Source organism: Cobetia amphilecti (assembly GCF_032923285.1).
GTDB classification, from domain to species: Bacteria; Pseudomonadota; Gammaproteobacteria; order Pseudomonadales; family Halomonadaceae; genus Cobetia; species Cobetia amphilecti.
On record NZ_CP136695.1, the window covers coordinates 1 to 57,671 of the forward strand.

Sequence of the window (57,671 nt, forward strand, 5' to 3'; positions counted from 1 at the left end):
ACCGCCCCTGCAGCAAGGCTGCAGGGGCGGTTCGGTATAAGTGCCTGACGATGACCTACTCTCACATGGAGAAACTCCACACTACCATCGGCGCTAAGCGGTTTCACTTCCGAGTTCGGCATGGGATCGGGTGGTTCACGCTCGCTATGGTCGTCAGGCGAAACGGTGGCATCTTGCGATGCCTGAGTCTCGAGGCTTGTGGCCTCGCGACTCGCAATATGAATCATGCTGACCGATATGTCTCGATCCTGTCGCAATCCCGGCGGTTTGCCTGCGCAAACCCCTTGGGTGTTATATGGTCAAGCCTCACGGGCAATTAGTACTGGTTAGCTCAACACATTGCTGTGCTTCCACACCCAGCCTATCAACCTTGTAGTCTTCAAGGGCCCTTCAGGAGGCGCAAGGCCTCAGGGAAGTCTCATCTTGAAGGGGGCTTCCCGCTTAGATGCTTTCAGCGGTTATCCCGTCCGAACGTAGCTACCGGGCAATGCCATTGGCATGACAACCCGAACACCAGAGGTTCGTCCACTCCGGTCCTCTCGTACTAGGAGCAGCTCTTCTCAAACTTCCGACGCCCACGGCAGATAGGGACCGAACTGTCTCACGACGTTCTAAACCCAGCTCGCGTACCACTTTAAATGGCGAACAGCCATACCCTTGGGACCGACTTCAGCCCCAGGATGTGATGAGCCGACATCGAGGTGCCAAACACCGCCGTCGATGTGAACTCTTGGGCGGTATCAGCCTGTTATCCCCGGAGTACCTTTTATCCGTTGAGCGATGGCCCTTCCATACAGAACCACCGGATCACTAGAACCTACTTTCGTACCTGCTCGACGTGTCTGTCTCGCAGTCAAGCACCCTTATGCTCTTGCACTCAATGCACGATTTCCAACCGTGCTGAGGGTACCTTCGTGCTCCTCCGTTACTCTTTAGGAGGAGACCGCCCCAGTCAAACTACCCACCATACACTGTCCTCGATCCGGATAACGGACCTGAGTTAGAACGCCAATGATGTCAGGCTGGTATTTCAAGGTTGGCTCCACCGCATCTGGCGACGTGGTTTCAAAGCCTCCCAGCTATCCTACACAGACAACATCAGCATCCAGTGTAAAGCTATAGTAAAGGTTCACGGGGTCTTTCCGTCTAGCCGCGGGTACACAGCATCTTCACTGCGATTTCAATTTCACTGAGTCTCGGGTGGAGACAGCGTGGCCATCATTACGCCATTCGTGCAGGTCGGAACTTACCCGACAAGGAATTTCGCTACCTTAGGACCGTTATAGTTACGGCCGCCGTTTACCGGGGCTTCGATCAAGAGCTTCGCGTGAGCTAACCCCATCAATTAACCTTCCGGCACCGGGCAGGCGTCACACCCTATACGTCCGCTTGCGCGTTTGCAGAGTGCTGTGTTTTTAATAAACAGTTGCAGCCACCTGGTATCTTCGACCGGTAAGAGCTTACGGAGCAAGTCCTTCACTCGAACCGGTGCACCTTCTCCCGAAGTTACGGTGCCATTTTGCCTAGTTCCTTCACCCGAGTTCTCTCAAGCGCCTTGGTATTCTCTACCTGACCACCTGTGTCGGTTTGGGGTACGGTCGCATGTGATCTGAAGCTTAGAGGCTTTTCCTGGAAGCGTGGCATCGATGACTTCCTGACCGTGGTCAGTTCGTCTCGCATCTCGACCTCAGAGGAACCGGATTTGCCTGATTCCTCGGCCTACATGCTTTCACCAGGACAACCAACGCCTGGCTCACCTAGCCTTCTTCGTCCCCCCATCGCAACCACATCCGGTACGGGAATATTAACCCGTTTCCCATCGACTACGCGTTTCCGCCTCGCCTTAGGGGCCGACTCACTCTGCTCCGATTAACGTAGAACAGAAAACCTTGGTCTTCCGGCGGGGGAGTTTTTCACTCCCCTTATCGTTACTCATGTCAGCATTCGCACTCGTGATACCTCCAGCAGACTTCTCAATCCACCTTCATTGGCTTACACGACGCTCCTCTACCGCTCATCCATAAGGATGAACCCGTAGCTTCGGTACCTGATTTAGCCCCGTTATATCTTCCGCGCAGGCCGACTCGACTAGTGAGCTATTACGCTTTCTTTAAAGGATGGCTGCTTCTAAGCCAACCTCCTAGCTGTCTGAGCCTTCCCACATCGTTTCCCACTTAATCAGGATTTTGGGACCTTAGCTGACGGTCTGGGTTGTTTCCCTTTTCACAACGGACGTTAGCACCCGCTGTGTGTCTCCCACGCTGCACTCACTGGTATTCGGAGTTTGCCTCGGGTTGGTAAGTCGGGATGACCCCCTAGCCGAAACAGTGCTCTACCCCCAGCGGTGATACGTGAGGCGCTACCTAAATAGCTTTCGAGGAGAACCAGCTATCTCCGGGCTTGATTAGCCTTTCACTCCGATCCACAGCTCATCCCAGCATTTTTCAACATACTTGGGTTCGGGCCTCCAATTGATGTTACTCAATCTTCACCCTGGCCATGGATAGATCGCCCGGTTTCGGGTCTATACCCTGCGACTGGTCGCCCAGTTAAGACTCGGTTTCCCTACGCCTCCCCTATACGGTTAAGCTCGCCACAGAATATAAGTCGCTGACCCATTATACAAAAGGTACGCGGTCACACCACGAAGGTGCTCCCACTGCTTGTACGCATACGGTTTCAGGATCTATTTCACTCCCCTCGCCGGGGTTCTTTTCGCCTTTCCCTCACGGTACTGGTTCACTATCGGTCAGCCAGGAGTATTTAGCCTTGGAGGATGGTCCCCCCATGTTCAGTCAAGGTTTCTCGTGCCCCGACCTACTCGATTTCACGTGACTCAGACTTCGACTACGGGACTATCACCCTGTATCGTCAAGCTTCCCAGCTTGTTCGTCTGTCAGTTGTCACGCTTAAGGGCTGGTCCCCGTTCGCTCGCCGCTACTTGGGGAATCTCGGTTGATTTCTTTTCCTCCGGGTACTTAGATGTTTCAGTTCCCCGGGTTTGCCTCTATAGGTTATGTATTGGCCTATAGATACTCACCTGATGGTGAGTGGGTTTCCCCATTCGGAAATCGTTGGGTCGCAGGGTATTTGCCACCTCGCCAACGCTTATCGCAGGCTATCACGTCCTTCATCGCCTCTGGCTGCCAAGGCATCCACCGTATGCGCTTAATCGCTTGACCATATAACCCCAAGGGGTCTGTCAAGGATTACGAATCTGTCGGACCTCTCCGACATATCGTTTTGATAGACATGCGCTTGGCGCACACATCTATCGTCAGCATGATTCACATTGTTAAAGAGCGGCTGTTCAGAGAACAGTGAGAAGTCACACAACCTTCACGAGGAAGGCGATATGCTTGTCACTGTGGACTGTGCAGCGTTATCAGGTAGTAGAAGCTGAACCGGACTTTCATGGTGGAGCCAAGCGGGATCGAACCGCTGACCTCCTGCGTGCAAGGCAGGCGCTCTCCCAGCTGAGCTATGGCCCCAAAGTCGGCAAAACCGTGTCGACAAAAGCACGAAGCTTTTGGTGGGTCTGGGCAGATTTGAACTGCCGACCTCACCCTTATCAGGGGTGCGCTCTAACCAACTGAGCTACAGACCCGACACTACTACTCGATAAACTAACTTGATCAGGTAATTCGTTGTGAGCACTTGCCGCGAGCAGTAGACAGTGTCGATAAGGAGGTGATCCAGCCCCAGGTTCCCCTAGGGCTACCTTGTTACGACTTCACCCCAGTCATGAACCACACCGTGGTGATCGCCCTCCCGAAGGTTAGGCTAACCACTTCTGGTGCAGTCCACTCCCATGGTGTGACGGGCGGTGTGTACAAGGCCCGGGAACGTATTCACCGTGGCATTCTGATCCACGATTACTAGCGATTCCGACTTCATGGAGTCGAGTTGCAGACTCCAATCCGGACTGAGGCAAGCTTTATGGGATTGGCTCCACTTCGCAGTATTGCAACCCTTTGTACTTGCCATTGTAGCACGTGTGTAGCCCTACCCGTAAGGGCCATGATGACTTGACGTCGTCCCCACCTTCCTCCGGTTTGTCACCGGCAGTCTCCTTAGAGTTCCCGACATTACTCGCTGGCAAATAAGGATAGGGGTTGCGCTCGTTACGGGACTTAACCCAACATTTCACAACACGAGCTGACGACAGCCATGCAGCACCTGTCTCAGAGTTCCCGAAGGCACCAATCCATCTCTGGAAAGTCCTCTGGATGTCAAGGGTAGGTAAGGTTCTTCGCGTTGCATCGAATTAAACCACATGCTCCACCGCTTGTGCGGGCCCCCGTCAATTCATTTGAGTTTTAACCTTGCGGCCGTACTCCCCAGGCGGTCAACTTATTGCGTTAGCTGCGCCACTAAGTCCTCAAGGGACCCAACGGCTAGTTGACATCGTTTACGGCGTGGACTACCAGGGTATCTAATCCTGTTTGCTACCCACGCTTTCGCACCTCAGTGTCAGTGTCAGTCCAGAAGGCCGCCTTCGCCACTGGTATTCCTCCCGATCTCTACGCATTTCACCGCTACACCGGGAATTCTACCTTCCTCTCCTGCACTCTAGCCAAGCAGTTCCAGATGCCGTTCCCAGGTTGAGCCCGGGGCTTTCACACCTGGCTGACTTAGCCACCTACGCGCGCTTTACGCCCAGTAATTCCGATTAACGCTTGCACCCTCCGTATTACCGCGGCTGCTGGCACGGAGTTAGCCGGTGCTTCTTCTGCGAGTGATGTCTTTCCTCGGGAGTATTAGTCCCAAGGCGTTCTTCCTCGCTGAAAGTGCTTTACAACCCGAAGGCCTTCTTCACACACGCGGCATGGCTGGATCAGGCTTTCGCCCATTGTCCAATATTCCCCACTGCTGCCTCCCGTAGGAGTCTGGGCCGTGTCTCAGTCCCAGTGTGGCTGATCATCCTCTCAGACCAGCTACGGATCGTCGCCTTGGTGAGCCATTACCTCACCAACAAGCTAATCCGACATGGGCTCATCCGATAGCGCAAGGTCCGAAGATCCCCTGCTTTCTCCCGTAGGACGTATGCGGTATTAGCCTGAGTTTCCCCAGGTTGTCCCCCACTATCGGGCAGATTCCCATGCATTACTCACCCGTCCGCCGCTCGACGCCTCCTAGCAAGCTAGGATCGTTTCCGCTCGACTTGCATGTGTTAAGCCTGCCGCCAGCGTTCAATCTGAGCCATGATCAAACTCTTCAGTTGAAAGCTTGATAGTCTGTTAAGCAGACCAAACTTGGTTCAGAGTCAAACTTCTCGTGAGAGGCTTGCTCCGATATTTGGTGACCTTGTCACCACTCATCGGCAAGCGCTCACACGAATTACCTGATCAAATTTTTAAAGAGCGTCGCCGTTAAGCGAGGAGGCATATTCTACCCGGAACGCTTGAGAAGTCAAGCACTTGATGATGAGTCAGTCGACTGCCTCTAAGCATCATCAAGCGGTGAGGAGCATTGCTCGATCACCTGTTCCGTAAGGAGTGCGGCGTATTCTAGCGAATCGCCCGGGATTGTCAATCGATGACTTCGAAGCGGACTTCAAAAACCTCAAGCAAAACAATCACCTGCAAACCTCTTTCACCGCTGGTAACGCCATGCGTCCCCGGCAGCGGATGCGTACTTTACGCAGGAATCGGCTTGATGGCAAGGGCTTTTTGGCCAGATATCGCTATCAATTCAAACAAGCTCATGCAGGCACTGCGTGCTCCAGCATCAACTGCAGTGACTCTCTCCCCCGCCAGCGATTGCGCGACAACTTGTAAGCACACTTCAGAGAGGCCCCCACGCCAAATGCCGGTGATTCCCCCGGTGACAGCGCACGGAACCAGATCGCCTTGAGGCGTGTACGCCCGAGCGAGAGCTCCAATGACAGGTGCGTGCCATCGGCGCCTACCGGCCTGAGGCTCTCGACCAGGAAGCTGCCCTCGAAGAGAGGCGCCTCGAACTCACGCCCGAAGGGCGCCAGACGCTCTAGCTCATCCAGCGTCTCCAGACTCAACTGCCCTTCCACCAGCTCACCATCACTGAGAATCAAGGGATTGAGCGCCCTCTCCCCCAACTGCTCCGCGGCTGCCTGTTGCAGGGCACGAGTGAAGGTATTCTTTTCCGTCAGCGGCAAGCCCACCCCGGCGGCGCCGCGATGCCCACCGAAGCGCGGCAGGCACTGCGGTGCGAGATCATGGGCGCGCTGCAGCGCATCCCGCAGGTGCAATCCTTCGATGGAGCGCCCGGAGCCCGTCAACATGCCGGGCACTGCAGCTGGTGTCAGCACGACGGTCGGTCGCCCGAACTGCTGCACCAGACGCGAAGCGACAATGCCCTGCACCCCGGGATGACCATCCTCCAGATGGACCACGATCACCTGATGCCCTTCCCGCAAGGAGGTAAGCGCCAGGGCACGCGCCGATTCGACCATCTCGGCTTCGATCGCCTTGCGTGACTGGTTGTCCTGATCGAGCACTTCCAGCGCACGCTGCGCCGCGTCATCTTCCCGCGCCAACATGAAATGCAGCGCGGCGTACGGGTCATCCAGACGCGAGCGGGCATTGATACGCGGCCCCATCTGGAAGGCCAGCGTCTCGGCATTGAAGGGCACGCTATCCGCCCCGAGCCGCTCTGCCATCGCGCGCCAGCAGGGTTCCTGCATGCGGTTGATCAGCGTGAGGCCCAGATTGACGACCGCACGATTGATCGCACTGCCCCCCAGTGACACACAGTCCGCCACCGTCCCCAGCGCCACATACGACAGCCACGGCGACAGCTTGGGGGCATCGCTCGGCAACCTGCCCTGCTCGATCAAGACGTTACGGGTCAGTGACATGGTCAGCCAGGCAACCATGCAACCGGCAATGGTCGCGTCGGGATAGGCGCAGTCATCTCGTGTCGGATTGACGGTCGCGTAGGCGGAAGCCGGCGGCCCTTCCTGAGGCAACGCATGGTGATCCGTCACCACCACCTCTATCCCCGCCTCCTTGAGCAATGCCAGACGCGCCTCATCACTGGAGCCGCAGTCCGCGGTCACGATCAGAGACGGACGCGGTGACAGCGTCATGATGCGCTCGACCAGCGGCAGACTGATGCCATAACCATCATGGATGCGATGGCCGATCAGACTGTGCACGCGATCGTTGGGCACATCGAACAGCTCGGTCAGCGTGCGCAGCATCACCACATGCGAGGTGATTCCATCCACGTCATAGTCGGTGAGGATGCCGATATGCTCCCCCTCGGCGACGGCGCGCGCGATGCGCTCTGCCGCGCTCCGGCCATCGGCCAGCCGTTCGGGATGCTCGATATGCCGGAGCGCCGGCGTGACCAGCGCCTCCAGGGGCGCCTTGCAGCTCTCCAGCGTCAGGCGCCCTGCCAGCACACGTGCCTGCAATTCGCTGAGCCCGGTCGCGATGCCCTGCTGATAGAGACGCTCGTCACGCACGCGCGGTTGAATGACCCGCGCAATGCTGGCCGCAAGCGTGCGCTCGTCCGGACGACTCATGGAGTCTTGCGAGAATGGGGGCGACACGGGGGAAGTGACAGACATGAGGAACTCCTGACAAACGACATGGCCGTCATCTCGGCAGCGGACTGCAGACATGACGGCCATGAAAAGATGACTGCCGATCACCCCGAACGGGCCAACCGGCAGTTGTTGCAATCACCCGCGGCGATTCTCGCGCACGAAGTCCTGCACTGCCGCCAACTCCGCCGGCAGTACGCTGTAACGCTCCTCGCGCTCCAGCAGGTCATGCAGATGCGGCGGCAGATCGACGCCAGCAAAGCCGGCACGCGCCACGGCTTCGGCAAACTTGGCCGGATGCGCCGTCGCCAGCGTGATCATCGGCGTCGCGCTATCGGTGCGGCAGACCTCAGCCGCACGATAGCCGGTTGCCGTATGCGGATCGAGAATCTCACCGGTGCGATGGTGCGCCTCTCGGATGACCTCGAGGATCGTCTCGTCATCGACACTGTGGCTGGAGAACAGCTCACGCAGCTTCGCCAGCGGGGCATCCGCCAGTGCTGCCGGTTCCCGCGAGAAGTGCTCGAGCAGCTCACGGATCGCCTGACCATCGCGGCCATAGGCTTCGAACAGCAGACGTTCGAAGTTGGAGGACACCACGATATCCATCGACGGTGCCAGCGTCGCCTTCAGCTCCTGACGTGAGAAGTCATTGGAGGAGATGGTGCGATGCAGGATGTCGTTGGCGTTGGTGGCGATCACCAGCTGGCGCACCGGCAGCCCCATGCGCGAGGCCAGATAGCCGGCAAAGATGTTGCCGAAGTTGGCCGACGGCACCGTGAAGCTGACCTGACGCGCCGGAGCGCCCAGCGCCACACCGGCGGCCACGTAGTAGACGGTCTGGGCCATGATGCGCGCCCAGTTGATCGAGTTGACCGCGACCAGACGCGTGCCGTTCAGGAAGTCCTGATCGGCGAAGCTGGCCTTCACCATCGCCTGGGCATCATCGAAGTTGCCTTCGATGGCGATGTTGAAGACGTTGGGCGCCAGCACGGAGGTCATCTGGCGACGCTGCACTTCGGAGACACGGTTGTGCGGATGCAGAATGAAGATATCCACATGATCGCAGGCTCGGCAGCCTTCGATGGCGGCAGAACCGGTATCACCGGAGGTCGCGCCCATGATCACCGCACGCTCGCCGCGCTTGGCAAGGAAGTGATCCAGCAGGCGCCCCAGCAGCTGCAGCGCGACATCCTTGAAGGCCAGCGTCGGGCCGTGGAACAGCTCCAGCAGGTAATGGTTGCTGTCGAGCTGATTGAGCGGCACGACGGCATCGTGACTGAAGGTCGCGTAGGTCTCGCGCACGATGTCACGGAAGGTCTCGTCATCGATGGCGCCATCGACGAAGGGCTTCATGACACGGAAGGCGATTTCCGCGTAGGACTCACCGGCCATCGCCGTCAGCTCTTCGGCGCTGAACTGCGGCAGGGTTTCCGGCACGTACAGGCCACCATCGCTGGCAAGCCCCGTGAGAACCACATCTTCAAAACCGAGCGCCGGCGCCTGGCCGCGCGTGGAAATATAACGCATGTCGTGTCTTCCCGTGGCTCTTGCCACCGTTATGATTCTTGCTCTTCCGGCCTGCGCCGGCTGCCCAGCGGGGCGGTGCCATCACCGTCGACAGCCCCGCCCCGTTTGCCCGCGATCAGGCGTTGTCGTCGAGATCCTCGACACGAATGCGCACCACGGAACCGGCGACATCCACCAGCGCTTCCAGCTGGCGAATCGCTTCGTTCATGTGCAGTTCGCGCGCACGGTGCGTGAGCAGAATGATCGGCACCAGCTCCCCTTCGGTGGCTTCCTTCTGGATGATCGCCTCGATGGAGATGCCCTGCTCGGAGAGGATCGACGCGACACGCGCCAACACGCCCGGGCGGTCCACTGCGTGCAGACGCAGATAGCAGGCCGTCTCGATCTCTTCCATCGGCAGGATCGGCAGGGTATCGCCGTGCTGATTGATCTCGGCGAAGGCCAGATACGGCACGCGGTAGCGGTGGTCGGTGGCGATATCGCGCGCCACGTCGAGCAGGTCCGCGACCACGGCAGAGGCCGTCGGCTCTGCACCGGCGCCGGCGCCGTAGTAAAGGGTCGGGCCGACAGCGTCGCCCATCACCTCGATGGCATTCTTGACGCCATGCACGTTGGCCAGCAGACGTTCCTTGGGAATCAGCGTCGGATGCACGCGCAGCTCGAGGCCCTTGGCCGTGGCGCGGGTGATGCCCAGATGCTTGATGATGTAGCCCAGGTTATCGGCCTGCTCGATGTCCTCGGCCGTGATGCGCGAGATGCCTTCGGTGTAGGCCTTGTCGAACTGCAGCGGCACGCCGAAGGCGATCGAGGCCAGGATGGTCAGCTTGTGCGCGGCATCGATGCCTTCGACATCGAAGGTCGGATCGGCTTCGGCATAGCCCAGCGCCTGCGCCTCGGCCAGCACGTCCTCGAAGCTGCGACCTTCATCACGCATCGCGCTGAGGATGAAGTTGCCGGTGCCGTTGATGATGCCGGCCAGCCACTGGATGCGGTTGGCACCCAGGCCTTCACGCAGCGACTTGATGACGGGAATGCCACCGGCTACTGCGGCTTCGAAGGCCACCATCACGCCTTTCTCAGCCGCGGCACGGAAGATCTCGTTGCCGTGGACGGCGATCAGCGCCTTGTTGGCGGTCACGACATGCTTGCCGTTGGCGATGGCTTCCATCACCAGCTGATAGGCGACATCGTAGCCGCCGATCAGCTCGACCAGCACGTCGACCTCGGGATTGCGCGCGACCTCGAAGATGTCATGCGTGCGGCTGACGCCGGTGATATCGCAGTCAGGATTGTCGCGTCGTGCGCCGACCTGTTCGACGATGATCGGGCGTCCAGCACGACGCGCAATCTCATCGGCATTGCGAATCAGCACGTTATAAGTGCCGCCGCCTACGGTCCCTAGACCACAGATTCCTACTTTCACCGGTTTCAACGTCGCTTTCCTCTCTTGTTACGGTATCCAGCCTTGAGGGCCGCGCCACTGTCAGCGACGGCCTTGCCGATCTCACGTCGGTCTATTATCCAGACATCCTGCACGTACGTCTGTCGTGACCACGGTAGCAAGGCAGGACGCCCTGTCAACGCGCAGTCTTGTCGCCTGTGGCTCAGTCATCAATGCCCAGCATGCTGGCAAGACGCTCCACCGGCAGGTAGCCCGGCACCATCTGGCCATCCGGCATCACGATGGCCGGGGTACCCTGCACCCCCATGCGCGTGCCCAGCTGATACTGGCTTTGCACCGGCGCATCGCAGCTGGCTGCCTGCTTGGGCACTTCGCCTTCATTCTTGATCTGGTTCATCGCCTCGGTGGGATTGTCCGCACACCACACCTGCGCCAGCTCACGCGCGCCCTGCGAGCGCATGCCACCGCGCGGGAAGGCCAGATAGCGGACTTCGATGCCACGTGCATTGAGTTCCGGCACTTCCTGGTGCAGCTTGCGGCAATACGGGCAGGTGGTATCGGTGAAGACACTGATCACCGCCTTGACCTCACCCGCCGGGCGGAAGATGACCATATCATCTTCACTGACCTCGGCCAGCAGCTCGAGGCGCTCGCCATTGGCCTTCTGCTCGCTGAGATTGACCAGCCCCTTGTCGCCATCATTGCGGTACATCTCACCCACGATCAGATGCTTGCCGTCGATATCGGTAAAGAAGCTCTCGCCACTGGTCAGGCGCACCTCATAGAGACCGTTGATGGGGCTTGAGGCCAGTGATTCGACCGGCAGCGGCTGGCCATTGACGACGAGCTTGTCGCGCAGATCATCCAGCGCATCAGCCTGGGCCAATGGCGCCACAAGCGTCAGCATGGCGCCGGCGCTCAGGAGGCTGATCGCACGGGACAGGGCCTGCGGACGACGGAAAGACTTGCTCATCAAACACTCCTTGGCGTCCGCGCGCAGAGAGAAGGACACTCAGCCACGCGGATGATGTTCGGCATGCAGACGCTCCAGACGCGCCTGGGCCACATGGGTATAGATCTGGGTCGTGGAAAGATCACGATGTCCCAGCAACAGCTGCACGACACGCAGGTTGGCACCGTGATTGAGCAGGTGCGTGGCGAAGGCATGGCGCAGCGTATGCGGTGACAGAGGCTTGCTGATGGCCGCAGTCACGGCGTGACGCCGGATGCGATGCCAGAAGGTCTGTCGCGTCATGGCCTTGTCGTGTCGGCCGGGAAACAGTGCCGGACGCGTCTGGTCGGCCATCATCGCAGGTCGGCCAACGGACAGCCAGCGTGACAACCAGTCACAGGCCTCCTCGCCCAGCGGCACCAGCCGCTCACGATCGCCCTTGCCGGTGACACGCACGACACCCTGGCGCAGATTGAGCGCATCGACACTCAGGTTGACCAGCTCGCTGATGCGCAGCCCCGCTCCGTAGAGCACTTCGAGCATGGTGCGGTCACGCAGCCCGATGGGCGTCTCGAGATCCGGCGCCTCCAGCAGGCGCTCGACCTCTTCCTCATCCAGCGTGCCCGGCAGGCTGGGAATCACGCGCGGCAGACGCACCTCATGCAGCGGGTCCGCCTCGATCATGCCTTCGGCCAGCGCCCAGCGATAGAAGCGCCGCAGCGCCGACAGCAGACGCGCCGTGGAGCGCAGCGCATGCGACTCACGCCGCGAGTCACAGAAGGCCTGCACCTGCTGCGGTGCCACGCTCAGCAACGGCACCGCGTCAGCACCCGCCTCCGCCTGATCGACCAACCTGCGCCGCCAGGCCGTGAGATCACTGCGATAGGCGCCGAGCGTATTGTCACTGGCACCCCGCTCTAGCCACAACGTATCGAGAAAGGCCTCGACCAACGCATCGTCGTCCATCATTCCCGCTTCCCCGTCCTCAATGACGCGTCATCCGCGCTCGCTGTGGCCGTCATGTACCGCGGCACCTGGCCTGCGTGAGCCTCGATTCTACCGTGATGCCCTGACGATGAAATGAACCCGCTGCAAGTCATAGCGGATTTCCCTGGTGCACAAACACGAAGACCCCGCCATGCGATGCATGGCGGGGTCTTCATATGGCGGAGGAGCAAGTGGCAATTCGCTCCCCCGCAGTACTGCCGAGTTCTGCAGTCAGGGAATGCGGAGCGCTTAGCCCAGCTTTTCCTTGATGCGTGCAGACTTGCCGCTACGCTCACGGAGGTAGTACAGCTTGGCCTGACGGACGTCACCACGACGCTTGACGTCGATAGCGGCAACCTGCGGGCTGTAAGTCTGGAAGGTACGCTCGACGCCCACACCGTGGGAGATCTTGCGGACGGTGAAGGCGGAGTTCAGACCGCGGTTACGCTTGCCGATCACCACGCCTTCGAAGGCCTGCAGACGCTCGCGAGTACCTTCGACGACCTTGACCTGGACGACGATGGTGTCGCCCGGTGCAAAGGCCGGGATTTCCTTGGCCATCTGCTCGTTTTCGATCGCCTGGATCAGTTTATTCTTGCTGCTCATCGCTAGCTCCAAATTCGTTAGCATCAATCCTGGGATTGATGTTCGTCATGACCCCGGCACCGCAAACGGCCTTGAACACGGGGATCGACCTTGTGTGTGACGCGCCACGGAACTCCCGCAAGATGACTCCGGGCCGTGCCGCACCTCCGCCACGGTGGCGGCCTTCTCCTGACAGCGAACCTTCGGTTCGCAGCGGTCAGGCCTTGCCTTTCCGGGCGTGCTGCGCGATGAACTCGTCGAGCAGCTTGCGCTCCTCACGAGTCAACGTGCGACTCTCCAGCAAATCCGGACGCCTGAGCCAGGTACGTCCCAGAGACTGCTGCAACCGCCAGCGCTTGATCAGGGCATGATTGCCACTGAGCAGAACATCCGGCACCCGCTTGCCGTCGATGACTTCAGGGCGGGTATAGTGCGGACAATCGAGCAGGCCATCGGTGAAGGAATCCTCCTCCGCGCTGGCTTCATGCCCGAGTACGCCCGGCACCAGGCGTGCCACCGTATCGATCAGGACCATGGCCGGCAGTTCCCCGCCAGACAGGACGTAATCGCCGATCGACCACTCCTCGTCGATCTCCTCTTCCACCACGCGCTCATCAATGCCTTCATAGCGTCCGGCCACCACGATCAGACGCTCTTGCGTCGCCAGTTCGCGGGCACCGGCCTGATCCAGCTTGCGGCCTTGCGGGGAGAGATAGATCACACGAGCGTTGTCACCGCCAGCGGCGCGGGCGTCACGAATGGCGCCACGCAGGGTCTCGACCTTCATCAACATGCCGGGACCACCGCCGTAGGGACGATCATCGACCGTACGGTGCCTGTCGGTGGCGTAGTCGCGAGGATTCCAGAAATCGACCTCGAGCAGGCCCTTGTCGACCGCTCGGCCGGTCACGCCACTGGCGGTAATCGCCGTGAACATTTCCGGAAACAGGCTCACTACACCAATCCACACAGGCGTCAGCTCTCTGTGCTTAACATCAGAATTCGGGATCCCAGTCGACGCTCATGCGCCCAGTGGTGAGATCCACATCGCGAACCACCTGATCGGGAAGGTACGGCACGAGCCGTTCCTTCTCATCGATGCTGTCGTCGTTCGGCTTTATCACCAGAACGTCGTTGGCACCGGTTTCCATCAGGGTGCTCACTTTCCCGAGGCGCTGGCCATCCAGCGTTACCACCTCGAGACCTTCCAGTTGATGCCAGTAGTACTCACCGACTTCCAGCTGCGGCAGGTGCTGCTTGGGCAGGAGAATCTCCGCCCCGGCCAGCTCCTGTGCTGCTTCGCGACTGTCGATACCTTCGAGCTGTGCCACCAGGCCCTTGCCATGGCGACGTGCCTGAGCGAGGCGGGCGGGAATCTGCTTCCCGTCCAGCTTCAGCATCCAGCCAGCGTAATCGAAGATGCCGTCAATCGGGCTGGTGTAGGAATACACCTTGAGCCAGCCTTTGACGCCATAGGGGCTGGTAAGCTTCCCCATTACCACGACATCATCGTCATGCGATGACGCTGCGGTCGGCTGCGGGTTGTTCGGTTGAGTAGGCATCCTGGAATCAAGCCTGCTGCTTGCCAGCTTCCTTGATCAGCTGAGCGACACGGTCAGAGACCTGTGCGCCCTGCTGCTGCCAGTGAGCGACGCGCTCGAGATCGACGCGCAGACGCTCTTCCTGGCCGCGAGCGACCGGGTTGAAGAAGCCGACGCGCTCGATGAAGCGGCCATCACGGGCTGTGCGGGAATCAGCCACAGCGAGGTGGTAGAAGGGACGCTTCTTGGCGCCACCACGTGCCAGACGAATGGTAACCATTGCGTAATCTGTCCTTCGTGTTGAAGTGAAAATCGTGCCACAGAACTCGTCTTCGCATGGAGGGTCCACACGAAGAGGCAACATTCTACGGAAATTGGCAAGCCTTGGAAACCTTTTTCCAAGGCCATACACACGCTCCGCGACACGGGACGTGCCACGGAGCGCAATTCCTGGTGTCAGCGCCCATGTCTCATCAGCGCTGCATCGGGCATCGGGTCAGCAATCAGCGACGCGGGAAGCGTCCGCCGCCCATGCCGCCGGGGCCACCCATACCGCCCATGCCACCCATACCGCCGGGGCCGCCAGGACCACCGCCACCGCCCATCATGCCGGACATGCCACGCATCATCTTCTGCATGCCACCTTTCTTGCCGGCCTTCTTCATCATCTTGGCCATCTGCTTGTGCTGCTTGAGCAGACGGTTGAGGTCCGGCACCTGGGTACCGGAGCCCATGCAGATGCGGCGCTTGCGCGACCCATTGATGAGGTCCGGGTTGCGGCGTTCCTTGGGCGTCATGGAGTTGATCATCGCCTCCAGCTTGCCCAGCTCCTTCTCGCTGGCCTGGCTCTGGGCGACTTCCGCCAGCTGACCCATGCCCGGCAGCTTGGACATCAGACTGCCCATGCCACCCATGTTCTTGAGCTGCTGCAGCTGGTCACGGAAGTCCTCGAGATCGAAGCCTTCACCTTTCTTGACCTTGCTGGCCAGCTGCTCGGCCTTGCTCTTGTCGACGGTGCGCTCGGCTTCCTCGATCAGCGACAGCATGTCGCCCATGCCGAGGATGCGCGAGGCGATCCGGTCCGGATGGAAGGGTTCGAGGGCGTCGAGCTTCTCCCCCATGCCCATGAACTTGATCGGCTTGCCGGTGATGTGACGTACGGACAGGGCCGCACCGCCACGCGCATCACCGTCGGCCTTGGTCAGCACGACACCGGTCAGCGGCAAGGCTTCATGGAAGGCCTTGGCGGTGTTGGCGGCATCCTGACCGGTCATCGCATCGACGACGAACAGCGTCTCGTCGGGGTTGACGCTGCGGTGCAGGGCGGCGATCTCGTCCATCATGTCGGCATCGACATGCAGGCGACCGGCGGTATCGACCAGCACCACGTCGTGGAACTGGATACGCGCGTGCTTCATCGCCGCTTCGGCGATGGCCACCGGCTGCTGGGAGGAGTCGGAGGGGAAGAAATCGACCCCGACTTCCTTGGCCAGCGTTTCCAGCTGGTCGATGGCGGCCGGACGATAGACGTCGGCCGAGACCACCAGCACCTTCTTCTTCTCGCGCTCGCGCAGGTAGCGTGCCAGCTTGGCGACGGTGGTCGTCTTGCCCGCACCCTGCAGGCCTGCCATCAGGATGACGGCCGGACTGCCCTTGAGCGTCAGGCCTTCATTGGCTTCGCCCATGATCGCTTCCAGCTCCTGCTGGACGATCTTGACGAACTGCTGGCCCGGCGACAGGCTCTTGGACACTTCCTGACCGACGGCACGTTCGCGCACTCGCTCGATGAAAGCCTTGACCACCGGCAGCGCGACATCGGCTTCAAGCAACGCCTTGCGCACTTCGCGCAGGGTGTCCTTGATGTTGTCTTCCGTCAGCTTGGCCTGGCCGGTAATCGACTTCAGCGTATGCGACAGGCGATCACTCAAACTTTGAAACATGGGCCTCTCCGGCTAGGGACGTCTGGGGTCCGCGCTGCGGGGACGAGGGCGTAAGCCACCTCGTGACCGGCGCACGGCATGACGCCCCAGCGCGTGAATGGTTATCCTGTCGCGCATTATACGCACAGGGCGGCCGTGTCTCCATGCATGCAAGGCTTGCAAGTCGCCATCCTGGCGATGACATGCATGAAGGAAGCAGCGCCGACAATCGTCATGCAATGCGGAGTCTGTCGCCGCGCAGGCCTCATCGCCCGCGAGAGCACGCGACAGGACACCGCGAGTGGATGCAATCCCGGCGGCGCATTCGGTATAGTCTCTGCAGATAGACAGTGCCTCATGCGAGGCCTGATCTCCCGCTACCCTCCGGCACCTGGACAACAGCACATGCAGGCTCTGCCTTTTGCCTTTCTGGCCATCATCTTCTATCTCGGCGCCGGCCTCTGGCAGGGCCTTACCCTGACACGCCGCGTCCCGGCACGCACGCGTCTGGTGCGCAGTCTGGCGCTGATCGCCGTCGCCTGCCATGCCGTCATCGTCTGGGTCACGCTCAACCACGGTGGCGCGCTGCACCTTGGACTGTTCGAGAGCGCGTCGCTTGTCAGCTGGGCCATCTGCCTGCTGCTGGTCATCGCCAGCCTGTTCAAGCCGGTGATCGCCGGGGGCGCGGCGCTGTTCCCGGTCGCCGCCGCCTGCGTGCTCGGCGTGATGAATCTGCCGAGCGCCACCACCGAGAACCCGCTCTCCCCCGGCCTGGTCGCCCACATCTTCACCTCGGTGGCGGCGCTGGCCTTCTTCAGCATCGCGGCCATGCAGGCCGGGCTGCTGTCGCTGCAACAGCACGCGCTCAAGAAGCGCCATACCCGCGGCATCGTCCAGGTGCTGCCGGCACTGACCAGCATGGAGCGCGCGCTGTTCGAGCTGATCTGGGCCGGCATGATCCTGCTCAGCGTGTCGATCATCAGCGGCACCATCTATCTGGACAACATGTTTGCCCAGCATCTGGCTCACAAGACGGTGCTCAGCCTCGGCGCCTGGATCATCTTCGCCGTGCTGCTGTTCGGGCATCACGTACTGGGCTGGCGCGGCCAGCGTGCCGCCCGCTGGACACTGGGCGGCTGTCTGGTACTGGCGCTGGCCTTCTTCGGCACCAAGTTCGTGCTGCAAGTGGTATTTTCCCACTAAGCCCTGCCACCCCGACAGAGATCGCTCGCTGCGCCTGATGCATTGCAGCGAGCGTGTCAGTATCATGCGCCTAAATCCGCCACCGAGGACCCTTCACTCTTGAGCGACGACACCCCGTTGGGGCTGCTGTTCGGCCTACTGGTCATCCTGATCATCCTGTCTGCCTTCTTCTCGAGTTCCGAGACCGGCATGATGTCGATCAACCGCTACCGTCTCAGTCACCGTGCCAAGGGCGGTGAGCGCGGCGCCAAGCGTGTTACCCGCCTGCTTTCCCGTCCGGACCGCCTGATCGGCGTCATCCTGATCGGCAACAACTTCGTCAACAACCTGGCCGCCTCGCTGGCGACCATCATCGCGATCCATTACTTCGGTGATGTCTCGGGCCCGGCCGTCTCGACCGCCGTGCTGACCATCGTGGTGCTGATCTTTGCCGAAGTGACGCCCAAGACCATGGCCGCCGTGAACCCGGAGCGCATCGCCTATCCGGCCTCGCTGGTGCTGGAACCGTTGCTCAAGCTGCTCTACCCGCTGGTCTGGCTGGTCAATGGCATCTCCAATGGCCTGCTGCGCCTGTTCGGCGTGCGCGATGTCAGCGGCGGCGCCGACAGCCTGACCCGCGACGAGCTGCGCACCGTGGTCCACGAAGCCGGCAGCATGATCCCGCGTCGCCACCAGGGCATGCTGCTGTCGATTCTCGATCTCGAGAACGTCACCGTCGATGACATCATGGTGCCGCGTCAGGAGATCTTCGGCATCGACCTGGACGATGACCTCGACATCATCCTCAGCCATATCCGCGCCAGTCAGCACACGCGGGTGCCGGTCTACAAGGGTGACATCAACAATATCATCGGCATCCTGCACCTGCGCAACGCGGCGCGTTTCCTGTCGCTGGACGAGGTCACCAAGGCCTCCATCATCCAGGAAGCCCGCGAGCCCTACTTCATCCCGGAATCCACGCCGCTGCATACCCAGCTGCTCAACTTCCAGAAGCAGAAGCGCCGCATCGGCATCGTGGTCGACGAGTATGGCGATGTGCAGGGGCTGGCGACGCTGGAGGACATCCTCGAGGAGATCGTCGGCGAATTCACCACCGATGTCGCGGGTACGCATCAGGAGATCCACCCGCAGGACAACGGCAGCTACGTGATCGAAGGCACCGCCAACATCCGCGAGATCAACAAGGCCATCGGCTGGCAGCTGCCGACTGACGGTCCCAAGACGCTCAACGGCCTGATTCTGGAACATCTGGAATCCTTCCCGGATGCCCCGGCCAGTCTCGCCATCGGCACCACGCGCATCGAGATCCAGCAGGTGAAGGACAACCAGATCACCTCGGCACGCTGCTGGCAGGCGGCTCGCACCACGCGCAGCTGACGCCCACCCGCATTGCCACGCAGCACGGCACTCTCGACGACAGGCCCGCCAATTGGCGGGCCTGTCGCGTCTGGGGCACGCCAACTCGCCCAGGTGCTCATTTGCAGGGGCTCAGACGCAGCTGCTCAGGTGCAAGAACCAGCTGCAATACGGTGTTGCAGACCACGACACGCAAGCGGCCCGAACCCACGCTATGCTGTGCGCGTTCGCGCTGCCCGCCAGCGCCAGACGTCACGGACCTGCGCCAGAGCAGGCTGACTCACCGCTCCCGCTGCAATGCCCCACAACCTTCGAATGGCCCTCATGACTTCAGCTTCCGCCCCAACGGCGACCCCCGCCCTGCATCGACAACCTCACTTCACCGTGCTGCTGGCCCTGATGGTGGCGCTCGCCCCGCTATCGATGGATGCCTTCCTGCCCGCGATCCCCGCCATGGCCGCGGAATTCGGTGTCGATCACTCCCGCCTCGGTCTGACCATCACCTTCTTTTTGGCCGGCTACGCCTTCGGTCAGCTGAGTGGTGGCCCGCTGTCGGACAGCCTGGGCCGTCGCCCGATCGCGCTGGGCGGCATCATGCTGTTCTTGATCGCGAGTCTCGGCTGCGCCATGACGCATAGTCTGGAATGGCTGATGGTCTTCCGTGTCCTGCAGGGAATCGCGACCGGCATGACCGGCGGCGTCTCTCGCACCGTGGTGCGCGATGTCGCGACCGGCAAGGACGCCGCGCGCCTGATGACCAACGTCATGATGGTGCTGATGGCAGCACCGCTGGTCGCCCCCAGCCTCGGCGCTCTCATCCTGGCGCTGAGCACCTGGCAGATGGTCTTCATCGGCCTGGCCGTCTATGGCGTGATCGCCGGAGTCGCCATTCGCCAGTGGCTGCCGGAGACCCTGCCTGCCAGCGAGCGTTCACCGCTCAGCCTGCGCGGCGCACTGGCCAGCTATCGCACGGTACTGACCACGCGCGGCGTCCCCGGGCACCTGATGCTGCTGCTGTGCGGACCCGGCATCATGTTCACCTTCCTGACCAACGCGAGCTATCTCTATCAGGGCGTGCTGGGACTGAACTCCGGTGAGTTCGCGCTGGCCTTCGGCGCCAATGTCGGCGCGATGCTGATCGGCAACCGCCTCAACCACTTCGGCCTCAAGCATCTGCGCACGCGCAAGCTGGTTCAGGTGGCGCTGTGCATGCAGGGGATCGGCATCACCTGGCTGATCTCGCTGGTCATCACCGACAACGTCCAGGTCGCCACCCTGATTCCGGGCATCCTGTTCGTGCTGGGCGCCGGCAGCATGATCACGCCCAACGTGATGGCCGACTACCAGTCGCTGTTCGCACGTGGCCATGGTGCCGCCAATGCCATCTCCGGCACGGTGCTGTATCTCGGCGGCGGCCTCTATGGCGCCCTGGCCAGCCTGTGGCTGAGCGGCGATGACATGCTGGCGGTGCCGCTGGTCATGCTGGGCGCCTGGGCCATCGGTGGCTTCGGCTTCTGGGTCACGCGCCACACCGCACCCTACGAGCAGTCCAGCGACTGACGCGACGCCACGCTCACCACCAGTGGCCATTTGCTGGTCGCCAGAACGTGAAATGCCGCCCCTGCCTGACGATCGTGTCGGCATGGGCGGCATTTTCATGCAGCACTGAAAAAAGTGAGGGGCTAGCGGGAGCGCGCCAGGCGTGTCGCCTTGCGATGCAGATCACGCACCGCCTCTTCGAGCTCCACCGCCTTGGTGCCGACAGGGTCGAAGGTACGCCCGACACACAGCTCTACCCGCCCGCGCAGGCGCCGCGGAAACTTGGCGAAGGCAGGCCCGCCGCCGTGGGAGAACCAGGAGCCCCACAGACCGCCCAGCGCCATCGGAATCACCGGCACCGGGTCACGCGCCAGAATCAACTCCAGCCCGCGCCGGAAGCGACCGACCTCACCGTCGCGCGTCAGCTTGCCCTCGGGGAAGATCATCACGACCTCTCCCTCGCGCAGCGCCTTGCCGACTTCCTCCAGCGAGCGGCGCACCCCTGCCGGGTCCTTGCGTGAAGAATCCACCGGAATCGCCCCGGCGATGCGGAAGAACCACTTCAGCCACGGCGAGTGATATATCTCGGCATCCATCAGGAAACGCAGCGGGCGCGGACTGGCCCCGCCCAGAATCAGCGCATCCATGAAGCTGACGTGATTGCACACCACCAGCGCCGCCCCTTCCGCCGGTATCCGCCAGCGCCCCTTGAGGTGCAGGCGATACATCAGGTGGATGAGGATGAAGATATTGAGGCGCAGGAAGGGCCGCGGGTCACGCAGCATGCAGACCACCGCGATCAGCCCGCTGATCAGGGACAGCAGCAGCAGGAAGTCCGGAATATCTCGCCCCATCACGCCCAGCACCAGAATGCCGGCACCGGCCGACAGCACCATCAGCAGGGCATTGAGCACGTTGTTGGCGGCGATCATGCGCGCGCGGTGATCTTCAGGACTGCGAATCTGCAGCAGGGTATAAAGCGGCACGATATAGAGGCCGCCGCCGAAGCCGATGACACCGAGATCCAGCCACATGCGCCAGAAACCGGCGATGCCCAGCAGCTCGATCAGCGGTGTGGCCATCTGCGCCTCGGCCAGTGCCGGGCGCAGGGCAAGATCCAGCCCGCCAGCGAAGATGATCAGCGCGCCGAAGGGCACCAGCCCCGTCTCGAGACGCCCGCGCGAGACACGCTCACAGGCCAGCGACCCCAGCCCGATACCGATGGCAAAGGCCGCCAGCAAGGCAGAGGTCGCCCCTTCGGCCCCATGCACGATATCGCGCGCATAGGCCGGCAATTGCGTCAGATAGCTGGCGCCGAGGAACCAGAAGGCACTGATGCCCAGTAGAGCCCAGCGAAGCCGGCGATTACTCAGCCCTTCACGCATCACCGCGATGCTGCCGGAGAGCGGACGCCACGGCACGGGGCCGGGCGAAGCGGAGGGTGCCGACGGAATCTTGCCGGCCGCCATCACGCCCAGCAGGGAAAGCGAGACCAGCGACGCGGAGAGCGCCCAGCGTGCCAGCTCGCCGCCCAGCGCCATCAAGGCCGCGGCGGCAAGGGTACCGATCAGGATGGCGAGGAAGGTGCCCAGCTCGACCCAGGCATTGCCGCTGACCAGCTCATCCGGATTGAGGTGCTGGGGCAGGATGGCGTACTTGACCGGGCCGAAGAGTGCCGACTGGGTGCCCATCATGAACAGCAGCGCCAGCAGCAACTCCCAGGCCTCGAAGATCAAGGCGCCGGCCGCCACGCTCATGGTGGCCAGCTCCAGCCACTTGAGTCGCACGATCAGGCGCTGCTTGTCGAGGCGGTCAGCCAACAGGCCGCCCCAGGCGGAGAACAGCAGAAAAGGCAGGATGAACAGACCGGCCGCCAGATTGTTGACGATGCCGGTGTCCCAGCCCCGCTGCTCGATGACCACGAAGGTCATCAGCAGCAGCAAGGCGTTCTTGAACAGGTTGTCATTGAAGGCCCCGAGGGCCTGGGTCCAGAAGAAAGGCGCAAAACGGGGTCGCCGGAGCAGTTCTCGACTCATTTGCCAGCTTCCGTGGCATCCCCCGCACACGCAGCCTCGCTGCGTACCTTGAGCCCCGCCAACATGGTGTCCAGCAACTGATCGAGCAGCTCCGTCACTTCCAGTGGCTGCCCCTGCCAGAGTCCCAGACGCTCGTTCATGCCCAGCTGCACCAGACCGTGCACGCTACCCCACAGCGTGCGCGCCATGCGCTTGGCCTCGACGGACTCGACGCGTGGGGCGTACTCGACCAAGGCCCCCTCCACACGTTCGAACAGCCCTTCGATCATCGCGTTCTGACGCTGGTCCAGCTCCCCTTCCTGCGCAAGCGGGAAGTCGAACAGCAGCTGCCAACGGTAAGGGTCGCGCTGGGCGAAGCCCCAGTAGGCGCGCGCCAGTGCCTTGAGGCGCTCCGAAGGACTCGGCGTCTCCTGTCCGGCTATCGCATCGCGCAGCCTGTCCAGCGTCGCCAGATTGACGTGCTGGAGCAGGTTGCCGAAGCTGCCATAAAGCTTGAGCAGGGTGCTGGGCGCACAACCGACTTCGCGAGCCAGGTTGCGCAGAGACAGGGCGTGAACGGGCTGCTCTTTGAGCCATTCATCGCAGGTCTCCATTACCCGCGCATGCAGCGCTTCCGGTGCATGCTGACGTGGACGGGCCATCGAATTCCTCTGATGCTTGAGATGCGTTACCGCGTAGCGAATCTGACGCGGTGTGTGTTCGGACAGCACGGGTGGGCAAAGGGTTGCGACGCCTTGCGGGCATCTCTTGGAGCACCCCGTATCGGTCATTGAATCGAACAGTGTTTCCGTCCAGCATATCGAGACTGAGCACAAACGCAAGCACCACCAAGGTGTGGCATGCTGGCATCCGTGGCGTGCAGCGCGATCCACACCCCATCTCAGGCAGCAGCTGCCGCTGCATGTTCCCTTCGCCTCATCGCCTCAAAGGATTCTCGTGGCCGGTCGTCTGTATATCCCCCCCTACCCCGCTGACCTGCCCCCCGACGAACTGTTCGGGTCGCTGGCGACTCCCGCGCTCGAACGCCAGTTGCGCAGCGAACTGCTGGTCAGTGCCAATCGCGCCCCGCGCATGCCCGCCTCGATGCTGCGACTGGAAGGCCCCCGCCTGCGCCTGGTGCCGGCACTCTGGGGCCTGACTCCCAGCTGGCTGGAGATCATGAACCACGCCCCGCACGTGGCGCGGGCAGAGTCGCTGGAAACGCGACGCATGTTCCGCGAGTCGTTCATCAGCCAGCGGGCACTGATCCCCGTCGGCGGTGTCTATGTGTGGAAGGAACAACCGCGCATGAAGCAGCCGTTTCTGGTCACGCACCCGACCCGCGCCCCGCTGTTGCTGGCCGCCCTGTGGACGCGCCACTTCAGCGCCCCCCTGATGGAGGGGCTGCCCCCCGAGGGTCGCGACAGCTTCGCGCTGATCAGTGTCGAGTGTGCCGGGGTCACGTCACGCCTGACCGATCGCATGCCCGCCGTGATCGCGCCGCATCAGGTACGCGACTGGCTGAATGCCGAGACGCCGCTGGAGACGGTACGCAGCATGCTGACGCCGAACGCCAGCCTGGCCGCCTTCCCGGTCGCACGCCTCGTCAACGACCCCGAGCATCAGGAGTGGAGCGTCGCGCACCCCACCGGCCCGATGCTGACCTGAATCCGCCTGCGCCGACGGCACGTATCGAGGATGGCGGCACTGCATCGCTCTACCGCCTCGCGCGCATGTTCGCCCAATGAGAACCATCACCGAGTCAGCGCCACCTGCCCGAGCAGCGGTGGCGTGAATCAGGAGAGAAGATGTCACTGCCTTCAGGATTTCGCCCTCTTGCACTGAGCACGGCCATTGCCGCCATCGTCATGAGTGGCCTGGCGCCGGCCATCAGCCATGCCGACACCCGCCCGGCTTCTGTGCCCGCGTCGTCCCTCGCGCCGGCCGCCAACTCCGCCTCAAGCACGGCGCCCGCCAGGGCCGAGCAGGCCAGTCCCGTCATCAAGAGCGAGAACGACCAGCGACTCTATCGCAGCCTGACCCTCGACAACGGCCTCAGGGTCCTGCTGGTCAGTGATGCCAAGGCCGACAAGGCCGCCGCCGCCGTCGATGTCGAAGTCGGCAGCGCCCAGGACCCCGACGATGTCCCGGGGCTGGCACACTTCCTGGAGCACATGCTGTTCCTCGGCACCGATCGCTATCCGAAGCCGGATGCCTACCAGGACTTCATCACCAAGCATGGCGGCCAGCACAACGCCTTCACCGCCAGCCAGGACACCAACTACTTCTTCGACATCGACCCGGATGCCTTCGATGAAGCGCTGCCGCGCTTTGCACGCTTCTTCGTCGCGCCGCAGTTCAATGCCGACTACGTGGATCGCGAGCGCCATGCGGTCAATTCCGAGTATCAGGCGCGCCTGCAGGACGATGGCCGCCGTATCTACGAGGCTGTCGAAGCGGCCCTCAACCCGGAACACCCCTTCAACCGCTTCAGTGTCGGCAGCCTCGAGACCCTCAAGGACACCGAGGCCGGCAGCCTGCGCCAGCGTCTGGTCGACTTCTATCAGGCCCACTACGGCGCCAACGTGATGCGCCTGTCACTGGTCGGGCCGCAGTCATTGGAAACGCTCGAACAGCTGGCCCGTGACAACTTCAGTGATGTGCCCGACCGTGGACTGTCGCGCCCCGAGATCACCACGCCCCTGGCCAGCGGTGACGAGCTGCCGGCACGCCTTGAGGTCAAGGCGCTCAAGCAGGAGCGCAAGCTGTCGTTCATGTTCCCCATCGACGACCCGATTGCCCACTACCGCTCACAGCCGGTCAGCTACCTGGCCAACCTGATCGGTCATGAGGGCGAAGGCAGTCTGCTCGCGGTGCTAAAGGACAAGGGCTGGGCAGATGGCCTCTCGGCCGGCGGTGGCCTCAGTGATGGCGAGCATGCCCTGCTCAGCGTCGACATCAGCCTGACCCCGGAAGGCGCGCAGCATCAGGCGGAGATCCGTGCCGCGCTGTTCGACTACCTGGCGCTGATCCGTGATGAGGGCATCAACGACTGGCGCTATACCGAACAGGCGCAGCTGGGCGAGCAGAGCTTCCGCTTCCAGCAGCGCAGCTCGCCGGTCAATCTGGCCAGCAATCTGGCGATGATGATGACGCGCTATCCGATCGAGGACGTGCTTGCGGCGCCCTACCTGATGCAGGACTTCGATCCGGACCTGATCGAGGACACCCTCGCTCGCCTGACACCCGACAACCTGCTGGAGGTCTACTCCGGCCCGCAGGTGGAGGGGGATCAACAGGGCGAGTGGTTCAAGGCGCCCTACACCCTGACGCGTCTGACGGCGGATGCCGCTGCTCAGACCGCCGGCGGCGACACCCTGACCAGCCAGCTGGCGCTGCCCAGTCCCAACCCCTATCTGGCCAAGGACTTCCGCGTACTCGACCTGCCCGACGCCAAGCCGAGCCAGTTGATCGATGAGCCCGGTGCCGAGCTCTGGTATCAGGGCGATGCAAGCTTCGGCGTGCCGAAGGCCGAATGGCGCTTCGGTCTGCTCAATCCCGACGTCAGTCGCTCGGTGGATGACCAGGCCATGAGTCAGGTGCTGGCGGCATGGCTGAATGACAGCCTCAACGCGCGTCTGTATCCGGCGCGTCTGGCCGGGCAGGATGCGCTGGTCTATGCCCATGGGCGTGGCATCACGCTGCAGTTCAGTGGCTGGCGCGATGGTCAGCAGCCGGAAATGCGCGAAGTGCTCGACCAGCTGGTGAATGGCGAGATGGCCCCCGCCACCCTGGAGCGCATCACTCAACGCCTGCGTCGCAGCCTGCAGAACCGCGTTCAGGCACCGCTCTACACGCGCCTGGGTCGCAGCCTCAGTGAAACGCTGGTCGGCCTGCCGAGCACCGCCGAGCAACAACTGGCGGCCCTGGACAAGATCGACGCCCAGTCACTGGACAGCTTCCGCAAGCGCTTCCTTGCCAAGCTGCACGTGCAGGCGATGGTGACCGGCAATCTGACCGCCGACCAGGCCCGCGAGACCGGCCAGCTGGTGATCAACGGGCTTGCGCCGCGCATCACGCGCGAGGCGGTGCCAGACCTGGAAGTGCGTCAGGTCACCCAGCACATGGTACTGCGCCCGGACAGCACACGCGGCGATGCCGGTGCCCTGCGCTACCTGCAGGGCAAGGACCGTACGCTGCAGACCCAGGCCCGCATCGCGGTGCTGGGTCAGCTGCTCGAAGCGCCCTTCTACAGCCAGCTGCGCACCGAGGAGCAACTCGGCTACATCGTCTCCGCACGCTATTCGCCCATGCTGGATGCGCCGGGGCTGAGCCTGCTGGTGCAGTCGCCATCCAAGGACAGCAAGACGCTGTTTTCGCGCATGGATGCCTTCCTCACCCGCTTCGACAGCCGCGTGCAGTCGCTGGATGAGGCCGCGCTTGCCAGCTACCGCGACGCCGTCGTCGACAGCCTGACCCAGAAGCCCCGCAAGCTGTCAGAGCTGGCAGCGCGCAACTGGAGCGAGCTGAGCTTCGGCTGGACAGGCTTTGACCGTCGCCAGCAACTGGTCGCGGCCGTCGAGCAGGTCAGCGCGCAGGATATCCGCGCCATCTGGCAGCAGCTGAATGCCTCCAGCGCGCTGGAACTGGCCTTCGACCCCGGCACGCCCAGTGATTTCGACCAGCGCCTCACGGAACTGGACCTGCCGCCGCTGCCCGAGGCGCCGCGCGCCGAGACAGGCGCGACCCTGGCGGCACCCTCTGCCGAGGCCAGCGGCAATGCCCAGCATTGAGTCTCGCCGGCCCGCCAGCGGCTTGGCGGGCAAACAAGGCACCGGCCCTCACCGGACGGGCGCCTGAAACGACAAGACCCCGACGCGGTGCAGTTCAATAACCGCGTCGGGGTCTTGTTCATTCATGCCTTGCCGGCAAGCACAGCGGGCCGGCTAGCCCGTCATCAGCCGAAGGCCTGCGGCGGCATGATGCCTTCCACGTACATCGCCAGTTCTTCGAGAATCTGCACGCGGTCCGGGTCCTGCTCGCTCTGGGCCAGACGCTGGATCTCGCTGACGAAGCCCTTCACGGTCAGGCTCGCGACCTGCTCATCGTTCATGCGCTCCCAGCGCCACTGCTCCCAGCGTTCGCGCTCGGCGGAGTTGAGCGTGTAGCCGTAGCTGCGCGCACGATAGCGGAACAGCATCTCCTCGAGCCGACCATCCTGGAAGGCGAACGGCGTATCATCCAGCGCCTCGGGATGAGTGGCACGCACGCGCTCCATCTCCTTGCGGTCCGCGGGCGAGAAGAAGCCACCGGAATAGAGCATCAGGTCCGGATCGGCCGGGCCGGCCGACGGCGCCTCGGCGAATACCTGCGCCACCTTCACGCCGACACCGGCGTTGTCCTTCAGCCACTTCCAGTGCACGCGACACTGGGCGGGGTCGATCTTGAAGCGCGCGGCGATCTCGCCGTACTCGCCCTCATGCGGCCCGGACACATCCTTGAGCGCATTGGCCGGCAGCAGCACCGGGCTCTTGTTGAGATGGATGACCTTGAGCGGAATCCGCTCCTCGCCTTCCGCGAGGTCATCGGCACTGGCGAAGACACGGGCACGAATCTCTTCCGGTGACAGCTCCATCAACGGCGCCGGGTCGACCGAGAGGTCATAGACGATCACGCCATTGGCATTCGAAGGATGCTCCGCCAGCGGCACCACCAGCGCGCCGCAGGCCCGCGAGGCCGGATAGCGACGCGAGATGTGCAGCATCGGCTTGCGTGCGCCGATATCCAGCAGGCTGGCGACATGGCGCTTGTTGCGCAGCTTGAGCAGATAATCGAACAGCCGTGCATTGCGCGACTTGAGCAGGCGTGCCAGCGCGATGGTGGCGCGCACGTCCACCAGCGCGTCATGCGCGCCGGCGTGCTCGATGCCATTGGCCGCCGTCAGGTGCTCCAGACGGAAGCTGGGCGCACCATCTTCACGCTTGGGCCATTCGATGCCTTCCGGGCGCAGGGCATGGAAGGCGCGCACGACATCGATCAGGTCCCAGCGCGAATTGCCGTTCTGCCACTCACGTCCGTAGGGGTCGAGGAAGTTGCGGTAGAACAGATGACGGCTGACTTCATCATCGAAGCGCAGGCTGTTGTAGCCCAGCGTGCAGGTCCCCGGCACGCTCATCTCGTCATTGATGCGCCCGGCGAACTCGGCCTCGGGGATGCCGCGACGCTCGGCCTGCTGCGGGGTGATGCCGGTGATCAGACACGCCATCGGCTGGGGCAGGAAGTCATCGGCCGGCTTGCAATAGAGGGTCAGCGGCTCGCCGATCTCATTGAAGTCAGCATCGGTACGGATGGCCGCGAACTGCGAAGGACGATCACGGCGCGGGTCGGCGCCGAAGGTCTCGTAGTCGTGCCACAGGAAGGTGGGCTCTGCCACAGGATGTCTCCACGCGGGCGGTCGAAAAATGAACGTGCCAGAGCACCGTCTCCAGCAAGGCTGGCACGGTGCTCTGGCAGGCAATGGGCATGGGCTGGGTCGGGACGTCGCAGGCGCTGCCCGCTCGGCAACGCCTCAGGTGGCAAGCACCCGGCGCCCCGCGAACTCAGGCCTCGCCGGGGCGCGGCAGAGTGACGTTGAGTTCCAGCACCGAGCAGTCGTCTTCGCGGTCCAGCGAGATGTTGATGGCATCTTGGTCGACCTGCACATACTTGCGAATCACCTCGAGCAGCTCACGCTCCAGCATCGGCATGTAATCCGGCTGGTCACGCTGGCTACGCTGGTGCGCGACGATGATCTGCAGCCGCTCCTTGGCGACATTGGCGGTCTTCTTGCGCTCTCGCTTCAGAAAATCCAGTAATTTCACTTGCGCCCCCCTCCAAACATTCTGGCCAGCAGACCGCGCTTCTCGACTTCATGGAAACGCAGCTGCACTTCCTCGCCCAACAGGCGGGACACGCAATCCACGTACGCCTGGCCGGCATCGCTCTTCTGGTCATGCGTGACCGGCACGCCCTGGTTGGACGCGCGCAGCACGGCGTCGGATTCCGGAATCAGGCCGATCAGCGGGATCGACAGGATTTCCTGGATATCGGTCAGGTTGAGCATGTCACCGCCGGTGACGCGCGCCGGATGGTAACGGGTGATCAGCAGGTGTTCACGCACCGGGGTGTCGCCATTCTCGGCGCGGCGCGTCTTGGAAGACAGCAGGCCGATGATGCGGTCGGAGTCACGTACCGAGCTGACTTCCGGGTTGGTCACCACCACGGCCTCGTCAGCGAAGTACATCGCCAGCTGGGCACCGCGCTCGATACCGGCCGGCGAGTCACAGATGACGTAATCGAACTCCTCGCGCAGCGCGTCGAGCACCTTCTCGACGCCTTCCAGCGTCAGCGCGTCCTTGTCACGGGTCTGGGAGGCCGGGAGGATGTGCAGGTTGTCGATGCGCTTGTCGCGGATCAGGGCCTGCTTGAGATTGGCTTCGCCCTGGATGACGTTGACCAGGTCATAGACCACACGGCGCTCGCAGCCCATGATCAGGTCCAGGTTACGCAGGCCCACATCGAAATCGATCACTACGGTCTTGTTGCCGCGCAAAGCCAGTCCGGTGGCAATGGCGGCGGCGCTGGTCGTCTTGCCGACTCCGCCCTTGCCTGACGTCACTACGATAATCTTGGCCAAAGGTATCTTCCTTGCTGAGAGTCCCTCGCCGAGCGAGGATCACCTGTAAATATTGGATATCGTTCAGAACACAGTGCTGGGGTCAGCCGAGTCGTGCGATACAGAGTTGGTCGTGTTCAAGCACGACTTCGACATTGGCACCCAGCAGGCGATTGTCGATGTCATCGAGTCGCTTGTAGGTTCCGGCCACCGAGAGCAGCTCGGCGTGCAGTTCCTTGCAGTAGATGCTGGCGTTGCGATCGCCATGGATACCCGCCAGCGCGCGACCACGCAGAGCGCCATAGATATGCACGCTGCCGGCGGCCAGGATCTCGGCGCCGGCATTCACCGCGCCGATGATGACCAGATCGCCCTCCGGTGCGCTGACCTGCTGGCCCGAGCGCACCGTGCCGCGATACACCTTGCTGGCGTGGGCTGGCTCCGCTTTCTCGGCCGCGCTGTCCGCGACCGTCCCGGCAGGCTCGGCGACCGGTTCAGCAGCCACCGGCGGCACGGACTCGAGGGAGCGCCCGCGATTCTCCTGCGGCGGGAACCACCCCAGCCCCAACGCCCAGGCGGACTGACGCACCGGGTCTCCACCGCCACGCACCGCGACCGGCAGCAGCTTGTGCCCTCGGCAGACGGCACAGATGCGCTCCAGCGCCAGATGCGGCTCGTCGAGCTTCTCGACGCTCAGCACCACCGGCGTATGTTGAAAGAAGGCCGGCGACTGGCTGAGCTTGCTGGCCAGCTGAGCACGGATCTGCTCCGGATCACCGCTGACCAGCTCCATGACCGTCATCGGCAGCATGCCGCCCTTGAAGGTGAAGGCCTGAGGGGCCCTGTCCGTACTGAGACTCATGACCTGACTCCGGTTGCGTAAGGAGTGTCGAAGCCCTCCGACACTCTTGATGATGCACGTGCTGTTCACGGCATCCTCAAGGCGACCCTCGATGGGAAAGGCCACCTGAATAACATAGCTCGCCGTCGCACACGGCACAGCGACTGCTTGATAGATGCCGAGCATGAATGACAGACACTGAATGGCATAGCGGTAACGTACAAAACTATGTGAGCGAACACAGTGCTGCAACTGATGATACGGCCAGCAGAAGGCACTGTCAGGTGTCGCGAGCCTACGACGTGGCTCCCTTGCCGACCTGTCACCCGCCGCCGGTCGCCCTGCACGCCGCCGCGCGCGTGCAATAAGGCACATCGATCGACATGCGATACCACACAACGGGGGGCTGTGACTGGTAAGATAGCGGGGTGACGAAATTCATGCGCCGTCACTCCGCCCACTCCGTCGTGCCCACCCGATTGCACCCGCCGAGTGTGCGGCCAATTGTTGCGCCCCTCTATTTTTTGCCTGGATAACCGCTCTCTCATGACCGGACTGCTCTCCCGCCTCACTGGCCGCCTGTTCACTCCTCGCTGGCAACACGCCAACCCTGCCATTCGCTCCGCTGCCACTGACCAGCTTGATCCGGAGATTCCAGACCAGCGCAAGATCCTGGAGACCCTGATTCTCGAAGATGACGCCCTGGAAGTGCGCCATGCCGCCCTGACGCGCATGCAATCTCCCGAGCGTCTGCTGCCGCTGCTCGACCGCGCCGATGGCCTGGTACGCGAGCGCCTGATCGAACTGTTGAGCGGCGGCCAGGATGCGCCCTCACTGTTGAGCCGTGAACAGCTGGTCGAGCGCTTGGACGATAGCGAACTGCTGTCCGCCGTGGCGTCCCGCGGCGACAACCAGCAACTGCGTCTGACCGCACTGAGCCGTCTGGAAGATGAAGAGGCGCTGATCCATCAGGCCTGCCACAACACCATCGCCGCCGTGCGCCATGCCGCTGCCGCCCGCATCACCAGCCAGGCCGGCCTCGAGCGCCTGGTGCGCGATGCCAAGCGTGACCGCCACGTGCAGCGTCAGGCGCGCGACACCCTCGCCCAGCGCCGTGCCGATGCTCAGCAGGCCGACGCGCTGGCCGCCAGCCGCGACAATCTGCTGCGCCAGATGGAGAAGCTGCCGCGTCAGGCGTGGGAAGACAGCGTGCCCTCGCGTTACCGCTCGCTGCTGCGCGAGTGGGAGCGTCTGCCGGCCGCGGACTACGAGATTCAACAGCGCTTCGAAGAGGCGCGCCAGCAGGCGCACAAGGTCATCAGCGACCATGAGGCCCGCGAGGAAGCCATTCGCGCCCATGAGCGCCTGAGCGCCAACCTCAATACGCACCTGGAAGAGATTCTCAGCGCCGTGGATCAGGCGCGGGAAGACCTCTACAGCCGCGACTGCGTCAATGACCACGACTTCGCCAGCCTGCAGGCCCAGCGCCGTCTGCAGGGAGAGCGCTGGCGCGAGTTGACCGACCAGTTCTCGGCCCCGGCCGAACTGCTCGAACGTCAGCAGCGCCTGCAACAGCAGCTGCAGGATGCCCTCGATGCCTGGCATCGCCATCAGCTGTGCCAGGGCGAGCTGGATGCCGCGCTGGTCGACAATGACATCGACCAGCTGCGTCGTCTAGAAAGCGAAGTGGCCTGGCCTGCGGGTCTGCCGCAGACCGCCAGCCTGAGTGCGGTGCGTCAGGCGATCAGCGCGGCGCAGCCGGAAGAGCCGGAAGAGGCAGCGCAGGAGCAGGACTCGCTCGATGGCAGCCCAGCACAAGACGCCGAGTCAGCTGACGCCTCCCGCGCGGCCGACGGCAAGGCGAGCCTGGATCTGGACGCACTGGATGCCGAACTGGCACGCCTGGAAGCGGATCTCGATGCCGGCAAGCTCAAGCCGGCCAGCCGCCTGCATCGCTCACTGCGCGATCGTACCGAAGGCCAGCTCGACAATGCCCGCCAGACCCGCCTGCGCCAGCTGGGCGCGCGGGTCGCGGAACTCCGTGACTGGCAGAACTTCGTCGCGGCGCCCAAGCGCGAGCAGCTGCTCGAGGCCATCACCACCCTGAGCGAGCGCGATGACATCAGCGATGAGCAGCGCGACCGCCAGCACCAGCAGCTGATTCAGCAATGGCGCGAGCTGGGTGATGCGGCCGCCAGCCGCGATGCCAGCCAGGCGTTCCGCACCGCCTCTGACGCCATCAAGCTGCGCCTGCGGGATTACCGCGAATCGCGCAAGCAGCTGCGTGAACACAATCTGGCCATGCGCGAAGCGCTCTGTGAGCAGCTCGAATCGCTCAACGGCCACGCCATGGACGATGCCGACCCCGACTCCCTGCGCCAGATCCGTGATCGCGCCCGTGAGGAATGGCGTCGCCACACGCCGGTGCCCGCAGGTCCCGGTCGCCAGCTGTCGCACCGCTTCGGCGAGGCACTGACGGCACTGCAGGGGCTGATCGACAGCCGCGCGGGCCAGATCGCCGCCGCCAAGCAGGCACTGGTCGACGCCGTCGAGGCGCTGGCCAATGAGGACTCGCCGGCACGCGCACGCGCCGAGCAGGCCAAGGCACTGCAGAGTCGCTGGCGCGAGATGGGCCGCGCGCCCAAGGGCGAAGAGCAACGCCTGTGGGCCGCCTTCCGCGCGGCGTGTGACCGTATCTTCGCTGCACGCGATCAGGACCGCGAAGACCGCGACAGCCGCGAGCAGGCACGCCTGGATCAGTGGCAGGCGCTGATCGAACGCCTCGACAGCTGGGAGCCGGAGACACTGGAAGACGCCGCCCTGCTCGATGACGCCCTGAAGGAAGCCGACACCCTTGGCCCGCTGCCGCGCGGCAAGCGGGGCGACGGCATGCGTCGTCGCTGGACCGGCATTCTCAAGCGTCGTGAGCAGCGTCTGGATGAACTGCACGCCCTGCAGCTGCGCGAGGAATGGCAGCAATGGCGTGATCTGCTCGAACAGCACGCCGTGGCGGATGCCAGCGCGCGCAACGGCGACGTGCAGGATGTCGAGCTGCCGAACACCTCGGCCTTCGACGACAACAGCCGTCAGGCCAATGCGGCGCGCAACCAGATGCGCCAGGCCCTGCCGAGCAACTGCAGCGCCGCCAACGAGCGCCTGGCCGAGCTGCGTGTCCACCTGGCCATTCTGTTCGAGGCCCCGCTGGGCAGCGAAGATGAATCACGCCGCCTGACAGTGCAGGTCGCGCGCATCAACCAGCAGCTGGGTGAGCGCATGGAGCGTGAAGAAGAGCTGGATGAGGTGCTGGATGCGCTGCTCGCCAACGGTCCGCTGGACTGGGACGCCTGGCAGACCGAACTGCCGCGCTTCGATGCGCTGTTCAATCACTGAGCCAGTGCTCTTGAGCTGGTGACGACGCGCTCGCAAGACTGAAGTCATGGCAACGAAAAGCCCCCGTCTCGATAGAGACGGGGGCTTTTTCATTCTCTCGCCAGGCGGGGCCGGGTGCCAACCCTGCTCTGGCTCGCGCTAGCGCAGAGCATCAGCCCATGAACTGGCCGCCATTGATATCCAGGTTGGCACCGGTGATGAAGCCGGATTTCTCGTCGGCCAGGAAGGCGACCGCACGTGCGATCTCGTCCGGCTGACCATAACGCTTGACCGGGATGGTCTCGCGGATCGATTCACGGATCTCTTCGGGGATCTTCATGATCATGTCGGTGGCGATGTAGCCCGGTGACAGGGTGTTGACGGTAATGCCCTTGGTCGCGGTTTCCTGCGCCAGCGCCATGGTCAGACCATGCATGCCCGCCTTGGCGGCCGAGTAGTTGACCTGCCCGAACTGGCCCTTGCGGCCATTGATGGAGGAGATGTTCACGATGCGGCCGTACTTGTGCTCCAGCATGTCATTGATGACGGCACGGCAGGTGTTGAAGACGCTGTCGAGGTTGCAGTTGATGACTTCGCGCCACTGCTCATAGCTCATCTTGCGCATGGAGGTATCACGCGTGATGCCGGCGCAGTTGACCAGAACCGCGATCGGGCCGAAGCGCTCGCGGATTTCGTTGACGCCTGCCTGACAGGCTTCGAAGTTGTCCAGCTCGATGCCGGACAGTGCGATGTTCTCGAACCCGGCAGCGCGCTGTTCCGACAGCCACCCCTCTGCCTTTTCCTTGTTCCTGTAACCCGCAATTACCTGATACCCCTGGTTCGCCAGCTCGCGGCAGATAGCGGAACCAATGCCACCGGTACCACCGGTAACCCATGCGACGGGTGCTGTTTGTGTCATCTTATTGTGTCTCCCTAATCCTGGAACGTCCTGTGTCCTTGGCTTGGGCACAGCTTGGCGAATCTGCGGACACCCCCGCCCTGAGAAAACGAGAATGCCTGCAACGACAACAATGACCCGCGCCTCTAACAGCCTGATGACAATCGTGCACTCTGTGACGCCTGCCATCCGCCTGCGCGAGGCGCGTCCTCCTCAGTATGGACAGGATGCAGCGGGAATGTATGTAGCAGATCTCTCACACAAGATGCCGATTATCGCTCGAGGTACGCAGACGGGTTGGTGTCGACTCACCGGACACGAGAAGTTTGCGTCAATTACGGGATAACGGTTGACGCAGCACTGTATATCCTTATACTACGCCCCACGTTGATGCGGGGTGGAGCAGTCTGGTAGCTCGTCGGGCTCATAACCCGAAGGTCATCGGTTCAAATCCGGTCCCCGCTACCACTGACAAGTCGTTGCCTATCAGGCAATTGCCGGTCAGACACCAACGTGATGTTGCGGGATGGAGCAGTCTGGTAGCTCGTCGGGCTCATAACCCGAAGGTCATCGGTTCAAATCCGGTTCCCGCTACCAACCTCTGATGCGTCAGAGTTGGAGCAAAGGCAGTACCCAGTGTTGCGGGGTGGAGCAGTCTGGTAGCTCGTCGGGCTCATAACCCGAAGGTCATCGGTTCAAATCCGGTCCCCGCTACCAAGAATTCGAAAGGCCTGATGCCATGCATCAGGCCTTTTTCGTATGCGTGAAATTCCTGTGCGATGATGGCGAGGAAGCCGGTTCTCGGGCCTGGCTACCCCTATCCACACCGGGCCCCTTCACACCTGGCCCTTCACACTCATCACGTCAGTCCCAAGGGAGTGCCTGCATGCGCCACTGGCTGGTCAAGACCGAACCCGATGCCTTCTCGCTGGATGACCTGCGCCGCGAATCACCGGCGCTCTGGGATGGCGTGCGCAACTATCAGGCGCGCAACTTCCTGCGTGAGATGCAGCTCGGTGATGTCGTGCTCATCCAGCACTCCAGCTGCAAGGTGCCTGCGGTGGTCGGACTGGCCGTCGTCAGCGAACTCGCCCTGCCCGACCCGACGGCCAGTGACCCCGAGCACAAGGGCTTCGACCCACGTCAGGTGGCGGACATCGATGCCGACAAGCCTCCGCGCTGGGTCGCCCCGCGTCTGAGCTACCTTCGCCCGCTGCGCACCACCCTGCCCATCGCGCGCCTGAAGGCCCGGCCCGAGCTGGCGGACAGCCACCTGGTCCGCCGCGCACGCCTGTCCGTGATGCCGCTCAGCGAGAGCGAAGCCGCCTGCATCGCCAGCCTGGCCGGCGACACCCTGCTGCCGTGAACCGATGCGCCCGGGACGCTCGCGCGAGGAAGTGTCCGGCAGCGCCTTGAACTCCACTGCGACGGGCCGCATCATCAGGCCAACCGGCTCGCGCGCGAGCCTTGAATCGCAGACAGAATTTCGGGGCATGCACCATGATCATCGATCCCAATACCGGCCAGCCACTGACCGGCAATGACACCACCGCCGCCCAGCCACAAGGGGTGGTCGGCGGCGGTGCCGCCAGTGCACCGCGCCAGGCAGAAGACGCCAACACCTACATCATCGATGTGGACATGAGCAATCTTCAGCAGGTGCTGGAAGCCTCACAGCAAGTGCCGGTACTGCTGGATTGCTGGTCGCCGCAGAGCGAGCATTGCCTCGTCCTGACGCCGATCCTCGAGAAGCTGGCACGTGAATATGCGGGCGGCTTCATCCTGGCCAAGCTGAACGCCGAGGAACAGCAGGACATCGCCGCTCAGCTGGGCGTGCGCTCGGTGCCGGACGTCAAGCTGGTCATCCAGGGCGGTCTGGCAGGCAACTTCACCGGCGCGCGTCCGGAAGCCGAGATTCGCCAGTTCCTCGAGCAGCACAAGGTCCAGCCGGCGGCAGGAGCAGGCCCCAGCCTCGCGGAGCAGGCGGCCACTGCACTGGAAAGCGGCGACCTCGTCACCGCCAAGGCGCTGTATCAGCAACTGGCGCAGGAATCCCCCGAGACACCGGAATACCGCATCCACCTCGCCTCGGTGCTGGTCGCCGAAGGCAATGGTGAAGAGGCCCGTCAGCTGCTGGACTCCCTCAAGCCGGAAGACCGTGACGGTGCCCAGGCGCGTGGCGTACGTGCGCGCATCGACTTCATCGCCGAGGCACCGTCTCCCGAAGAGGTGCAGGCGATGATCGAGCGGGACGACAGCGAAGCCCGCTACCAGCGCGCCATGCGTGACCTGGCGGATGGCCATTACGAGCTGGCGCTGGATGCCCTGATCAGCCTGGTGAAGACCGACCGCCAGTACGGCGATGATCTGGCACGCAAGACGCTGCTGCGTGTCTTCGACGCCCTCGGTGCGACCCATGAGCTGACCGTGCGCTTCCGCCGCCAACTGTTCGCTCTGATGTACTGATCGTGCTGATGAGTTGATCACGCCACGCAGACGACAAGGCCCCGCCTCCTATACCGGAAGCGGGGCCTTGTCATTGAGGGCCAGCAATCGCGCCGACTCAAGGGCTAACGACGGCTCCAGCCCTTGAGAAGCGAGGGGCGAGCACGCGATTCACGCACGCTGGGCGGAAAGTCCACCTCAAGCTCCTGGCCCGCAGACTTCACGGCGTCTGGCGCAGGCGGGGTGGCTGATGACGCCGCGGAAGCACGGCAGCGGGAAGATGGCGGCGATGAACGCGCCAGGCGCAGGCTCCCGCCCTGACAACACCATTCACGACAGGCCGTCACGCCTGCATCCCTGCTTGCTGGCCGCCCCTGTCGCGGCGTCTCTGCCACCTCATGTCTCATCGTCGCATCTCCTGATGACAAGCCCCTCCCGATGAGCGGCCTGACTTCAGAGTTGACGATAATGATTCTCAATTCAAGTTTGCGATGAGCGATAGCTGCCAACGAAACGCCGCAGACTGACCCAGATCAACTCCGGTACTGTCGACTGCCCTTCTCGGCCGCTTCGCTCGCCCCCCTCTCGATCTCTTCGCCAACCTCAGCCTTTCTGCAGGCGCTCATCCATCTGCTGCAGCGCCTTCTCCAGCTGCACGCGCGTGGTGCCGTAGTTCAAGCGCACGAAGCCCGGCCAGCCGAAGTCTGCGCCATCCGACAGCGCGACATCGCATTCCTCGAGCAGGGTCTGCTGCGGAGACTCCCCGAGCCCTGCCTTGCGCATATCCAGCCAGGCCAGATAGGTGGCCTGCGGGCGCGACATGCTGACGCCGTCCCAGCGTGCCACATGGCTCTCCAGCAGATCGAGGTTGTCACGCAGCACGCTCAGCAGCTCCTGACGCCACGGCTCACCCTCGCGCCACGCCGCTTCGGTCGCGGCCATGCCCAGCACATTGGTATCGGGCATCAAGCCATTGGCGGCGCCGGTGAAGCGTGCACGCAGCTTGGGATCGGTGATCACCGCGCAGGCGAATGTCAGCCCGGCGGTGTTGAAGGTCTTGGAGGGTGCCCACAGGGTCACGCAGCGCGCCGCCAGTCGCTCGTTCAGGCTGGCCAGCGGAATATGGCGGGCCGTCGGGTCCACCACCAGATCAGCATGCAGCTCATCGGAGACCACCAGCAGATCGTGACGCTCGACCAGCTCCGCCAGCGCCTCGAGCTCTTCCTCGCGCCAGACGCGGCCGGTAGGATTGTGCGGGTGGCACCATAGCAGCAGCTCGGTCTCGGGCGTGATGGCTGCTTCCAGGGCCTCCAGATCCAGTCGCCAGGGGCCGCCTTGCGTCTCGGGCTCTGCCAGCGGTGCCATCTGCGCCAGTCGTCCGGTCTTCTGGGCCACCTTGAGGAAGGGCGGGTAGATCGGGGTCGTCGTGACCACGCCCGCGCCGGGAGAGGTCAATGCCAGACTGGCCAGGTGCAAGGCCGGCACCACGCCCGGCAGCCAGACGATGGCGTCACGCGGCACCTCCCAGCCATAATGCTCGCGACTCCAGTCACACAGGCTGTCATCGAGGCCCTCCGACGGCTTGGCATAGCCGTAGACCGGGTGCGCCACTCGCTCGGCCAGCGCTCGCGTCACGGCGGGCGGGGCGCTGAAGTCCATGTCGGCGATCCAGAGGGGCATGACGTCCGAGGCGTAGCGATCCCACTTCTGGGAAGGATACTGGCGTCGATCGAGCGGGGTGATGAAATCGAATGGCAAGATGGAGTCTCCCTGTGGCGGGCAAATTTGGCAGGCAACGCGAGCAGTGCGCTCGACTCACGCCGCCCGAGGGCGGCGAGAAGAATACCTGTGGACCAACTACAGCATAAGGCTTTGTGCATGTCTGAAGACACCTTTTACCCACAGGCCCAGCGCGGGCTGCCCGGTCTGTTGCGTGCCTGGCTGACCCATGGCCGTGGCGACAGCGAGCGTCTCGCCGTGCTGCTGGCCGATACCGCGCGCGTCGCAAGTCTTGGCCAGCCCGCCAGCAATCCCGATGGCGAGACGCTGGAGCAGTGGGCCGCCGAGGGCGGTGCGCCGCTGTGGGCACCCAAGGCAGCGCTGTTCCTGTTGATGCAGATGCCGGCACGCCCGGTGCCGCAGGGGCCGGATGACGCCTGCGCCTGGGCCTATTGCTGGTTGCGCATGCGCGAACACGACAGTCCCACGGCCGCCCTGATGGCGCTGCCGGAACACCTGCGTCAGCCGCTGGCCTGGCCCATCGAAGCCGCCTGGCAAGACCTGACGCACCAGCGGCTGATCTAGCCGCGTCGATCTTGAACACTCGCAGCGCTGTTGGTGAGCAGCGCTGCGTTTCTCTCTACTCTCCTTCCTCACCTCCCTCACCTCCCTCACCTCCCCACCCTCTGCTTTCCCTCCCCTGTTTACCCTCTCTTGCCCGCCCTATTCTCTTGTCCGCTCCCGCCCGTTCCTGTCCGCTGTGCTCTATCTCTGCCCGCACTCTCCTTGCCGCTCCTCCTCCTTGCGGCTCCCTCTCCTTGCGGCTCCCTCTCCTTGCGGCTCCCTCTCCTTGCCCCTGCGTCACTCCCTGGACACATCCTCTTCACTCCCACTCCCCCCCCTGCCACTGATGGCGATTCTGATGGTGACCCTGCTGGCGCCCTCAAAGGACAGCTCGTCCCGCTCTCGGCATTGCTGACAGCCATGGGTAGCAGTTTTCTCAGCGAATATCGTCATCACCGGCTAATGGCGTAGCGGAAACCTGAGACTCGTCAACGCGTAACTGACGCCATTTCGTTTAATCATCGTTTTGTGAAGCGATACACCCGAAGGGATTTCTTGTGTGAGCGAGGAGTAAAGTTCTTTCAACCGCAACGAAACGGTAATTCAACAAGAATCCGCTGGCGCGACACGACGACCAGCAAGCTTCAGGAGAAGCTCCATGACCACCTCCCTGATTGTCGGACTGGATGGAACCCCGGGCGGCGACAGTGCCATTGCCTATGCCAAGCGCGTCGCCTCTCTGGTGGGCGCGGAAACCAGGATCATTCTCTGCTACGTGGTCGAATGGTCGCCCTACAGCTTCAACACGCCGGAAGAGAACGCCCAGCGTGCCAGTCGCCGTGAGAACGAGATCAAGCTGGCCCGCGAGCGTGTGCTGACGCCTGCCATCAGCGAGCTGGAAAAGGAGGGCTATCAGGTCGAGGGCCGTGTCCGCCACGGCGATGCCGCCGAGATCCTCAGCCTGCTGGCGCGTGAAGTGAATGCCGAGCAGATCATCGTCGGCCGCAAGGGGGAAAGCGTGCGCTCACGCATCTTCGGCAGCGTCACCGCCCATCTGATTCAAGAGGCCTCGGTGCCCGTCACCATCGTTCCCTGAGACAGGCGCCTCCCGCACCCGCCGCCTGCAGAGATTCGCACCAGACAATAACGACAATTCGCTTTTCGAGGTTACCTCTCATGAGTCGATTCCGCTCCCTGGCCCCCTGGGCTGCCGCGATGGCAGCCCTCATGGCCGCAAGCTCTGCCCGTGCCGAAGGCATGGACCAGGCCATCAGTGACATCGTCGGACCGATCGTCAATCCGATCGTCTCGACCATCTTCTATTCCGTGCCGGTGGCCGGCACCCAGTTCCCGCTGATCGTCGGCTGGCTGATCATCGCGGCCGTCATCTTCACGCTCTATTTCGGCTTCGTGCAGTTCCGCCTGTTCGGCCATGCCATCCGTCTGGTCAAGGGCGACTACACCGACCCGAAGGATGAAGGCGAGGTGTCCCACTTCCAGGCATTGGCCACGGCGCTGTCCGGCACGGTCGGCCTTGGCAACATCGCCGGCGTCGCGGTCGCCGTCTCGCTGGGCGGCCCGGGCGCGACCTTCTGGATGATTCTGGCCGGCCTGCTCGGCATGGCTTCCAAGTTCTGTGAATGTACGCTTGGCGTGAAGTACCGCAACGTCAACGCGGATGGCTCCATCTCCGGCGGCCCGATGTACTACCTGTCCAAGGGCTTCGCGGAAAACGGCAAGGCGGGTCTGGGCAAGATTCTGGCGATCTTCTTCGCCATCTGCGCCATCGGCGGCTCCATCGGCGGCGGCAACATGTTCCAGGCCAACCAGTCCTATCAGCAGGCCGTCAACGTCACCGGCGGTGATGCCAGCTTCCTGGTCGGCTACGGCTGGCTGTTCGGTCTCGTGATGGCCGCCATCGTCGGCATGGTCATCATCGGCGGCATCAAGTCCATCGCACGTGTCACCGAGAAGCTGGTGCCGATGATGGCTGTCATCTACGTGATCGCGGCACTCATCATCCTCGGCTTCAACTTCAGTGCGATTCCGGCCGCCTTCGGCGCCATCATCGAAGGTGCCTTCGCACCGGTCGCGGTCGGCGGCGGTATCGTCGGCGTGCTGATCCAGGGCTTCAAGCGTGCTGCCTTCTCCAATGAAGCCGGTATCGGCTCCGCGGCCATCGCCCACTCTGCCGTCAAGACTTCCCAGCCGGCGACCGAAGGGATCGTCGCCCTGCTCGAACCGTTCATCGATACCGTCGTCATCTGCACCATGACCGCGCTGGTCATCGTCATCACCGGCGCCTACCAGGTCGAAGGCCTCGGCGGCGTCCAGCTGACCTCCTACGCCTTCGAGACCGCCTTCCCGTGGTTCCCGTATGTGCTGGCCCTGGCGGTGCTGATGTTCGCCTTCTCCACCATGCTGTCCTGGTCCTACTATGGCCTGAAGGCCTGGACCTACCTGTTCGGCGAGAGCAAGGGCTCCGAGATCGTCTACAAGCTGATCTTCCTCGCCTTCGTGGTCATCGGTTCCTCCATGAGTCTCGGCCCGGTCATCGACTTCTCCGACGCCATGATCTTCGCCATGTCCATCGCCAACATCATCGGCCTCTACTACCTGATGCCGGTCGTGAAGCGTGAGCTGGCCCAGTACATGGCCAAGCTGAAGTCCGGCGAGATCGCACCGGTCGACAAGGAGGCCAAGCGCCAGAACGCGTGATCCCCATCACGCCCAGGCGGGCCTGACACAGCCGTCAGCCGCCGCATGACCCAAGGCCCCTGCCCATCGGCAGGGGCTTTTTCGTTGTCGATCATGCAATTCCGTGCATTGGACGGCTGAAACCACCCAAGTCGGATTGCCGCAACGCAGCGCAATGGGTAGGGTGTGGCGCTCACTGGCCACACTGGCCGGAACCCGTATCAACGAGGACGTCTCATGCTCGCTTCCATGCATGCCATGGTGCTGCGCAACCCCGGCCCGGATGCCGACTTCGTGGCGACCGAATGCCCGCTACCCACTCCCGGCCCCGGCCAGGTGCGCATTCGCGTCGCTGCCTCCAGCGTCAATCCACTGGATCTCAAGCTGGCCAGCGGCCAGGTGCCTCTCCTGCCGCCAGCGCCCTGCGTGCTGCACGGCGACGTGGCCGGTGTGATCGATGCCGTCGGCGATGACGTGCTGGCCTTCTCGCCCGGCGACGAGGTGCTCGGCTTTGCCGGCGGTGTCGCCGCTCATCCGGGCGCGCTGGCGGATTACATGCTCGCCGATGAGCGCCTGATCACCCGCAAGCCGCGCCGCCTGAGCTTCATGGAAGCCGCCGCGTTGCCGGCAGTGTTCATCACCGCCTGGCAGGCACTGGTGGAGCGTGGCCAGCTGGAAGCGGGGCAGCGCGTGCTGATCCACGGCGGCGCCGGTGGCGTCGGCCATGTGGCATTGCAGATCGCGCGTTGCATCGGCGCGGAAGTCGCCACCACGGTGTCCAGCGATGACAAGGCCCGGGCGGCACGTGACTGCGGCGCGGACCACGTCATTCGCTATCGCGAGGAAGCCGTGGCCGATTACGTGGCCCGGCTGACGGGTGGCGAAGGCTTCGATCTGGTCTTCGATTGCGTCGGTGGCGACAACCTGGCCGCCAGCTTCGCGGCCAGCAAGCTGGGCGGACGCATCGTGACCATCAATGCGCGCACCACGGTGGATCTCTCGCCGCTGCACGCCGGCAGCCGCAGTCTGGAAGTGCTGTCGATCCTGCTGCCGCTGACCGCTGGCATCGGGCATGAGCAGCAGCGCCAGGCGCTGGGCAAGCTGGTAGAGCTGGTCGAGGAAGGCGAATTCAAGGTGCGCCTCGATGAGCGTCAGTTCGACTTCAGCGAGGTCGCCGAGGCCCATCGTCATCAGGCCTCCGGCACGGCGGTGGGCAAGATCTCGCTGGTGCGTCGTCAGTTCTGGGACGCCGCCCAATGAGCGCAGCGCTTCAGGGTGAGCTGGGCCTGCAACTGCTCAAGCTGCTGATCTCGGTGGCGGTGGTGATCGGGCTGTCATTGATCGCGGAGCGTCTCTCGACGCGCATGGCCGGACTGCTGTCCGGCTACCCGCTCGGCACGGCCATCACGCTGGGCTTCATCGGTGTGGAGATCTCCCCCGAGTTCGCCGGCCAGAGCGCCGTCTACACTCTGGCCGGCTTCTCCTCGACGCTGGCGCTGGGGGTCGGCTACTGGCTATGCGGGCGCGCACAAGGGCTGCGCGGCGTCATCAACGGCACCCTGGGCGGCCTGCTGGGTTGGCTGCTCGCCAGTCTGGTGCTGGCGCAGTTCGAGTTCACGCGCGTCAGCGGCGTGATCGTGACGCTGATCGCCATCGTGCTGTGCATGCGCCTCTATCGCGGCGTACCGGAGAGCACGGCGCGCAAGTCGCCCTTCTCCTGGGTCTCGCTGCTGGCGCGCGCCGGACTGGCCGCCGGCATCGTGTTCGGCATCACCGCGCTGGCCCATCTGCTGCCGCCCTCGTGGGCAGGCCTGGTGGCGGCCTTCCCGGTCACCATGTACCCGCTGCTGGTGATTCTGCATCTCACCCAGGGGCCGGTGGCCGTCGCGACCGTCATCAAGCACTACCCGGCCGGCCTTGGCTCGCTATTGTGCTATGCGCTGGTGGTCTCGCTCAGCTACCCCGGCATGGGGGTCGGCCTGGGCACCCTGCTCGGTTTCATCGTGGCGACGGCGTGGCTGGGCGTGTTCACGCCGTTGCAACGTCGACTAGCCTCACGACGTACAGCCAGCGCCTGAGCTTCCTGATAGGCTGAAATGCCGCATGGATGCCCAGGAGCGATGACATGTACTTCAAGACGCTGGAACCGGCCTTCTACGACACCGATGCCCTCGGGCACGTCAACAACACGCGCCTGCCGGCCTGGTTCGAGTGGGCGCGCAATGACCTGTTCCGCGTCTTCGTGCCGGACCTCGACCCGCGCAAGTGGCCGCTGATCATGGCGCGCATCGAGGTCGACTTCCTCGCCGAGCTGCAATACGGCCAGCCGGTGGAGATTCGCACCTGGCTGTCGCGTCTCGGCGGCAGCTCCTTCACCGTGACCCAGGAAGCGTGGCAAAGCGGTGTCTGCGGCGCACGCGGTCACTGCGTGCTGGTGCAGTTCGATCATCATGCCAAGCAGTCGCTGCCCATCGAGGGCGAGCTGCGCGCGACCCTGGTCAGCCATGTGCACGAGCACACCGACAGCGCCGAACTGGATGTCTCGGCCCTGCGCGAGGCCGCCCGGGCACTCGGGACGCACAGCGCAGCCTCCGAGGGGAGCGTGCCGGCATGACACCCGCGCTCAAGCTGCTCAAGGGCAAGCCGCACCGCACACTCGAATATGCCCACGACCCACGCGCTCCCGCCTACGGGGAAGAGGCCGCCCGCACGCTGGGGCTTGAGCCCGCCCAGGTCTTCAAGACCCTCGTCTGCCAGCTGGAAGGCGGCAATGCACGTCAGCCGCTGGTGGTCGCCGTGGTGCCTGTCAGCGGTACGCTCGACCTCAAGGCACTGGCACGCGCCTGCGGGGCACGCAAGGCGGCGCTGGCCGCGCATGAGGCCGCCGAACGTGCCACCGGCTATGTGGTCGGCGGCATCAGTCCGCTGGGTCAGAAGAAGCGCCTGCCACTGTGGGTCGATGACAGCGCCGCGACACAGGCGGAAATCTTCATCAGCGGCGGCCGTCGTGGGCTGGAGATAGCGCTCGCCCCCGCGTTACTGTGTGAGCTGGGCAATGGCCAGTTCGCCCCGCTGGCCCGTGACGACTGAGGGCCACGGGCCTGGCACTGCATGATGGACTCTCCATGACGAGCATCCGCCACAGCACCGCGTCAGCGAGGAGGCCCGATGGGCATTCGCTACAGCAAGTGGATCTACCCGGACATGACCGAGCTGCATGCGCAGGTCGAGGCGGCGCTGGAACACTGGTTCAGTGAGCGCTTCGCCGACTACCCGCACATCAGCTTGCCGGGCCTTGACCCCTACGATTATGATGGCTGGTTCAATCGTCTGGCCCCGGAGCTGATGGCGCGCGGCAGTGACTACTGCGAGCGTGAGTGGCATGGCTATGTGCCGAGCCCCCAGCAGCTCAACCAGGCTTTCTTCCGGGCCGTATCCCGGTCCAACAAGTGTGTGCTGGAGCCTGACCGCAAGCATGGTGATCCTGACCAATCATAGTCCCGACGCACGGGAGCTCGAGATCATCGAGCGCCAGCTCGGGCGCAAGCCGCGCGGCATCCAGGCCGTGGCCGCCACCGATGGCGAGGGCACTCCGCTGGTGCTGCGCATGCATTCGCTGGTGGACGGCAAGCCCTTTCCGACCCTCTACTGGCTGTGCGATGAACGCCTCAAGATCTCGCTGTCACGCATCGAGGCCGAAGGCGTCATCAAGGGGCTGGAAGAACGCCTCAAGACCGACGAGGAACTGCTGGCGCGCTATCGTGCCAGCCATGAGGCCTACGTCGCCGAACGCTGGAGCTTCATGAGCGAGGCCGAGCGCAGCGCCATCGAGTCCCAGGGCTTCGCCGACCTGATGCGTGAACGTGGCGTCGGCGGCATCCGTGACTGGAATCAGGTGCGCTGCCTGCACACCCAGTACGCCCAGCACCTCGCCTACGCCGAGGGCAACGCCATCGGTCACTGGGTCGATGCCCATTACGACGTGCTGTCCGAGCTGCCCTGAGCCCTGACGACGATCGAGCCGATGCCGTCGGCTTGAAGGCAGAAGATGAAGAAGCCCGCCAATTGGCGGGCTTCTTGCGTTGGGACGAGCGTCAGATCTACAGCGAGTGCGCGAAGACCAGCGCGATGCACAGCGGGCAGATCAGGCGCACGTACCACGGCCAGATCTTCCAGAACAGGCTGGACTCGATGTCCGGCGCCCCGCTCTGGATCTCCTTGAGCAGCGCATGGCGCGACATCGCCCAGCCGACCAGCAGGCACATCACCAGCGCGACCAGCGGCTGGCTGTACTGGGTGGTCAACATGATCACCAGGCCGAACAGTGCCCCGAAGTTGGCGGCGATGGTCAGGCTGATGGCCATGATGGCGGCACCGACGGCCAGGGTGGCGGCACGCCGACCCAGCCAGCCACGCTCGACCACGAAGGATACCGGCACTTCCAGCATCGAGATGGAAGAGGTGATGCCCGCCACGCTCATCAGCGCGAAGAACGCCACCATCAAGATGTCACCTGCGCCACCCATCTGGCCGAACAGCGCCGGCAGCGTGTCGAACAGCAGGGTGTCCGAGCTCTTGAGCAGGCCATCAGCATCGAAGATCTCGACGCCCAGATGACGCGCGGCGTACATGGCCGGAATCACCAGCAGGCCGGCGAGGAAGGCGATGCCGACATCGATCAGCGTCACCAGTACGCCCAGACGCGGCAGGTTCTGCTCCGGCCCCAGATAGGAGCCGTAGATCAGCATCGCGCCCACGCCGAGAGACAGCGAGAAGAAGGCCTGGCCCATCGCGCTCAGCATCAGGTCGGCATCGAAGATACGGTCCCACTGCGGCGTCAGATAGACACTCAGGCCTTCATCGGCGCCCGGCAGGGTCAGCACGTAGCCGATCAGCCCGACCAGCAGCATCAGCAACAGCGGCATCAGACGCGTGGACCACTTCTCGATCCCGCCGCGCACACCACCGACCACGATCGCCATCGTCAAGGCGAGGAAGACCGCCGTCAGCGAGACATTGCGCGTGAAGTCGAAGGTGGTCAGCCAGCTGGCGGCGGAGCTCATGCCCAGCGCCTCGCTGACCGGTGCGGCGGTATAGCCCAGCAGCCAGCCCGCGACGATGGCATAGAAGGCCAGGATCAGGCTGGCGGTCAGCATGCCCGCCCAGCCCGCCAGCGCGCCGAAGCGCTTGGTGATGCCTCGACCGAGACTCATGCTGGTGACGATGTTGGCCTGACCATGGCGGCCGATGACAAGCTCAGCCATCAAGGCCGGCCATGCCAGCAGGAAGGCCAGCACCAGATACATCACCACGAAGGCCCCGCCTCCGTTGTTGGCCGTCTGGGACGGGAAGCCCCATACGTTGCCAAGTCCTACTGCCGAACCAGCGGCGGCCATCAAGAAGCCCAGCCGACTGGCAAAGCGTCCGCGCACCTGCGCCATCTGCCTCTCCTGCCTTGTTGTTCCGCGCCCGTCGAAGACGACGTCGCGATGAGTTGGGGTGCATCCCGATGCAAGCTCACGGGGCGCCAGCGCCCGCCAGCCGTCGCCTGCGGGGGCGGCAAGGGTAGCAGAGCAGGCCCGCGAATGCAGGCGACAACGCCGAAAGTCAGCACGTACCCGCGATGGCCACGGGGCAATGCCGAGTTCCTCACCGGCGTCATAGCGTCGCCGCACAACTCGCGTAGGATAGGAAGGACATGACATCAAGGCACGGCAGCCAGCAGTGAGCGCCGCCGAGAAACATTCAGGAGAGCAATATGCATCGCATCTGTGTCTATCTGGGCTCCCGCGAGGGCGTCTCCCCACAGCACCGCCAACTGGCCGAAGCCTTGGGCACGGCCATCGCCGAGCGCGGCTGGGGACTGGTCTACGGAGGCGCGCGCGCCGGGCTGATGGGGGCGTTGGCAGATGCCGCGCTGGCAGCAGGCGGTGAGGTGATCGGCGTGATCCCCCAGGCACTGGTACGCAACGAGAAGGCGCATACCGGTCTGACGCGCTTGATCGAGGTGGCGGACATGCATGAGCGCAAGGCGCAGATGGCCGCTCTGGCGGACGCCTTCGTGACCCTGCCCGGCGGGATTGGCACCCTGGAGGAATTGTTCGAGACCTGGACCTGGCAGTACCTGCGCTTTCACGCCAAGCCGATCGCCGTCCTCGACAGTGACGGCTTCTTCGCACCCCTGCTCGAGTTTCTGGACCGCACCGTCGAGGCGGGCTTCCTCGATGCAGACACTCGCGCGCGCCTGATCAGCGAGCGCGAGATCACGCCCCTGCTGAAGCGTCTGGCGCCTGAGACGTAAGGCTTGAGACGTAAGACCTGAGACCTGACAGCCTAGCGCGTCACTCCCCATCAAGCGCATGACGCCGGCGCCATGGGGAGTGACTCTGCGAGCGGCCGTCTCAGCTCAACGCGCTATCTCAGTAGGGCGCCACCTCAGTTCAGCGCCGTCTCACCAACAGCCTCAACGGCATCTTCCGAGGCGGCCTGCTGCTGAACGGGTTTGCCGATATAGCGCGCCCGTTTGCTGGCGGTGACCTGCTCGACATCGACCATCACCAGGCCGTCGATGCAGTAACCGAAATCGGCGTCGACACTGAAATCGAGGAAACGGGTGCCGCCGGGCTCGGTGACCTCGGCGTACTGCTTGTAGAGCGTCGGCACCGTCACGCCCATCGCATCCAGCTGGGCACGCAGGCGGCGGAAATCGCCATCGGCGTCTTGACCATCGAACAGGCGCTCCGCTTCATGGGCGGCGCTGCCCGGCACGCTCTGGGCGACCGGTGCCCGTGCGCGCGCCAGCCCCTCATCATCCCCGTAATAGTGACGGTAGTAGCTGACGATCAGTGCCCTGGCGGCCTCCGGATAGCTGTTGGAGAGCGTGACCGGGCCGAACAGCCAGCGAATTTCGGGATGACAGCGCAGATAGGCGCCCAGCCCCTGCCACAGGTAATCGAGGCTGCGCCGCCCCCAGTAACGCGGCTGCACGAAGCTGCGCCCCAGCTCCAGGCCGTCCTGCATGCGCTCGAACATCTCGGGCGTGAAGCGGAACAGGGTCGGGCTGTAGAGCCCCTTCTCGCCATGTGCCGCCATGATCTTGCGTACCTCTCCGATGCGATAGGCACCGGCGATCTCGAGATCGGCGTCATCCCACAGCACCAGATGCCGGTAGTGAGCGTCATAGCGATCGATATCACGCCGCTCGCCGGTGCCCTCGCCGACCCGCCGGAAACTGATCTCGCGCAGTCGCCCGATCTCGCGCATCACGCTGGAGCCGGGGAAGGCATCGAACAGATAGATCTTCTTGCCGTCGCGGGTCTCGCCCAGCAGTTCACAGGGCGTCAGTTCCTCACGCAGCGCCTGGCGCTCCTCGGGATGGCCGATGGCCTTCTCGGTCACGAACAGGCCACGCTTGCCGCGCCCGATGCGATACAGGTGCTTGCGCAGCAGACGCGTCTTGGCGTTGGTATTGAGGGCATCGCTGTCGAGGCGCTCCAGCGGGATCAGCTCGCCGATGCGCAGCTTGAGCTGCCGTTCGCGCTGACGAAACATCTCATGCGCCAGCAGAGGCGTGCCGAAGCTGCGGTTGATCGACGACAGCGCATAGAAGAGCGTCGAGTTGCGCCCGCTGACGTGGATAGGCAGCACCGGCGCGTTGGTCTTGCGCGCGAAATGCAGAAAACCCGACAGCCACTTGCCATCGCGTGGCCCGGTCGGGCCTGCACGCGAGACCTCGCCGGCCGGGAAGATGATCACGGCCTCTTCATTCATCAGCGCATCGCAGATCTGACCACTGCTCTTGCGATAGCCACGGCGACTGAGGTTGTCCAGCGGCAGCAGCAAGGGGGCCAGCGGCTCGACCTTCATCAGGATGTCATTGGCGACGATCTTGACGTCGCGGCGCACTTCGCCGACCAGCTTGAGCAGCGCGAGGCCATCCAGTGACCCCAGTGGATGGTTGGCGACGATGACGACACGCCCGTAGGCCGGAATGTTCTCGCGCTCCCGCGAGGACACCGAGTAGCCGAAGGAGAAGTGATCGAGCACGCGGTCAATGAAGTCGAAGCCGCGCTGGTCCGAGTTCTCGCCGAGGAAGGCATTGATCTCGCCCTCGTGTACCAGGCGCCGCAGCATGGCCAGAGCTGGCCGTCGAATCAGCGGGTGACGTTTGGCAAAGGCAGGATACTTGGCAGCGATGACGCGGGCAGTATCGATCATGCTCTCTCCTTGGCCGCACGGAGTGCGGAACGCGATGTCTGGATCATGGGGCTTGATATCACGTCAGGTTCGCGCCACTTCATGACAGATGCGTCACAGTCCCCGTACAGTGAGATGACAGTCGCCCACGTGGTCCGCGGCCGATGCGCCCCGGCACAGATATCATCCGCGTACGAACAGGCAGCGCGACTGCCACGCCAAGGAGAGAGCGAATGTTTGCGATAGCCGTCGAGAATGAATCACTGGTCTGGCAGGAAACCGAGGCCCCGCACGGGATCGCCTCGGATGAGGTGCGTATCGAGGTGGCCTGGGCCGGCGTCAACCGCGCCGACCTGATGCAGCGTGCCGGCCAATATCCGCCCCCCGAAGGTGCCAGTCAGATCCTGGGGCTGGAGGTCAGTGGCACCATTCGTGAGGTCGGCCGCCACGTCGAGCGCTTCAAGGTCGGTGATCCGGTCTGTGCGCTGCTGTCCGGTGGCGGCTATGCCGAGGAGGTGGTCGTCAACGCCCTGCAGGTGTTGCCGGTGCCGGAGGGCTATAGCCTGCGAGACGCCGCCGCCCTGCCGGAGATGTTCGCCACCGCCTGGCTGAACCTGTTCATCGAGGGCAACCTCAAGCACAAGGAGCGCGTGCTGCTGCACGCCGGTGCCAGCGGCATCGGTACCACCGCCATCCAGTTGTGCGGGCTGTTCGGGCATCCGTGCTTCGTGACCGTCGGTAGCCAGGAGAAGCTGGAGACCTGCCTGCGCCTCGGCGCGGATGCCGGCTGGAATCGCCACGATGGCAGCTTCGTCGAGGCCGTGAACGACTGGGGTGGCGCCGACATGATTCTCGACCCGGTGGGCGGCGGCTATCTGGCCGACAATCAGCAGGTGCTGAAACAGGATGGCCGCATGGTATTGATCGGCCTGATGGGCGGGCGCATGGATGAGCTGGATCTGGGTCGCATGCTGATGAAGCGTCAGCGCCTGATCGGCTCGACCCTGCGGTCGCGCTCCCCCGATGGCAAGGGCATGGTACTGGATGCGCTCTACGTGCATGTGTGGCCACGCCTGGCACGGGGTGAGCTGCGCCCGCATATCGACAAGAGCTGGCCGATCCAGGAAGCCGATGCCGCGCATGCCTATGTGCAGGACAACGCCAGCACCGGCAAGGTGTTGCTGGCGGTGACGGGCGCCTGAGCCTCGTCATGGCGCTGATGACATCAGCATGAAAAAAGCACCAGCATAAAAAAGCGGCAGCCCAGTGGGCTGCCGCTTTTTTGGCTTTATTGGCGCTATCTCGTGCTCACTGCTCCGCCTGACAACACCCGGCCTGACAGCAGTGTCGCTCATGCCGCCAGGCGTAGACCCCGAGGCATCCGGCGGAGGCTTATTCGCTTCGCCCGATCGACTGGGCTTTCTGCCAGGTGAGTTGCAGCAGACGGGCGTCATCTCCGGCGCGATGGCGCTGGATGCCGCCCTCGGCGATCACCGCTTCCTTGAGCTCCGCCCAGCAATTCAGTTGCTCCTCATCGAGCAGCCGCCTGAGCGCCTCGAGACGAAAGCGCGGCAGCATGCCGGCATGATAGAACAGCAGCGAGAGCCAGGTATTGTCGTAGCCCCAGCTGTCGCTGTAGGCGATTCCGGCCTCACCCAGCTCATCATTGACCCACTGCGCCACCTCACGCACTGGCCGCCCTTCGCGTGCCAGCCGTGCCCGTGAGATGCCGTGCAACAGCTCCGCCTTCGGGTCCCAATGCACCCACTCATCAAGAGGCTGTATCAGGAAGGCGCAACTGCTGCCGTCGGCACGCGCCAGCCCGATCTCGATCGGATAGCTACCACGGCCAAAGCCGGAGGCTTCAATATCGAGCAGAATAGGCAGCGTCACACGAATCTCCCAAGGTATCTCAGGCAGACAGGGCCCGGGCGAGAAGAGGTTGAATGTCCTCAGGTTACGGGAATTGCCCCCTGCTTGGCGAGTCCTGAGCGTGACGCTGTCAACGCAGGCATCAGGTCAATCTGCTCCATCACGCTGGCATCACGTTCAAGAGACGCGCGCGGGAGGGCCAGAGACGACAACGCCCTCACGAAGAGGGCGTTGTCAGTGGCAGCGAGGGCAGTACAGCAGCTGGTACATCAGGTCAGTACATCAGCTCAGTGCAGGTCTGCCTCACCACCCGTGCGGGCGTGGGCTTCCCACTGCTCGGCCTTGTGCGGGCAGACCGCCAGACCGAGGGAGCCTTCACGATAGGCACGCGCCAAGCGCTGGGCCGCGAGAGCATGGCGGCACTCGGCGGCACGTGCGTACCAGGTCACGGCCTTGGCCGGATCGCTCTGATACTGGGCACAGCCATACTCATAGATACGCGCCGCCTGATACTGGGCATGCACGTCACCGGCCTGTGCGGCCTTGATGACGAAACGCGCGCCCTTGGCCTTTTCCTGAGCGGAGTTGCCGCGCTGGAACAGCATGTGCCCGTACAATGACAACGCACCGGTGTGACCGGCATTGGCGCAGTGATTGAACAGACGCATGGTCAGACGATGCTTCTGCTGAGAGCCGGACAGCCAGGAGGCGTGGAACAGACGCTCCGCCAGGCGGTATTTCAGTCCAGTCATCAGGGTTGGGGCCTGCGGCATGACGAGTAACCTTGATACAGAATAAGAGGGGTGACGCCGTGTCCTGGCCCGATCCTGAGCCCGCGACGCTATTCTCCTTGCCAACACTGTCAGTTTGCCCTTGCGGGCGGCCTAGAAAGACTGCTCCCCTGACAGCGGGGCGCCAAGCATACTCGCGCAATCGGGGGGACTCAAGCCCGCCTTGTGGGTTTTTGTTACGCTGCTAATATGTGCGCCATCCTTGGGGTAAAGTACGCGCGCGAACCGCGCGCCACGCGCGTGCTGGAAGCACTCGTCCTGCCCGCTACATTGACACCTACCCGATAGGGGAATCCTGCATGCAACGTAGAGCTCTTGGCCGTACTGGCATCGACGTCAGTCTGCTATGCCTTGGCACCATGACCTTCGGCGAGCAGAACAGCGAAGCCGATGCCCACCAGCAGCTGGACCGCGCGCTCGACGCTGGCATCGACTTCATCGATACCGCCGAGATGTACCCGGTGCCCCCGAATGGCGAGACCCAGGGCCGTACCGAGGAATACATCGGCAGCTGGCTGGCGGCACGCGGCAATCGTGATCAGGTCAAGATCGCCACCAAGGTCACCGGCCCGGGCATGGATTACCTGCGCGGTGGTTCGCGCCTGACGCGTGAGCAGATCATCGCCGCCTGTGACGACAACCTGCGTCGCCTGGGCACCGATTACATCGACCTCTATCAGCTGCATTGGCCGGACCGCAAGACCAACTTCTTCGGCAAGCTGGGCTACCAGCCGACCGAAGAGGAAGACATGACGCCGCTGGAAGAAAGCCTGTCGGCCCTCGGCGAGCTGGTCACCGCCGGCAAGATTCGTGCCGTGGGTCTGTCCAACGAGACGCCGTGGGGCGTGATGCAGTGCCTGAACCTGGCCGAGCGCCTGAACCTGCCGCGCGTGGCCAGCGTCCAGAACCCGTACAACCTGGTCAACCGCAGCTTCGAAGTGGGCCTGGCCGAGTTCGCGCACCGCGAAGATGTCGGCCTGCTGGCCTACTCGCCGCTGGCCTTCGGCACACTGTCCGGCAAGTATCTGGACGGCGCCCGTCCGGAAGGCGCTCGCCTGACGCTGTTCGAGCGCTTCCAGCGCTACAACGCCGAGCCGGCTCAGCACGTCATCGCCTGCTACGTGGACATCGCGCGTCGTCACGGCCTGAACCCGGCCCAGATGGCTCTCGCCTTCGTCAACACTCGCCCGTTCCTGACCAGCAACATCATCGGTGCCACGACGATGACTCAGCTGGAAAGCAACATCAAAAGCCTCGAGGTGGAGCTGAGCGAGGAAGTGCTGGCCGAGATCGAGATGATCCACAACACCGCACCCAACCCGTGCCCCTGAATCGCCTCTGACCCGTAACGGATACACAACCCCGACAGGCCGGTCATCATGACCGGCCTGCTCGTGACCAAGGACCCCTCATGAATCCCGCTGAATTGAGCATGATCCTCATGGCTGTCGCCGCCGGTGCCATGATGCCGATTCAAGCTGGCGTCAATTCCACGCTGGCCCTGCAGACCCACAGTTCACTCATGGCTGCCATGGTCAGCTTCGTGGTCGGCTCGATCGCGCTGGTCGTCATCGTGCTGGCCATGCGCCTGCCCATGCCGGGCGTCGGCGCCCTGAAAGCGGCCCCCTGGTGGAGCTGGACCGGCGGCCTGCTGGGCGCCTTCTTCGTCGCGGCCAGCGTGATACTGGTGCCCAAGCTGGGCGCTGCCACCATGATGGCCACCTTTCTGGCGGGGCAGCTGACGGCCTCGGTGGTGCTGGACCACTTCGGCTGGGCGACCTTCCCGCAGCATGATCTTTCGCTGGGGCGCGTGGCAGGCGTGTTGCTGCTGTTCGCGGGGGTTTTCCTGATCCGCCGCTATTGATGCCTCTGGCGTCACGCAGTGCAATCTATGGCCCCGATAGTCCTGGCGGACTCGGGGCCATCTTGTCTGCCTGATATACTGAGACCTTTCCCTGCCAGGAGGTCTACATGCTGAGTGTGATTTCGCCCGCCAAATCGCTGGATTTCGACAGCGCCCCCGTGACCTCCCGTCATAGCCAACCCGATTTTCTCGAGCAGGCTCAACCGCTGATCGACATCCTGCGCGAGCAGTCGCCGCAGGACATCGCAAGCCTGATGAAGCTCTCCGACAAGCTGGCCGGCCTCAATGCCGCTCGCTTCCAGGAATGGCAGCCGCCCTTCACGCTAGATAATGCCAAACAGGCGGTGCTGGCCTTCCAGGGGGATGTCTATCAGGGCATGGCGGCGGATTCGTTCAGCGAGGAAGATTTTGAGCGCGCACAACGCAAGCTGCGCATTCTCTCCGGCCTCTATGGGCTGCTGCGCCCGCTGGATCTTATCCAGCCGTACCGTCTCGAGATGGGCACGCGTCTGAGCAACCCGGCCGGCAAGGACCTCTACGCCTACTGGCGCAAGACGCTGACTCCGGCACTTGAGCAGGCGGTGGAAGACAGCGGCACGCCGATACTGGTCAACCTGGCCTCCAATGAATACTTCAAGGCCATCGATGCCAAGGCGTTCCGCCACCGTATCGTGACGCCGGTCTTCAAGGACGAGAAGAATGGCCAGTCCAAGATCATCAGCTTCTACGCCAAGCGTGCACGCGGCCTGATGAGCGCCTGGATGCTCAAGCACGACATCGAGACAGCCGAGGACCTCAAGGACTTCGACGTGGCCGGTTATCGCTTCTCCAATGCCGCCTCTGAGGGCGATACGCTGGTCTTCACGCGCAGTGAGGCCGACGCGGCACGCGCCTGATACGTGACCGGCGGGTCACTTAACGCCTCATCCGCCCAGCCCCGGGAAAGTCAGGTGTTCTGCGGCACGCGGTTTGAGGTAACGGCGATGAATATCGCCGAACAGGACGTGATCTGCACACCCAAGCCATTCATACGCCACCATCTCGGCACTGACGACACTGGCGCCCGCGGCCTCGCAGCGGGCCACCCCCAGCGCCGCCTCCCGCGGGCGGCGACTGGCGACCCCATCGGCGACCAGCGCCACTCGATAGCCTGCGCCACACAGGGACAGCACGGTCTGCATCACACAGACGTGCGCCTCGGCACCACATATCACCAACTGGTCACAGCCACTCTGCTCCAATGCCTTGCGAAAGTCCTGCGCATCCAGCGCACTGAAACTGCGCTTGGTGAAGCAGCGGGTGCGCTCGCTCAGTAGATGCGTCATCGGAGCACTTGCGCCCAACTTGTCGGGACAGTGCTCGGTCAGCCAGACGGGAATTTCCAGCGCCTGGGCGATTCCGCCCAGCCAGATGGCACTGTTGATGGCCTCGGTTCCGCCACTCAGAACCGGCATCAGGCGAGCCTGGAAATCGATCAGCAACAACAATGATCGCCTCGCCATCAGGTGTTGAGACTTTTCGTCGTCCATTGGTCCTCCCACGACGATTCTAAGGCTAGAATGGAGCTTCCACTTACACGCTAGCGCATCCAAGGAGATCCCACATGCGCCATCTGTTCATCATGCTGATGGTCGGCTTGCTCGGCTTCGGTCTGAGCGTCGAACACGCAGAGGCCAAGCGCCTCGGCGGCGGCAAGAGTTTCGGTAGCTACTCACGATCCGCTGACAGCGGAAAATCCTCCAGCTCACTGTTTGGCAGCAACAAGGCCACCAACAGCAGCACCGCAGCGAAGTCCAAGCCCTCCAGCGGCCTGTCCAAGTTTGCCGGACCTCTGGCAGGCCTGCTGGCAGGCGGCCTGCTGGCATCGCTGTTCTTCGGCGGCGCCTTCGATGGTCTGCGCATGACAGACTTCCTGATCATCGCGGTGATCGCCTTCATCGCCTTCAAGTTCCTCAGCGCGCGCAAGAAGGCCGCCATGGCGAGCGGCGGGCCGGCAGGTAGTGGTGGTGGTTCCTCTACACGCCACGATGACCAGCCGCGCAATGTGCAGGCGCGTGAAGCGCATCAGCCGCAAGGCGAGTCGCTGGCTCCGGCCGGTGGTATCGGGGCAGGCCTGACAGGCGGTGCCCCGGCCAGCGAACCGGCCTGGTTCGACAAGGAGCAGTTCCTCGGTGGCGCCAAGGAACACTTCATGACGCTGC

Annotated in this window: 45 protein-coding genes, 5 tRNA genes, 3 rRNA genes and 1 pseudogene (1 of these 54 running past the window's edge); 26 read left to right on the plus strand and 28 right to left on the minus strand. The window is 63.4% G+C overall.

Going from position 1 to position 57,671, the window contains the following annotated elements:
* Positions 1–42: 42 nt before the first annotated feature.
* The 15 genes from rrf to ffh all read right to left on the minus strand — a co-directional run bounded on the left by rrf (position 43) and on the right by ffh (position 16,468).
* A 5S ribosomal RNA gene (gene rrf, locus R1T44_RS00005) occupies positions 43–158 on the minus strand.
* A 137-nt stretch (positions 159–295) separates the two neighbouring features.
* Positions 296–3,182 (minus strand): 23S ribosomal RNA (locus tag R1T44_RS00010).
* Positions 3,183–3,415: 233 nt separating this feature from the next.
* Positions 3,416–3,491 (minus strand) — tRNA-Ala (locus R1T44_RS00015).
* Between the two features lie 39 nt (positions 3,492–3,530).
* Positions 3,531–3,607, minus strand: a tRNA-Ile gene (locus tag R1T44_RS00020).
* Positions 3,608–3,683: 76 nt separating this feature from the next.
* Positions 3,684–5,224: ribosomal RNA gene (locus R1T44_RS00025) — 16S ribosomal RNA — on the minus strand.
* Together the 16S, 23S and 5S rRNA genes with 2 tRNA genes alongside form the textbook arrangement of a ribosomal RNA operon.
* Positions 5,225–5,704: 480 nt before the next feature.
* Positions 5,705–7,510: a single-stranded-DNA-specific exonuclease RecJ gene (locus tag R1T44_RS00030; RefSeq protein ID WP_317292903.1), complete on the minus strand. Its 1,806-nt coding sequence runs from the start codon at positions 7,508–7,510 to the stop codon at positions 5,705–5,707.
* 159 nt (positions 7,511–7,669) lie between these two features.
* Positions 7,670–9,061, minus strand: coding sequence for a threonine synthase (gene thrC, locus R1T44_RS00035; protein ID WP_043336430.1), 1,392 nt, complete (start codon positions 9,059–9,061; stop codon positions 7,670–7,672).
* Between the two features lie 115 nt (positions 9,062–9,176).
* Positions 9,177–10,493, minus strand: a complete 1,317-nt coding sequence (locus tag R1T44_RS00040; RefSeq protein WP_153636631.1) for a homoserine dehydrogenase — start codon at positions 10,491–10,493, stop codon at positions 9,177–9,179.
* 172 nt (positions 10,494–10,665) lie between these two features.
* The gene (locus R1T44_RS00045; RefSeq protein WP_317292342.1) at positions 10,666–11,436 is read right to left on the minus strand and encodes a DsbC family protein; all 771 of its coding nucleotides are present in this window, start codon (positions 11,434–11,436) and stop codon (positions 10,666–10,668) included.
* Between the two features lie 39 nt (positions 11,437–11,475).
* Complete coding sequence (xerD, locus tag R1T44_RS00050; RefSeq protein ID WP_317292904.1) at positions 11,476–12,381, minus strand: site-specific tyrosine recombinase XerD; 906 nt, start codon at positions 12,379–12,381, stop codon at positions 11,476–11,478.
* Between the two features lie 270 nt (positions 12,382–12,651).
* Positions 12,652–13,008, minus strand: a complete 357-nt coding sequence (gene rplS, locus R1T44_RS00055) for a 50S ribosomal protein L19 (RefSeq protein WP_043336437.1) — start codon at positions 13,006–13,008, stop codon at positions 12,652–12,654.
* A 196-nt stretch (positions 13,009–13,204) separates the two neighbouring features.
* On the minus strand, positions 13,205–13,957 hold the full coding sequence (gene trmD, locus R1T44_RS00060; protein WP_043336440.1) for a tRNA (guanosine(37)-N1)-methyltransferase TrmD: 753 nt from the start codon (positions 13,955–13,957) through the stop codon (positions 13,205–13,207).
* 25 nt (positions 13,958–13,982) lie between these two features.
* Entirely contained in the window at positions 13,983–14,549 is a 567-nt protein-coding gene (rimM, locus tag R1T44_RS00065) for a ribosome maturation factor RimM (RefSeq protein WP_082388946.1), read from the minus strand.
* Positions 14,550–14,556: 7 nt separating this feature from the next.
* On the minus strand, positions 14,557–14,808 hold the full coding sequence (gene rpsP, locus R1T44_RS00070; RefSeq protein WP_043336448.1) for a 30S ribosomal protein S16: 252 nt from the start codon (positions 14,806–14,808) through the stop codon (positions 14,557–14,559).
* Between the two features lie 223 nt (positions 14,809–15,031).
* A complete protein-coding gene (ffh, locus tag R1T44_RS00075) occupies positions 15,032–16,468 on the minus strand; it encodes a signal recognition particle protein (protein ID WP_317292343.1) in 1,437 nt (478 codons plus the stop codon).
* A gap of 384 nt (positions 16,469–16,852) precedes the next feature.
* On the opposite strand from ffh, the gene R1T44_RS00080 reads away from it, so the two are divergent.
* The 3 genes from R1T44_RS00080 (at position 16,853) to R1T44_RS00090 (ending at position 20,566) form a co-directional block, all read left to right on the plus strand.
* Entirely contained in the window at positions 16,853–17,650 is a 798-nt protein-coding gene (locus R1T44_RS00080) for a cytochrome C assembly family protein (RefSeq protein ID WP_043336454.1), read from the plus strand.
* 99 nt (positions 17,651–17,749) lie between these two features.
* Positions 17,750–19,027 (plus strand): HlyC/CorC family transporter, encoded by a 1,278-nt coding sequence (locus tag R1T44_RS00085; protein WP_043336457.1) that lies wholly within the window; start codon positions 17,750–17,752, stop codon positions 19,025–19,027.
* Positions 19,028–19,330: 303 nt separating this feature from the next.
* Complete coding sequence (locus R1T44_RS00090; RefSeq protein WP_317292344.1) at positions 19,331–20,566, plus strand: multidrug effflux MFS transporter; 1,236 nt, start codon at positions 19,331–19,333, stop codon at positions 20,564–20,566.
* Positions 20,567–20,688: 122 nt separating this feature from the next.
* On the opposite strand, the gene R1T44_RS00095 is transcribed toward R1T44_RS00090, so the two are convergent.
* Complete coding sequence (locus tag R1T44_RS00095; RefSeq protein WP_317292345.1) at positions 20,689–22,581, minus strand: MFS transporter; 1,893 nt, start codon at positions 22,579–22,581, stop codon at positions 20,689–20,691.
* Positions 22,578–23,222, minus strand: a complete 645-nt coding sequence (locus tag R1T44_RS00100; protein ID WP_043336466.1) for a TetR/AcrR family transcriptional regulator — start codon at positions 23,220–23,222, stop codon at positions 22,578–22,580. Before R1T44_RS00100 ends, R1T44_RS00095 begins: the two co-directional genes overlap by 4 nt.
* Positions 23,223–23,517: 295 nt before the next feature.
* Between R1T44_RS00100 and R1T44_RS00105 the strand changes: the two genes are divergently transcribed.
* Together R1T44_RS00105 and R1T44_RS00110 are read left to right on the plus strand one after the other, a co-directional pair.
* Positions 23,518–24,228, plus strand: coding sequence for an SOS response-associated peptidase (locus tag R1T44_RS00105; RefSeq protein WP_317292346.1), 711 nt, complete (start codon positions 23,518–23,520; stop codon positions 24,226–24,228).
* A 140-nt stretch (positions 24,229–24,368) separates the two neighbouring features.
* Complete coding sequence (locus tag R1T44_RS00110; RefSeq protein WP_317292347.1) at positions 24,369–27,353, plus strand: insulinase family protein; 2,985 nt, start codon at positions 24,369–24,371, stop codon at positions 27,351–27,353.
* 164 nt (positions 27,354–27,517) lie between these two features.
* Here R1T44_RS00110 and sbcB read toward each other — a convergent pair whose 3' ends face one another.
* The 4 genes from sbcB to minC form a co-directional block, all read right to left on the minus strand.
* Positions 27,518–28,993: an exodeoxyribonuclease I gene (gene sbcB, locus R1T44_RS00115; protein WP_317292348.1), complete on the minus strand. Its 1,476-nt coding sequence runs from the start codon at positions 28,991–28,993 to the stop codon at positions 27,518–27,520.
* A 166-nt stretch (positions 28,994–29,159) separates the two neighbouring features.
* Positions 29,160–29,420 (minus strand): cell division topological specificity factor MinE, encoded by a 261-nt coding sequence (gene minE, locus R1T44_RS00120; RefSeq protein ID WP_043336475.1) that lies wholly within the window; start codon positions 29,418–29,420, stop codon positions 29,160–29,162.
* Positions 29,417–30,235 carry a septum site-determining protein MinD gene (gene minD, locus R1T44_RS00125; protein ID WP_054557277.1) on the minus strand — a complete coding sequence of 273 codons (819 nt, stop codon included), beginning with the start codon at positions 30,233–30,235 and terminating at the stop codon, positions 29,417–29,419. Before minD ends, minE begins: the two co-directional genes overlap by 4 nt.
* A gap of 82 nt (positions 30,236–30,317) precedes the next feature.
* A complete protein-coding gene (gene minC / locus R1T44_RS00130; protein ID WP_317292349.1) occupies positions 30,318–31,076 on the minus strand; it encodes a septum site-determining protein MinC in 759 nt (252 codons plus the stop codon).
* 525 nt (positions 31,077–31,601) lie between these two features.
* Here minC and R1T44_RS00135 point away from each other — a divergent pair.
* A complete protein-coding gene (locus R1T44_RS00135; protein WP_317292350.1) occupies positions 31,602–34,445 on the plus strand; it encodes a DUF349 domain-containing protein in 2,844 nt (947 codons plus the stop codon).
* A gap of 151 nt (positions 34,446–34,596) precedes the next feature.
* On the opposite strand, the gene phbB is transcribed toward R1T44_RS00135, so the two are convergent.
* Entirely contained in the window at positions 34,597–35,343 is a 747-nt protein-coding gene (gene phbB, locus R1T44_RS00140; RefSeq protein WP_043336510.1) for an acetoacetyl-CoA reductase, read from the minus strand.
* A gap of 370 nt (positions 35,344–35,713) precedes the next feature.
* On the opposite strand from phbB, the gene R1T44_RS00145 reads away from it, so the two are divergent.
* From R1T44_RS00145 to R1T44_RS00165, 5 genes are all read left to right on the plus strand, one after another.
* Positions 35,714–35,790: transfer RNA gene (locus R1T44_RS00145), tRNA-Met, on the plus strand.
* Between the two features lie 52 nt (positions 35,791–35,842).
* A tRNA-Met gene (locus R1T44_RS00150) sits at positions 35,843–35,919 on the plus strand.
* A 43-nt stretch (positions 35,920–35,962) separates the two neighbouring features.
* Positions 35,963–36,039 (plus strand) — tRNA-Met (locus R1T44_RS00155).
* A 169-nt stretch (positions 36,040–36,208) separates the two neighbouring features.
* Positions 36,209–36,688: an EVE domain-containing protein gene (locus tag R1T44_RS00160; protein WP_192839481.1), complete on the plus strand. Its 480-nt coding sequence runs from the start codon at positions 36,209–36,211 to the stop codon at positions 36,686–36,688.
* 134 nt (positions 36,689–36,822) lie between these two features.
* Positions 36,823–37,788: a tetratricopeptide repeat protein gene (locus R1T44_RS00165; protein WP_043336518.1), complete on the plus strand. Its 966-nt coding sequence runs from the start codon at positions 36,823–36,825 to the stop codon at positions 37,786–37,788.
* Positions 37,789–38,370: 582 nt separating this feature from the next.
* Here the strand turns inward: R1T44_RS00165 and R1T44_RS00170 are convergent.
* Complete coding sequence (locus R1T44_RS00170) at positions 38,371–39,525, minus strand: MalY/PatB family protein (protein WP_153636641.1); 1,155 nt, start codon at positions 39,523–39,525, stop codon at positions 38,371–38,373.
* A gap of 120 nt (positions 39,526–39,645) precedes the next feature.
* Here R1T44_RS00170 and R1T44_RS00175 point away from each other — a divergent pair, with 120 nt between their 5' ends.
* The 9 genes and pseudogenes from R1T44_RS00175 (at position 39,646) to R1T44_RS00215 (ending at position 46,750) form a co-directional block, all read left to right on the plus strand.
* On the plus strand, positions 39,646–40,071 hold the full coding sequence (locus tag R1T44_RS00175) for a hypothetical protein (protein ID WP_043336524.1): 426 nt from the start codon (positions 39,646–39,648) through the stop codon (positions 40,069–40,071).
* A 637-nt stretch (positions 40,072–40,708) separates the two neighbouring features.
* On the plus strand, positions 40,709–41,146 hold the full coding sequence (locus tag R1T44_RS00180; protein ID WP_131432807.1) for a universal stress protein: 438 nt from the start codon (positions 40,709–40,711) through the stop codon (positions 41,144–41,146).
* 80 nt (positions 41,147–41,226) lie between these two features.
* A complete protein-coding gene (locus tag R1T44_RS00185; RefSeq protein ID WP_054557282.1) occupies positions 41,227–42,768 on the plus strand; it encodes an alanine/glycine:cation symporter family protein in 1,542 nt (513 codons plus the stop codon).
* A 216-nt stretch (positions 42,769–42,984) separates the two neighbouring features.
* Positions 42,985–44,007, plus strand: a complete 1,023-nt coding sequence (locus R1T44_RS00190; RefSeq protein ID WP_317292351.1) for a zinc-binding dehydrogenase — start codon at positions 42,985–42,987, stop codon at positions 44,005–44,007.
* Complete coding sequence (locus R1T44_RS00195; RefSeq protein WP_043336537.1) at positions 44,004–44,825, plus strand: hypothetical protein; 822 nt, start codon at positions 44,004–44,006, stop codon at positions 44,823–44,825. Before R1T44_RS00190 ends, R1T44_RS00195 begins: the two co-directional genes overlap by 4 nt.
* Positions 44,826–44,872: 47 nt before the next feature.
* A pseudogene (locus tag R1T44_RS00200) lies at positions 44,873–45,262 on the plus strand (acyl-CoA thioesterase); the annotation flags it as partial.
* A 95-nt stretch (positions 45,263–45,357) separates the two neighbouring features.
* Positions 45,358–45,837 (plus strand): aminoacyl-tRNA deacylase, encoded by a 480-nt coding sequence (locus tag R1T44_RS00205; RefSeq protein ID WP_131432808.1) that lies wholly within the window; start codon positions 45,358–45,360, stop codon positions 45,835–45,837.
* 78 nt (positions 45,838–45,915) lie between these two features.
* A complete protein-coding gene (locus tag R1T44_RS00210) occupies positions 45,916–46,245 on the plus strand; it encodes a hypothetical protein (RefSeq protein ID WP_043336543.1) in 330 nt (109 codons plus the stop codon).
* On the plus strand, positions 46,223–46,750 hold the full coding sequence (locus tag R1T44_RS00215; RefSeq protein ID WP_043336547.1) for a DUF501 domain-containing protein: 528 nt from the start codon (positions 46,223–46,225) through the stop codon (positions 46,748–46,750). Before R1T44_RS00210 ends, R1T44_RS00215 begins: the two co-directional genes overlap by 23 nt.
* A 97-nt stretch (positions 46,751–46,847) precedes the next feature.
* On the opposite strand, the gene R1T44_RS00220 is transcribed toward R1T44_RS00215, so the two are convergent.
* Positions 46,848–48,188, minus strand: a complete 1,341-nt coding sequence (locus tag R1T44_RS00220; RefSeq protein ID WP_043336549.1) for a sodium-dependent transporter — start codon at positions 48,186–48,188, stop codon at positions 46,848–46,850.
* 317 nt (positions 48,189–48,505) lie between these two features.
* Between R1T44_RS00220 and R1T44_RS00225 the strand changes: the two genes are divergently transcribed.
* The gene (locus tag R1T44_RS00225) at positions 48,506–49,048 is read left to right on the plus strand and encodes an LOG family protein (RefSeq protein ID WP_153636646.1); all 543 of its coding nucleotides are present in this window, start codon (positions 48,506–48,508) and stop codon (positions 49,046–49,048) included.
* A 134-nt stretch (positions 49,049–49,182) separates the two neighbouring features.
* Here the strand turns inward: R1T44_RS00225 and R1T44_RS00230 are convergent, their stop codons facing one another.
* Positions 49,183–50,964 carry a lysophospholipid acyltransferase family protein gene (locus tag R1T44_RS00230; protein WP_317292352.1) on the minus strand — a complete coding sequence of 594 codons (1,782 nt, stop codon included), beginning with the start codon at positions 50,962–50,964 and terminating at the stop codon, positions 49,183–49,185.
* A 212-nt stretch (positions 50,965–51,176) separates the two neighbouring features.
* Between R1T44_RS00230 and R1T44_RS00235 the strand changes: the two genes are divergently transcribed.
* On the plus strand, positions 51,177–52,145 hold the full coding sequence (locus R1T44_RS00235) for an NAD(P)H-quinone oxidoreductase (protein WP_043336555.1): 969 nt from the start codon (positions 51,177–51,179) through the stop codon (positions 52,143–52,145).
* Positions 52,146–52,335: 190 nt separating this feature from the next.
* Here the strand turns inward: R1T44_RS00235 and R1T44_RS00240 are convergent, their stop codons facing one another.
* On the minus strand, positions 52,336–52,836 hold the full coding sequence (locus R1T44_RS00240; RefSeq protein WP_043336558.1) for a 3'-5' exonuclease: 501 nt from the start codon (positions 52,834–52,836) through the stop codon (positions 52,336–52,338).
* Between the two features lie 266 nt (positions 52,837–53,102).
* Positions 53,103–53,588, minus strand: a complete 486-nt coding sequence (locus tag R1T44_RS00245; RefSeq protein ID WP_043336560.1) for a tetratricopeptide repeat protein — start codon at positions 53,586–53,588, stop codon at positions 53,103–53,105.
* A 317-nt stretch (positions 53,589–53,905) separates the two neighbouring features.
* Between R1T44_RS00245 and R1T44_RS00250 the strand changes: the two genes are divergently transcribed.
* The 3 genes from R1T44_RS00250 (at position 53,906) to yaaA (ending at position 56,366) form a co-directional block, all read left to right on the plus strand.
* Positions 53,906–54,937, plus strand: coding sequence for an NADP(H)-dependent aldo-keto reductase (locus R1T44_RS00250; RefSeq protein WP_107335864.1), 1,032 nt, complete (start codon positions 53,906–53,908; stop codon positions 54,935–54,937).
* 80 nt (positions 54,938–55,017) lie between these two features.
* Entirely contained in the window at positions 55,018–55,470 is a 453-nt protein-coding gene (locus tag R1T44_RS00255; RefSeq protein WP_043336565.1) for a DMT family transporter, read from the plus strand.
* A 107-nt stretch (positions 55,471–55,577) separates the two neighbouring features.
* Complete coding sequence (gene yaaA / locus R1T44_RS00260; RefSeq protein ID WP_317292353.1) at positions 55,578–56,366, plus strand: peroxide stress protein YaaA; 789 nt, start codon at positions 55,578–55,580, stop codon at positions 56,364–56,366.
* Between the two features lie 27 nt (positions 56,367–56,393).
* Here yaaA and R1T44_RS00265 read toward each other — a convergent pair whose 3' ends face one another.
* Positions 56,394–56,999 carry an isochorismatase family protein gene (locus R1T44_RS00265; RefSeq protein WP_317292354.1) on the minus strand — a complete coding sequence of 202 codons (606 nt, stop codon included), beginning with the start codon at positions 56,997–56,999 and terminating at the stop codon, positions 56,394–56,396.
* 74 nt (positions 57,000–57,073) lie between these two features.
* Between R1T44_RS00265 and R1T44_RS00270 the strand changes: the two genes are divergently transcribed.
* A protein-coding gene (locus R1T44_RS00270) for a Tim44 domain-containing protein (RefSeq protein WP_043336569.1) crosses the window boundary here: on the plus strand, positions 57,074–57,671 show its 5' portion. It continues 302 nt past the right edge of the window; the window shows 598 of its 900 coding nt (coding positions 1–598); the start codon lies at positions 57,074–57,076; its stop codon lies beyond the right edge, outside the window.

Coding starts and splice junctions, on each gene's coding strand:
- R1T44_RS00030 (WP_317292903.1), bottom strand. CDS start 7,510: ATGAGTCGTCCGGACGAGCGCACGCTTGCGGCCAGCATTGCGCGGGTC.
- thrC (WP_043336430.1), bottom strand. CDS start 9,061: ATGCGTTATATTTCCACGCGCGGCCAGGCGCCGGCGCTCGGTTTTGAA.
- R1T44_RS00045 (WP_317292342.1), bottom strand. CDS start 11,436: ATGAGCAAGTCTTTCCGTCGTCCGCAGGCCCTGTCCCGTGCGATCAGC.
- xerD (WP_317292904.1), bottom strand. CDS start 12,381: ATGGACGACGATGCGTTGGTCGAGGCCTTTCTCGATACGTTGTGGCTA.
- rplS (WP_043336437.1), bottom strand. CDS start 13,008: ATGAGCAGCAAGAATAAACTGATCCAGGCGATCGAAAACGAGCAGATG.
- rimM (WP_082388946.1), bottom strand. CDS start 14,549: ATGCCTACTCAACCGAACAACCCGCAGCCGACCGCAGCGTCATCGCAT.
- rpsP (WP_043336448.1), bottom strand. CDS start 14,808: ATGGTTACCATTCGTCTGGCACGTGGTGGCGCCAAGAAGCGTCCCTTC.
- ffh (WP_317292343.1), bottom strand. CDS start 16,468: ATGTTTCAAAGTTTGAGTGATCGCCTGTCGCATACGCTGAAGTCGATT.
- R1T44_RS00080 (WP_043336454.1), top strand. CDS start 16,853: ATGCAGGCTCTGCCTTTTGCCTTTCTGGCCATCATCTTCTATCTCGGC.
- R1T44_RS00090 (WP_317292344.1), top strand. CDS start 19,331: ATGACTTCAGCTTCCGCCCCAACGGCGACCCCCGCCCTGCATCGACAA.
- R1T44_RS00095 (WP_317292345.1), bottom strand. CDS start 22,581: ATGAGTCGAGAACTGCTCCGGCGACCCCGTTTTGCGCCTTTCTTCTGG.
- R1T44_RS00100 (WP_043336466.1), bottom strand. CDS start 23,222: ATGGCCCGTCCACGTCAGCATGCACCGGAAGCGCTGCATGCGCGGGTA.
- R1T44_RS00110 (WP_317292347.1), top strand. CDS start 24,369: ATGTCACTGCCTTCAGGATTTCGCCCTCTTGCACTGAGCACGGCCATT.
- minC (WP_317292349.1), bottom strand. CDS start 31,076: ATGAGTCTCAGTACGGACAGGGCCCCTCAGGCCTTCACCTTCAAGGGC.
- R1T44_RS00135 (WP_317292350.1), top strand. CDS start 31,602: ATGACCGGACTGCTCTCCCGCCTCACTGGCCGCCTGTTCACTCCTCGC.
- phbB (WP_043336510.1), bottom strand. CDS start 35,343: ATGACACAAACAGCACCCGTCGCATGGGTTACCGGTGGTACCGGTGGC.
- R1T44_RS00160 (WP_192839481.1), top strand. CDS start 36,209: ATGCGCCACTGGCTGGTCAAGACCGAACCCGATGCCTTCTCGCTGGAT.
- R1T44_RS00165 (WP_043336518.1), top strand. CDS start 36,823: ATGATCATCGATCCCAATACCGGCCAGCCACTGACCGGCAATGACACC.
- R1T44_RS00175 (WP_043336524.1), top strand. CDS start 39,646: ATGTCTGAAGACACCTTTTACCCACAGGCCCAGCGCGGGCTGCCCGGT.
- R1T44_RS00180 (WP_131432807.1), top strand. CDS start 40,709: ATGACCACCTCCCTGATTGTCGGACTGGATGGAACCCCGGGCGGCGAC.
- R1T44_RS00185 (WP_054557282.1), top strand. CDS start 41,227: ATGAGTCGATTCCGCTCCCTGGCCCCCTGGGCTGCCGCGATGGCAGCC.
- R1T44_RS00190 (WP_317292351.1), top strand. CDS start 42,985: ATGCTCGCTTCCATGCATGCCATGGTGCTGCGCAACCCCGGCCCGGAT.
- R1T44_RS00195 (WP_043336537.1), top strand. CDS start 44,004: ATGAGCGCAGCGCTTCAGGGTGAGCTGGGCCTGCAACTGCTCAAGCTG.
- R1T44_RS00205 (WP_131432808.1), top strand. CDS start 45,358: ATGACACCCGCGCTCAAGCTGCTCAAGGGCAAGCCGCACCGCACACTC.
- R1T44_RS00210 (WP_043336543.1), top strand. CDS start 45,916: ATGGGCATTCGCTACAGCAAGTGGATCTACCCGGACATGACCGAGCTG.
- R1T44_RS00215 (WP_043336547.1), top strand. CDS start 46,223: ATGGTGATCCTGACCAATCATAGTCCCGACGCACGGGAGCTCGAGATC.
- R1T44_RS00220 (WP_043336549.1), bottom strand. CDS start 48,188: ATGGCGCAGGTGCGCGGACGCTTTGCCAGTCGGCTGGGCTTCTTGATG.
- R1T44_RS00225 (WP_153636646.1), top strand. CDS start 48,506: ATGCATCGCATCTGTGTCTATCTGGGCTCCCGCGAGGGCGTCTCCCCA.
- R1T44_RS00230 (WP_317292352.1), bottom strand. CDS start 50,964: ATGATCGATACTGCCCGCGTCATCGCTGCCAAGTATCCTGCCTTTGCC.
- R1T44_RS00235 (WP_043336555.1), top strand. CDS start 51,177: ATGTTTGCGATAGCCGTCGAGAATGAATCACTGGTCTGGCAGGAAACC.
- R1T44_RS00245 (WP_043336560.1), bottom strand. CDS start 53,588: ATGCCGCAGGCCCCAACCCTGATGACTGGACTGAAATACCGCCTGGCG.
- R1T44_RS00250 (WP_107335864.1), top strand. CDS start 53,906: ATGCAACGTAGAGCTCTTGGCCGTACTGGCATCGACGTCAGTCTGCTA.
- R1T44_RS00255 (WP_043336565.1), top strand. CDS start 55,018: ATGAATCCCGCTGAATTGAGCATGATCCTCATGGCTGTCGCCGCCGGT.
- yaaA (WP_317292353.1), top strand. CDS start 55,578: ATGCTGAGTGTGATTTCGCCCGCCAAATCGCTGGATTTCGACAGCGCC.
- R1T44_RS00265 (WP_317292354.1), bottom strand. CDS start 56,999: ATGGACGACGAAAAGTCTCAACACCTGATGGCGAGGCGATCATTGTTG.